Origin of the sequence: Pseudomonas mandelii (assembly GCF_006438925.1) — a bacterium.
In the GTDB taxonomy this organism is placed as follows: Bacteria; Pseudomonadota; Gammaproteobacteria; order Pseudomonadales; family Pseudomonadaceae; genus Aquipseudomonas; species Aquipseudomonas mandelii_C.
Genome location: NZ_RCZA01000006.1, coordinates 402858 through 459215, shown reverse-complemented (window position 1 = coordinate 459215; position 56358 = coordinate 402858). Strand labels below are relative to the sequence as shown.

Sequence of the window (56358 nt, the reverse complement as noted above, 5' to 3'; positions counted from 1 at the left end):
TGCGTATAGAAGTCGTCGGCTTTAGATTCCAGTACAGACGAGCTAATGTGAACAAGGTGCATGTTCGGATTGGCCTTTATCAAGTCCAGTATTAGGCGTGTTGAAATCACATTGTTTTGTACGAATTCTTGATAGATATTGCCACCGATTTGAGCTTGTAGCATGACGACCACTGCCGAGCCAACAAAGTGTTCGCTCCAACTACCTTTTTTTGAAAGGTCCGCATACTCAATAGTCAGTTCTGGGTGAACAGACTTTAATATGGCGAGGTTCGTTCGGTGTTTGTCGAGCACCACGATGTCAGTGTATCCGCGGCTTTTTAAACGTGCCACCAAATTTTGCCCGACCAAACCTGCTCCGCCTGGAAGAATTATTTTCATTTTGGCTCTCCATTTAAGCCCAGCATACTTAAGTTGGATCTTCGTTTCAGGCAGTAATTGATGCAGCTAGAAAAACCAAAACTGAGAAAGATACTTGCTATGGGCAACAGTGCAAGCATTTCCTTGGATCGAACAGTCAGTAGCATCAACGAAGAACTAACCAGTAATGCTGTAGACAAGACTAACAAGCTTGCCTGGAAGGCTTTTCTGATGTTTTGTGTTTTAGATATAGCGATACATGAGACGAACGCCAGCAAGGCATAGACCCAAGGTGGCGGAGTCAGAAAATTCATCCAACCAAAAAACGCCATGCCTTGGTGTTGTGCTTTCTCGGCAGGATTCCAGTACAGCAAGTGTTGAGGTATACGGCCCGGAGGGGGGGTCAGTTTAACGCTGCCATCTGCTTGAATATTGTCACCAATAAGCAGATCCAAGCTATTTGATTTTAAAGGTGTGAGTTGGAATGGTTTTTCGATGAAAAAAGCTAACCACCCCGTGATCAATTTCGCGATGTAGGCGGCGGGTATCGCCAGCACCGATTCTTTATACACGGCTATACCTAGGGCGTCTGTTTGCGGAAGCCCGATATAGTAATAGCCGGGAATGGCCGAAACATGAATGTCAAATGTTTCAGGCAGGGGATGCTTGGTCGTGAAATCAATCAACTCCGAGCGCGATGCGTTCATCAGATAATTATATTGTGCGAGGTAGGGGGCTCTTACTTCTTTTGGTGCGCCCCAATCAACGTCTTGATAGGCTGCAGCCCTGAAATATTCCGGTGGTAAAATTGCGCCAAGGGCCCGCCACCTCAAACTGTTGATTCCCAGCTTGTTTGGTTCCTGAGTGATGTAGTTGTTTGGTATTGCGTCAATTAGAACCCAAGCATGATCGTAACTCAGTTGCCGTGAATTGGTCGTCGGGTAGTGAAAGGTTTCGACAAATACAAATATAATTGTGGTGCTCGCCGATAGGGTGACGATGGCTGTCGCGATTTTCCAAGTCCAGTCCTTGCTGTCAAAAATTACTAACATCGCAATGACAGGGGCGATTACCAAGGAATTGAACTTTACAAGGTAGGCAACCGTAAGAATAACTGCGGACAGTACATACAAAATTATTTTTGCATCATTTTTTACATCGAACGCCCAGAGAGCGGTCAGCAGTGCGATGGCAAGAAAGTCTCCTTGTAGCCAGTCCGGTCCGATGGAATTGACCCCGCCCATGAAAAACAGACTGCCACCCCACGCTAGGCACATAAGTGTGGCTGAGATTTTACCAAATACTTTATTGCACATGAATGTGCTAATTGCGATGGCGAACAAGTGGACGTAAAAATGAATGTGCTGTAAGTGTCGCAACCATTTAAAATTATAGATGTCTACTCCGTTGGGTACGCCAGCAAAATCGAGTGCGAAGCGTGCGGCCAAAGTATATCCACTGGCGTGGATAAGATTGGATACACTGGAGAAAATCATCTGAGCATAATTTGGATAGTCAAAGGCAGCAATATTGATAGGGTACGTCTTCAGGTAGTACAGGTTCAACAGAATGACAATGACTAGGGCAATTAGTAATAAATGCCTTTGAAGCAGATTGCCTAGGGTATTTAAAGCTGACATTGAAGAGCCCTGTTATCGATGAAGCTGGATGTATACAGTTTTATCACTTGCAGTAAATCTGACTATAGATTTATCCGCTTGAATATAAAGTTTGGTAAATGTTTGATAATAAGCATTATCAGTGCCCAGAATGTTGGGGTGTACAGCGTGTTGGTTTTATTTTGCACCGCTTTGACAATGCTAAGTGCTACCTTTTCAGGTTGTGCTATCAGCAGGGGAGGCAGGTTGAGCCCCTTGGTCATAGGTGTTTGAACAAAACCGGGTTTGATGGTAGTCACCGAAACGCCGACTTTGAACAGTCTTGCGCGCAAACCCTCGCAGAATGTGGAAACGGCAGCTTTTGCTGTGCCGTATAAATAGTTGGAGGGTCGGCCCCTGTCGCCAGCTACCGAAGAAATGACCGCCAATGAGCCATGTCTTTGAATTTCAAATTGATTGCCCAGCAACGTGAGTAACGCGATGACAGAAATAGCGTTGTTGGACAGCTCTTGCAGCGCTAGATTAACGTCGTTTTCACACGCTTTTTGATCGGGCAGTGTGCCATGGGCAATGAGTGCGATATCAATCTGTTTCAGCGTGGTCAAACAGTTTTTCATCATCACTGAGTGTGCCGCGATATCAGTGGCGTCCAGACGGTAAGAACTCACTGCTGTTGCGCCATGAACTTTCAGGTCGTTGGAAACCTGTTCAAGTTTTTCGGTATTACGTCCTACCAGAAAAAACTCAGCGCCGTCTTTTGCCCAGAGCCGGGCGCACGCTGCGGCGATGGCGGACGTAGCGCCAATTATTAGTATTCGCTTCATGACGTTACTCTTTTCCAAAATCGGGATTTGAGGGCTGGGTCGCGTAATGCTTCCACTTTTTCCCACGCAGGATAGAAGCTTCTAAAATGTTCACCACTCATATGAGCGTCTTTGGCTGGATAGAGCCTGCCCCCTGACTCCGCGACGATGATATCAAGTCGGCGAAACAAACCTGACTCCAGTCCAGCGTGTTGTGAGAAGTCGAGTGCCAAAGAAGTGCCGGGCATTGGAAAAGACAGCAATCCTGGAGAAGGCATTTCCCCGCAGCGTTTCAAGACGGCCAGAAATGAGCCTTGACCTGCTTTCGCGATGGCGCTGAGCAGTTCATGGACTGTCGCCTCTGCATGCGTATCGGGTATGACGCACTGGAATTGCTGGAACCCTTTGGAGCCATAAATTCGGTTCCAGTTAAGAATTCCGTCCAAGGGATAGAAGAAGGGCTCGTAGTGAACATTTTTACGCGTTCTTTCAGCGGGCTGTGCGTGCCAGTACATGTTGTTAAAACACTTTAGCGTGTGTGGGGTGATCGGAGATATAAATGGCGCAAAGGGGACGTTGAGTTTTGATTTTTTGGTGAGCGTCAGCTCGCCATAGGGTGCATGGTCGCCCACAATGAAAACGCCTCTCCCAACATCACTTCCTTTCGCCAGGCAATCAATCCAGGCGACGCTGTATTCGTGTTGATGATCAAGCTCTTCCGCCAATAAAAAGAACTCTTTCAGGTTGCTGAAACGCACTTTTGTACTGTCGATAGCACTGGAATTTATAGAGATCAAGTTGATTTCGCCCCACGTGATGATACCCGTGAGGCCAAGCCCGCCGATGGTTGCCGAATACAACTTGGGATTTTCATATGAGGAGCAAACCAGTGCACCCTTATCGCTTCGCAGTAGCCCGAAACGCGTGACATGGTTACCGAAAGTGCCACGTCGGTGGTGGTTTTTACCATGGACATCATTGGCAATGGCACCGCCAACCGTCACGAATTGAGTGCCGGGAGTGACGGGCAGGAACCAGCCGTTGGGGATGGCAATATCCAGAATCTGCGCCAGTGTTACCCCAGCTTCAACGATAATGCGGCCTGTCTGCCAGTCAGCCTTTATGAATCGATCCATCAAGCGTGTTTGAATCACCTGATCACTGGTCGCCAAGCAACTGTCGCCATAACTACGGCCATTTCCGTATGGTAAGGTTTCTTCGTAAGTGTCCCGCAAGCTTGTCAGAACGCCCTGTAGTTCGGATCTCCAGCTGCATGGCGTGGCTGTCTGTGCATGTTTTGGATATCGGCCCCATGAGTAAAGATCTGAAGTCATGCTGCTGCCCAAAAAACAACACAAAATAATGCGCCGACTATTAGACTGACCCGGTCACGAATTGCGAATACAACGGGGTCCTCATGAATTAGACCCCGGTGTGTCAGCATCCAGACACGTGTGATCCAAAATAGCAGCAGGGGACACGCCAGCCAGATGATCTGGGGGCTTGAGTAGAGGGCGATGGTCGCTTGGTCATGTATGTAGAGCGCCAGCACCATCACGGCGAGGTATCCGGAGGATGCCCCTAAAGAAGAAATCATTTCGAGGTCACCGGGGTAATAACCGCGACCCCGGGTTTTCTCTTTTTTCCCTTTTACTCTGGCATCACGCAGCTCTGCGTAGCGTTTGACCAGTGCCAAGCTTAAAAACATAAACATCGAGAAAGCCAGCATCCAAAAGGTTAGCTGAAGCTGGAACGCTGCCGCACCGGCTATGATCCTCAATGTATACAGAGCTGCAAGGGCAATGACGTCAATAGACATGCGGCGCTTTAGATCAAGTGAGTAGGCAAGTGTCAGTGCGTAATACGCCAGTAGCACTGCCGAGAACTGCCAGGGTAGAAATAACGCGGCGCCGGCGAAGGCAGCACACAACAAGAGCGGGAACGCCACAATTCCGGTTATGATCGACAGGTCACCAGAGGCAAAGGCTCTACATTTTTTTGAATGATGATGACGATCATCCGCCAAATCCAGAAGGTCATTCAGAATGTAAACGCTGGATGCACACAATCCGAATAACAGGAACGCAAGTATTCCCTGCCGAACCATCATTGGATTCATTACTTGGTGCGCCGCAAGAAGTGGGACGAAAATCAGGGCGTTCTTCATCCATTGGTGGATCCTGATTGCAGAAACCCAGCTTTTTAAAGGTACTACACTCGACAGAAGCGTTTGTTTAACGTTGCCCATCGCTTGTGCTTTACGCAAAACGCCTCGTTCAGGCTCAACCACATAAGCATGTCTTGCTGCCGACCATACCGGGATGTCGTCATGAGAATTACCTACATAGTCGAACCCGGACTCGCCAAAGTGTTCAATCAATAAATCCCGCTTGGACTCTGCTGTCAGATTGCGTTCTTCATTGGTCGCCAGTACAAGATCAAAAAGTTGCAGGTACTCTGCAATTTTCTCGGCCAGAGTGTAATGGCTGGCGGTGGCAAGTACGATGAGTCTATTTTCGTTTTTTGCAATTTTTATCAACTCCAGCACGGCTGGGTTGTAAGGTAAAACATTAACATCTATATCGGTTGCAGAAGCCAGTTGCGACTTCAGCACAGTTTTACCTTGCGCCAGCCAGCCTACCGTTTTATAGAGCTGAAATGGATGGCGACGGATAAATGCCATGCCGGTTTCTACTAATAGGTCCGAACGCAACAACGTTCCGTCGAGGTCAACCACGAGGGGGAGGGTCACAAGAACTGTCCTTGAATGCTGGACTAACAAATCAGTTTGTTAGGTCGATGGAGGCCGCCGGAGGCGATATAGTTGCTCCTGTGATGGCTAGCCAACCATCCACACTAAGTTTTACGGGGCACGTTACCATAGGGAGGGCTTGTCGTCATGGATCCAGTGCCAATGAGACGCACCCGGATAGACCTTATGGCATAACCATAGACGGTGAGTATTTTTCATTGCAAAGTCCTTTATTCCGCTCAATAGTCTTTAACTACTGGTGGCTAAGCCTCGTCATCATCGGCGGTCTGCGCCTGTGCATGCGTCAATATTTCATGGGCGACTGGTTCACCGCCGCGCAGCATGTACCGTTCGCCAACCGGGATGATGGCCTCACCAAAGTCGCCATCTACGGTGCAGGCGTAGCCGGCAATCAGCTGGTTGCAGCACTTCGCATGGGCCGAGTCTTGCGTCTGTGCTGGGGTCTTCCGGTTCAGTGATCCCGCTTTTCCACAGCCAGATCAAATCGGGTGGCCCATTGACGGTCACGCACCCGAAAATCACTCGCTATTTCATGACTATCCCTGAGGTCGCGCAACTGGTGATCCAGGCGGGTTCCATGGGGCCGGGCGGTGATGTGTTTGTCCTGGACATGGGCGAGCCGGTGAAGATTGTCGAGCTGGTGGAGAAGATGATCCACCTGTCGGGCTTGAGCGTGCGTTTGGAGAAGAATTTGCAGGGGGATATCTCCATCGAGTTCACCGGGCTACGTCCCGGTGAGAAGCTTTATGAGGAGTTGCTGATCGGCGACGACGTGGCAGCGACCCAACATCCGATGATCATGACGGCCAACGAAGATCATCTGCCCTGGGATGTGCTCAAGGGCCGTTTGAGGGAGTTGCTGATTGCCGTTGATCATGACGATTACGCTCGCGTCCGCCAGATCCTGCGCGAAACCGTCAGCGGCTACGCCCCTGATGGCGATATCGTTGACTGGATCTACCAGCAACGTCGCCTCGAACCCTGATTGTTTCACATCCTGTAACGGACACATTTTTGACAGGCTCCAGACATCGCCTAAGTTTGGAAGGCAGCTTCGGAAAAGCTGCTTTCTCAATCGATGTCATGGAGCTTCATTTATGCGTACTGGCTATTTCTACTCTCTGGTTTTCGCCCTGCTCACCAGCGCCTCTATTGCGGCCATTGCTGCGCCGACGGTCAAGCCAGAGTCTGGCAACGCACCCTTGGTGCTGGAAGTTTCTCCCAAGGCACAGTCTGGCAAGATCGATCTGAATCAGGCCGATGCGCCAACCCTTCAGCGCGAGTTGTCCGGTGTGGGCGAGGCCAAGGCTAAGGCGATTGTTGCCTATCGTGAGAGTAATGGGCCGTTTGCGTCCGTGGACGAATTGCTCGAAGTGAAGGGAATCGGTAAAGCGATTCTGGATAAGAATCGCGAGAAGCTTGAGGTGAACTAAGCTTATACGTCAGCGCCAGGGGCCGGTCATTGATCGGCCTTTTTGCTTTCTGGGGAACGCTGTGATGGTGCGCCTTTCGTCGATATGAGAAAAATTACGGCTATCATATACAGCTAAGATTATGCCTATAATAAACTGGTTTCCGCCAAGCGTTCTGAGCCTCAGGCGCTTGTCTTTCCCTTAGGCATCTCCCAGGAGCACAGTCATGAACTCTGTCCAGTCTCAAGGTACGGCCCTCGTCACCGGTGCTTCTTCCGGTATCGGTGCGATTTACGCCGAGCGGTTGGCGGCGCGTGGTTTTGATCTGTTATTGGTTGCCCGTGATCAAGAGCGGCTGGACGCTGCGGCGAGCAAGTTGCGCGCCGAGCATGGCGTTCAGGTCGAGGTGCTCAAGGTGGATCTGACGCAAAAGGATGAGGTGCTGAAGCTTGAACAGCGTCTTCGCAGTGATTCGAGTATCAGCCTGTTACTGAACAACGCCGGGGTTGCAACGGATGGTTTGTTGGCCAATGCCGACATGGATCAGCTGGAGCGTTTGATTCAACTGAACGTGACAACGGTCACGCGGTTGGCCTCGGCAGCGGCCGCCAGTTTTGCCAAGGCGGGCCGCGGGACGATTATCAACATCGCATCAGTAGTTGCGTTGTTCCCAGAGCGCTTCAATGCAACTTACAGCGCCAGCAAGGCTTATGTGTTAAGTCTGACTCAATCGTTGAATGCCGAATTGGAGGGCACCGGGGTCAAGGTGCAGGCCGTGTTGCCAGGTGTAACACGCACCGAAATCTTCGAGCGCTCCGGTATCGATGCTACCCAGATTCCGGTGGATATGGTCATGGAAGCCGATGATATGGTTGATGCGGCGTTGTCGGGTCTGGATCAGGGTGAGTTGATCACCATTCCTTCGTTGCCGGATGCGGCCGATTGGGATGCCTTCGTTGCGGCGCGTCTTGTCATGGCACCGAATCTTTCCAAAAGTAAGGCCGCCGCGCGTTACACGTGAGGCGTCATGAATCGGCTTGAGGTATTTGCGGTATGAGTGATCGTCGAATAGTTGTAACAGGCATGGGCCTGGTGTCGCCATTGGGTTCTGGTGTCGAAGCCGTTTGGTCGCGTCTGTTGGCCGGGCGTTCCGGGTTGCGCAATTTGCCGGACGAGGTGGTTGCCGATTTGCCGGCCAAGGTCGGGGGTGCAGTGCCGACGCTGGCTGACGATCCCCAGGCGGGGTTTGACCCGGACCGGGCGACGGCGCCCAAAGAGCAGAAGAAGATGGACCGCTTTATTCTGTTCGCCATGGAAGCGGCGCGTCAGGCGCTGGAGCAGGCCGGTTGGCAAGCGGCGGACGCCAATGCCCAGGAGCGTACGGCAACCATTATCGGTTCCGGCGTGGGTGGTTTCGGTGCGATAGCGGATGCGGTGCGCACCACGGACAGCCGTGGGCCGCGACGCTTGTCGCCGTTCACCATTCCTTCATTTCTGGTCAACCTCGCCGCGGGTCATGTGTCGATCCAGCACGGTTTCAAGGGCCCATTGGGTGCGCCGGTGACAGCTTGCGCGGCCGGGGTGCAGGCGATTGGTGATGCGGCGCGGTTGATTCGTTGTGGCGAGGCAGACATCGCGGTATGTGGCGGCGCGGAAGCGGCGATCGATCGCGTCAGTCTCGCCGGGTTTGCCGCTGCTCGCGCCTTGTCCAGCGGATACAACGACACCCCGGAGCGAGCCTCGCGGCCGTTCGACAGTGATCGCGATGGCTTCGTCATGGGGGAGGGCGCTGGCCTTCTGGTGATCGAATCCCTGGAGCATGCCCTGGCCCGCGGTGCTCAACCGCTGGCGGAATTGGTCGGTTACGGCACCAGTGCCGATGCCTATCACCTGACGGCAGGTCCCGAGGATGGCAGCGGTGCGCGACGGGCGATGTCGCTGGCATTGGCCCAGGCAGGCATTTCGCCGGCGCAGGTGCAGCATCTCAATGCTCACGCAACCTCGACACCGGTCGGGGACTTGGGAGAGTTGGCGGCCATCAAGGCGTTGTTCGGCACGGATAACAAAATCGCCGTGACATCGACCAAATCGGCCACCGGGCATTTGCTCGGTGCAGCGGGCGGTATCGAGGCGATCTTCACGCTGTTGGCAATTCGCGATCAGGTCGTGCCGGCCACCCTCAACTTCGATACCCCGGACCCTGCCGCCCAAGGCGTGGACATCGTCCACGGCCAGGCACGGCCGATGGCAATCGAGTACGCGCTGTCCAACGGCTTCGGGTTTGGAGGGGTGAATGCCAGCGTGCTGTTCAAGCGTTGGGAGGGTTAGTCCCGGGGTTGTTTGAGATAGGCGCGAGTCACGTCGAGAATCCGCTGCGCCAGCTCGGGGTTCTCGACACTGCGTGACAGCAGTAGTGCCCCGACCAGCGTCGACATGATGACGACGCTGTCGTCGGCAGCGTTGTCGCCTTCAAGGGTGCCTTGCACTTGTTCAAGCCGTGCGTTGAGCACCACGTCAGTGGTCGGGCTTTGCTGCCCGCGCAGGCCGAGTTCCGACGACATGGTCGGCAACGGGCAACCTTCATCGGGTGAGGTCTGGTGCCATTCGGACAAATAGGCGTCGATGAACGCTTCCAGCGGACGATCCTGGGCGAAGAGCTCGGCGCAAATCACATCGACCTGCTCGCTCGCGGCTTGCAAAGCCTTTTCCACCAGTTCGTCTTTGGATTTGAAGTGCGAGTAGAAACCACCGTGAGTCAGGCCCAGTGCTTTCATCAGCGGTTGCAGACCTGTCGCGCCAATGCCATCGCGGCGAAAGCGCGCTGACGCTTCCTTGATGATGCGTTGGTGGGTCTGGGCTTTATGGTCCTGCGAGTAACGCATCGGGTATCTCCGCAACAATGCGCCATATTAACCAATGAAAATGGGATGGTGGGTGTACTTCTACTTCTAAAAAGCATGCAGATGCGTCGATCTTGGTAGAACGTTGTATCAACAGGTGGCACGAATAGTGATTACTCATTAACTGACGATTGTTGAACAATCACGAGGCAATGAGTATGAACAGCGGACTGTCCCTGGCCGACCACATCACACTTGAGTTGCGCGCCGACATCATTGGCGGCCGTTTGCTGCCCGGTATGGCGTTGGTGGAAAACGATCTGGTGTCTGCCTATAACGCATCCCGCAATACCATTCGCGAAGCGCTGCATCGCTTGGGTCAGGAAGGTCTGACCCGTTATGTGCGCAACAAAGGCGTGATGGTGCGCAGGCTGGGCGTCGAGGACGTGCGGGATCTGTTCAACGTCAGGCGCACCCTGGAGCTGCGGGCCATCAGCGCGAGTCAGCCGCTGCGCGACTATCAATCCGACCGGATGCTCGAAGCCCTGGAAGCCACCGAGCTTGCCCGGGAGCGCGAAGACTGGCGCGCCGTCGGCACCCACAGCCTGGCCTTTCATCAACACATCGTCGGATTGCTGCGCAGTCCGTTGTTCGACGAGTTCTTCACCAACGTCGTGGCGCAATTGCGTCTGGTGTTCTGCACTGCCCCCGATGAATCACGTTTTCAGGCGCCCTGGCTGGCGCGGGACCGGCAGATCCACGAGTTGTTGGCCGAGGGCGACAAACGCGCGGCCGAGGACGCCATGAGCCTGTATCTCGACGATTCCGAACACCTCTTGTTGCAGATGCTTACCCGTTCTTCCCATCACTGATCGAGGATTCGTGCCATGTACAAAGACTATCCGGCGGCCTATCAAGTCAGCAAAGGTTCCGCCTTGCAGGTGGACAAAGCCTTCTACGAACGGATCCGCGACAAGAAGGACGGGCGCACGCTGATCGAGGAGTTCGAGGTCCCGATCCGCACCGGTCGCGCCTGGAAAGTGCCGGCCGGGCATGTGTTCCGGGTGACCACGCCCGTCGGCCCGCAAGTCGGGGATTTCAACGTCTGGAATGCCAACGATCCACGGGAGCGTTTGTGGGCGGCGCGGACCCGACAGTTACAGGGCGCACACGTCAGCACCCATGACCGGCTCTGGTCGAACCTGCCTTTTCTGCGGCCTCTGGTGACCATCACCGATGACAGCCTGGCCGGTTACGGCATCGACGAACATGGCGGTCGCCTGCACGACTTGCTGGGCACTCGCTGCGATCCTTATGTGAACAAAATGCTCACCGGCGAAGATTTCCATCATCACTGCCACTCGAACCTCACCCGTGCAGTGCTACCTCATGGGCTGACCGAGTTCGACGTACATGACGTGCTGAACATTTTCCAGTGCACGGGCCTGAACCACGACGACATGTACTTCATGAAAGCCTGTCCGGCGCAGAAGGGCGATTACCTGGAGTTCTTTGCCGAAATCGATCTGCTGTGTGCGCTCTCGACCTGCCCGGGCGGCGATCTGTCGCTGGCCATGTGGGGGCCGGATGCGCAGGATCCGCTAAGCGTGTGTCGCCCGCTCGGGGTGGAGATTTATCGGTTGGAGGATTCGTTGCTTAAGGGCTGGAGCCAGCCGGAACGCGCGGCTTACAAAGGGCTGCATGGCCTGCACATCGCCAAGGCCGATTGGGAAAAGTAGAAACGCAAAACCCCGTCATTTGATGAGAATGACGGGGTTTGTTCTGTTAGCGGTCCTGCGCATCCTTGGCATCCGCTTGTGCGTTGCGTTCAGCGACGCGTTTGCGTTGCTCCTCGGTCAGTTCGACCTTGTCGGCGGTGTCACGCAACATCATCAAACCACCAACGATCGAGCCAATTGCAACGATCAGAATCAACCAGGCATACCAGGGCATAGGGCTCTCCTTGAGGGCAGGCCGATGGGCGGGTTTCGCCAATCGATCGTGCATACCACTTTGAGCGATTAATTTTCGCAGTGGTTCCATTCTATGCCTGATCTGCCGAAGACACCGTACATCCTTGCAGGAGCTGCCGCAGGGGAGGTTAGAGCCCGGTCAGCATCGCGTCCGCCGGTGCATCGGCACGCAGTTGCGCCGTCAGCATGAAGTACACGAACCCTACCGCCATGAAGGCCAGGAAGATCAACCCGATCAACGTGTTGAACCAGGCCATCGCCACCAGGCAGACCACCGCCAGCACCAGCGCAATGAACGGCACCAGCGGATAGCACGGCGCGCGAAAGGTGCGCTCCAGATTCGGTTCGGTTTTGCGCAGTTTGAACAGGCTGAGCATGCTCATGATGTACATCACGATCGCCCCGAAGACCGCCATCGTGATCATCGCCGCTGTCAGCGTCATGCCGCCCAGGTTGATCAAACCATCGCTATAAATCGCGGCAATGCCGATCACGCCGCCGGCGATGATTGCCCGGTGCGGTGTCTGAAAACGTGACAACTTGGCCAGGGACACCGGGAGGTAACCGGCCCGGGCGAGGGCGAAGAACTGCCGCGAGTAGCCGAGGATGATTCCGTGGAAACTCGCTACCAGGCCGAACAGGCCGATCCACACCAGCATGTGCAACCAGCCCGAACTTTCGCCAACCACGGTTTTCATCGCTTGCGGCAGCGGGTCGTTGATGTTCGACAAGGTGCGCCAGTCACCGACGCCGCCGGCTAAGAACATCACGCCCATCGCCAGCAAAACCAGGGTCAGAATGCCGCTGATGTAGGCCTTCGGAATGGTGCGTTTCGGATCCTTGGCTTCTTCGGCGGCCATGGCCGCGCCTTCGATGGCCAGGAAGAACCAGATCGCGAAGGGTATAGCCGCGAACATCCCGGCAATCGCCGGCGCACCGAACACATCGGAACCGGCCCAGCCGTTCAGCGCGAAGTTACTGAAGCTGAACGCCGGTGCGACCACGCCCATGAACACCAGCAGTTCGGCCACTGCGAGAACGCAGACCACCAGTTCGAAGGTTGCGGCCAGTTTCACCCCGAGGATGTTCAGGCCCATGAACACGATGTAGGCACCGACCGCGGCGTGTTTCGGGTCGAGTGCGGGGAATTGCACGTTGAGGTAGGCACCGATGGCCAAGGCAATGGCCGGCGGGGCGAAGACAAATTCAATCAGTGTCGCCAGCCCCGCGATCAGTCCGCCTTTCTCGCCAAAGGCGCGGCGGCTGTAGGCAAAGGGACCACCAGCGTGAGGAATCGCGGTGGTCAGCTCGGTGAAACTGAAGATGAAGCACGTGTACATGGTGGCGACCATAAAGGACGTCACCAGAAAACCGAGTGTACCCGCCACGCCCCAGCCGTAACTCCAGCCGAAGTATTCACCGGAAATCACCAGCCCGACCGCAATGCCCCACAGGTGCAGCGTGCCCAGCGTGGGTTTGAGTTGTGTGTTCATGCGTTGCTCCCTGAACGGTTTGGAAAGCTCGGGAGAGGGCGTTTGCAGTGGGCGTGCCAGTGTTGTGATGGCGGTCGTAAAGTGCAGAAAGGCGTCGTATCGGGAATGTTTGCCCCCGAATGATTGTTTTTTGTGCGCCAGTTGAGAGCGTTGTTGGCCGTAATGCCGCCTTCGCGAGCAAGCCCGCTCCCACAGTTGGAATGCGTCAGGCCAGACAACTCGATCCCCTGTGGGAGCGGGCTTGCTCGCGAAGGGGCCCGCAAAAACACCAATGTAACGAAGGCATAAACCCACTCTTTACGCTTTCTTTATGCACAGCCAACACCCTCGATCTCGTTCCTTTACAGCCTTCCTTCCGACAATGACTCCACACGCGGCAATACGCCGTAACACGGAGAACTTCCATGAGCGTTCTGGACGGGGTGTCACTGCTACTGGCAGTGGGGCTGTTCATTTATCTGTTGGTTGCGCTGTTGCGCGCGGACCGGAACTAGGAGCGGCTATGCACAGTTATGACTATTGGCTGATCCTCGCCTTCTTCGCCCTGGTGCTGATTCCGGCACCGTTTCTGGGGCGCTTCTACTACAAGGTGATGGAAGGTCAGCGCACTTGGCTTTCGCCGATTCTCGGCCCGGTGGAGCGTGGATGTTATCGGGTGGCCGGCGTTGATCCGCAGGCCGAACAGAGCTGGCAGAAGTACACCCTGGCCTTGCTCGCCTTCAACCTCGCGGGCTTTTTGCTGTTGTTCGCGATCCTGTTGTTCCAGGACCACTTGCCACTGAACCCGCAAAACCTGCCGGGTCAGGAATGGACGCTGGCGTTCAACACCGCCGTCAGCTTCATGACCAACACCAACTGGCAGGCCTACAGCGGTGAAGCGTCGCTCAGCTACCTGAGTCAGATGGTCGGCCTCACCGTGCAGAACTTCGTCAGCGCCGCTACCGGTCTGGCCGTGTTGGTTGCGCTGTGTCGCGGCATCGGTCGCAAGTCGACCAAGACCCTCGGCAACTTCTGGGTCGACATGACCCGCGCCACCCTCTACGGCTTGCTGCCGCTGTGCCTGCTGCTGGCGCTGTACCTGGTCTGGCAGGGCGTGCCGCAAACCTTCGCGCACTACGTGAATGCGGTGACGATGCAAGGCGTCGATCAGGTGATCCCGCTCGGCCCGGCCGCCAGCCAGATTGCGATCAAGCAACTGGGTACCAACGGCGGTGGCTTCTTCGGCGTCAACTCGGCGCACCCGTTCGAGAACCCGACGGCGTGGAGCAACCTGTTTGAAGTCGGCTCGATCATTCTGATCCCGGTGGCGCTGGTGTTCACCTTCGGCCATTACGTGAAAGACCTGCGTCAGAGTCGCGCGATCATCGCCTGCATGCTGGCGCTGTTCCTGATCGGCGGCGCGACGTCGCTGTGGGCTGAATACCAGCCGAATCCGACCCTGAACAATGTCGCCGTCGAACAGACCGCGCCGCTGGAAGGCAAGGAAGCACGCTTCGGCACCACGGCCACGGTGCTGTGGTCGGTGACCACCACCGCGGCGTCCAACGGTTCGGTCAACGGTATGCACGACAGCCTCAACCCGCTGAGCGGCATGGTCGCGCTGGTCAACATGATGGTCGGCGAAGTGATCTTCGGCGGCGTCGGTGCCGGGCTCTACGGGATGTTGCTGAACGTGTTGATCGCGGTGTTCCTCGCCGGCCTGATGATCGGTCGTACCCCGGAATACCTCGGCAAGAAACTCCAGGCGAAGGAAGTCCAGTTGCTGGTCGTGACCTTGTTGGTGATGCCGGTCGGCGTACTGGTACTCGGCGCGATTGCCGCGAGCCTGCCCGGCCCGGTCGCGGCGGTGAGTAACCCCGGTGCCCACGGCTTCAGTCAGTTGCTGTACGCCTACACCTCGGCCAGCGCCAACAACGGTTCGGCGTTCGGTGGCTTCGGTGCCAACACCGCGTTCCACAACCTGATGCTGGGCCTTGGTATGTTGATCGGTCGCTTCGGTTACATCCTCCCGGTACTGGCCCTGGCCGGCAGCCTGGCGATGAAGAAAACCGCACCGATCGGCCAGAACAGCTTCCCGACCCATGGCCCGCTGTTCGTGACCTTGCTGACCGTGACCATTTTGCTGGTGGGTGGTTTGACCTTCCTGCCGACATTGGCGCTGGGTCCTATTGCTGAACATTTGAGTATGGGCTTCTAAGGAATCCATCATGAATATGCCTGTAAGCAAAACCGCCGTCGCCAAAGCGCCGGAACAACCGAAAACCGCGATCGCCGCCCTCTGGCGTCCGGCGCTGGTGCAAGCCTTCGTCAAGCTCGACCCTCGGCAATTGCAACGTGCGCCGGTGATGCTGGTTGTCGAACTGACCGCTATCCTGACCACCGTGCTGTGCTTCATTCCCGACAGCAGCGTGCCGACTTTTGTCGCCGCGCAAATCGCCTTGTGGTTGTGGTTCACCGTGCTGTTCGCCAACTTCGCCGAAGCACTGGCCGAAGGTCGCGGCAAGGCCCGCGCCGACAGTCTCAAGGCCGGTAGCGAAGGCCTGAGTGCTCGGCGCAAAACCAGCAACGGTGCCTTTCAAGTCGTGCCGGCCACCAGCCTGCGCAAGGGCGATGTGGTCCGCGTTGAAGCGGGGGAAATGATCCCTGGTGACGGCGAGGTGATTGAAGGTATCGCAGCGGTCAACGAAGCCGCGATTACCGGTGAATCCGCGCCGGTGATTCGCGAGTCCGGCGGCGACCGTTCGGCCGTCACCGGCAACACCCGACTGGTGTCCGACTGGCTGTTGGTGCGCATCACCGCCAACCCGGGCGAGTCGACGCTGGACCGCATGATCGCCCTGGTCGAAGGCGCCAAACGCCAGAAAACCCCGAACGAAGTGGCGCTCGACATCCTGCTGATCGGCCTGACCCTGATCTTCCTGCTGGTGGTCGTCACCTTGCAACCGTTCGCCCACTTCGCCAACGGCAGCCTGCCGCTGGTGTTCCTGGTGGCGTTATTGGTCACGCTGATTCCGACCACCATTGGCGGTCTGTTGTCGGCCATCGGTATCGCCGGGATGGACCGTCTGGTGCGTCTGAATGTGATCGCCAAATCCGGTCGCGCCGTGGAAGCGGCGGGGGACGTACACGTCCTGCTGCTGGACAAGACTGGCACCATCACCTTCGGTAACCGTCGTTGCACCGCGGTTTACGCGGCACCTGGCATCACTGCCAAGGAGCTCGCCGAGGGGGCATTGTTCGCCTCGCTGGCCGATGACACGGCTGAAGGTAAATCCATCGTTGAGTATCTGCGCGGTACTCAGCCACAACCTGAGCCTGCCGCCGAGTTGCTCACCGCCGTACCGTTCAGTGCCGAGACGCGCCTGTCTGGAGTCGACTATCGGGATCGTGTTTATCGCAAGGGCGCGGTGGATTCGTTGCTGGCCTTCGTCGGCCTGAAACGCGCCGATCTGGCCGCGCCGCTGTCCCGGGAAATCGACAAGATCGCCCAGAGCGGCGGCACCCCGTTGCTGGTCTGCGCCGACGGTAAATTGCTTGGCGTGATCCACCTCAAAGACGTGGTCAAGCCTGGCATCCGCGAGCGTTTTGCCGAGCTGCGCAAATTGGGGATTCGCACGGTCATGGTGACCGGCGACAACCCGCTGACCGCCGCGGCGATTGCGGCCGAGGCGGGCGTCGATGACGTGCTGGCTGAAGCCACACCGGAGAAAAAACTGGCGCGCATTCGCCACGAGCAGAACGACGGTCGCCTGGTCGCCATGTGCGGCGACGGAGCCAACGACGCCCCGGCCCTGGCCCAGGCGGACGTGGGCATGGCGATGAACGACGGCACGCAAGCGGCACGCGAGGCGGCGAACATGGTCGACCTCGACAGCGATCCGACCAAGCTGCTGGACGTGGTGCAGATCGGCAAGGAATTACTGGTGACCCGTGGTGCGCTGACGACGTTTTCCATCGCCAACGACGTGGCCAAATACTTCGCGATTTTGCCGGCGCTGTTCGCCTCGATCTACCCGCAATTGGGCGTGCTGAACGTCATGCACTTGAGCAGTCCGCAGAGCGCGATTCTCTCGGCGATTGTGTTTAACGCCTTGATCATCGTGGTGCTGATTCCACTGGCATTGCGCGGTGTTCGCGTGCAGGCGGCGAGTGCGGCGGCGTTGTTGCGACGCAATCTGTTGATCTATGGATTGGGCGGGATTGTGGTGCCGTTTGTGGGGATCAAGGCGATCGACATGCTGTTGACGGCGTTGCATTTGGTTTGAGGCTGAAATCGACCCCCTCACCCTAACCCTCCCGAAACGTCGGACCGCCCGTAGGGAGAGGGGACTGATCTCGGATGTCTTGCGAAATTTAGCGACCTGATATTCCGAGGTGAATGGAAGATTTGAGAGCAACGCAGATCGGCTCCCTTTCCCCTCTCCCCCATGGGGAGAGGGCTGGGGTGAGGGGTGGGTTTCCCTGACACCCCACAACTTCTCCAATTTCGAGGATTTTGAAATGTCCACAATGATACGCCCGGCCCTGAGCCTGCTCGTCCTGATGACCCTTATCACCGGCGTCGCCTATCCACTGGTGGTCACCGGTGTCGCCCAGGTCGCGTTCCCCGATCAAGCCAACGGCAGCCTGGTGCGCGACGCCGACGGCAAGGTCCGTGGTTCCTCCCTGATTGCGCAGGATTTCGTCGGCGACGCCTGGTTCCATCCACGGCCATCGGCCGGTGCCTTTGCCACCGTGTCGAGCAGTGCCAGCAACTTTTCGCCGAGCAACCCGGCCCTGGCCACTCGGGTGATCGACGATGCCAACAAACTGCTGGTGCCGGGCCAGGGTCCGGTGCCATTGGCGATGGTCACCACCTCTGGCAGCGGGCTCGATCCACACTTGCCACCGGCCGCGATTGCCTATCAACTGGCGCGTGTTGCGGCCGCGCGCAATTTGCCGGTGGCGACCCTTCAACAACTGATGGATGCGCACATCGAGCAGCCACTCGTTGGCCCGCCGGTGGTGAATGTACTGGCGTTGAACATGGCGCTGGAAAACCTGTAGATCAAAAGATCGCAGGCTTCGCCAGCTCCTACATTGGATTGCGTACACCTGTTGGAGCTGCCGAAGGCTGCGATCTTTTAAGGCAACACCCCAATTCAAAATCGAACAAGGCTATGACAGATGAGTGACTCCGGCCGCGCCGACGCGCTGTTAGCAGACCTGCCCCGGGACGGCCGTGGCCGGCTCAAGGTTTTTCTCGGCGCCGCGCCCGGTGTCGGCAAGACCTACGCCATGCTGCAAGCGGCCCACACGCAATTGCGCCAAGGCGTGAAAGTGATTGCCGGCGTGGTCGAAACCCACGGTCGCGCCGAGACCGAAGCGCTGCTCGGCGGCTTGCCGCAGCAGCCGTTGGTGCGCTCGGAATACCGTGGCGTGATGCTCGAAGAAATGGACCTCGACGGCCTGCTCGCTGCCAAACCGAAACTGGTGCTGGTGGACGAACTGGCCCACAGCAACGCGCCCGGCAGTCGCCACACCAAACGCTGGCAAGACATTCAGGAACTGCTCGCGGCAGGCATCGACGTGTACACCACGGTCAACGTCCAGCACCTGGAAAGTCTTAACGACAAAGTGCGCGGCATCACCGGTGTGCAGGTCCGCGAAACCCTGCCGGACTGGGTGCTGCAAGAAGCCTATGAACTGCTGCTGATTGACCTGCCGCCGCGCGAGCTGCTCGAGCGTCTGCGCGATGGCAAGGTTTACGTGCCGGAGCAGGCGAGGGCGGCGATCGACGCCTTTTTCACCCAGACCAACCTCACGGCCCTGCGGGAACTGGCGATGCAAACCGCCGCCGCTCAGGTCGATGATGATTTGGCCCAGGGCTATCGCCAGCTCGGCCAAGCGGCGCCAGCGGTACGCGGTCGCCTGTTGGTCGGCGTCGATGGCGATGCACAGGCTGAGCGTCTGGTGCGTCACGCCAGTCGCGTCGCCCAGCGTCGGCATTTGCCTTGGAGCCTGGTGCATGTGGACAACGGCAGCGTGCGTGACGAGCAGTCGCGGCTGCGTCTGCAAAGTGCCCAGCAGTTGGCCGAACGCCTCGGCGGCGAAGTGGTGTTGTTGCGGGCCGGTGAGGTGGCAAAAACCTTGATTCAGCACGCCGCCGAACGCCGCGCGAGTCTGGTGTTGGTCGGTCAGTCCCGGCAGCGTTTGCGTCGACGGTTGTTCGGCGGCGGTCTGGCGTCACGTTTACTGCGCGATGCGCGCGGGCTGGAAATCAACGTCCTCGACAGCGATCAGGAACAGCATCAGCCGCGTCAGCGTTCGGCGCAGGCACTGGTGTGGTTCGACTACGCGCTGGCGCTGGTGGCGACGGTGCTCGCCAGTGCGTTGGCCTGGGCGGTGGCAAGTGTCTTGCCGCTGCCCAATATCTCGCTGGTGTTCCTCGCCGCGGTGTTGCTGGTGGCGGTGCGCAGCAGCCTCGGCCCGGCGCTGGCCTGTGCGGCGCTGTCGTTTCTGACCTATGACTTTCTGTTCATCCCGCCGAATTTCTCGTTCGCCATCCAACGCGAAGAAGATGTGCTGACCTTGCTGTTCTTCCTGCTGATGGCGGCGCTCACCGGTAACCTCGCGGCCCGGCAACGGCGGCAATTGCAGGCGCTGCGCGACACTCAGGAAGAGACCACCGAACTGCTCGACCTGTCACGCAAACTCACGGCCGCCACCGACCGCCAGGCAGTGGTCAGCGCCGCGGCCCAGCACCTCGATGGCTGGAGTGATCTGCAACTCTGCTTGCTCAATCAAGACGGGCAGGGCGGCTGGAAAGTCGAAACCGGTGGCCCGCTGGAATTTTCCGAAGCCGAGCGCGCGGCCGCCGATTGGGCCTGGCATCACGATCAACCGGCCGGCGCCGGCACCGGCACGCTGCCGTTCGGGCGTTGGTGGTGGTGGCCGTTGTCGGTGGAAGACGGGCCACTGGCATTGCTCGGTGTGTGTGCCAAAGAGGGCCAGACCTTGAGCGGTCAGCGTCGGCGCTTGCTTACGGCATTGAGTCAGCCGCTGGCCCAGGCGCTGGCCCGGGCGCAATTGGCCGAAGACCTGGAAGCCGCCCGGCTGCATGGCGAAACCGAGCAACTGCGCAGTGCCTTGCTGGCCTCGGTGTCCCATGATCTGCGCACGCCGCTGACCTCCATGCGCGGCAGCATCGACAGCCTGCTGGCCCTCGGTGAAGCCATCCCGCTGGAGGATCGCCGCGAACTGCTTGAAGGCACTCGCGATGAAGCCGAGCGCCTCGATCGCTACATCCAGAACCTGCTGGACATGACTCGCCTCGGGCACGGCGCCCTGAAGCTGGCGCGGGACTGGGTGTCGCCGGCCGACATCGTCGGCAGTTCGCTCAATCGTCTGCGCGCCGTGCTGGCGCCGTTGCAAGTGACTACCGAAGTGCCGCCGCAGTTGCCGCTGCTGTACGTCCACGCCGCGCTGATCGAACAGGCGCTGGTCAACGTGCTGGAAAACGCCGCGCGGTTTTCACCGGCTCACGGTCGCCTGCAATTGCGCGCCGGAGCCGACGACAGCGAGCTGTTTTTTTCGGTGAGCGATGAGGGGCCGGGGATTCCTCAGGAAGAGCGGGCGAAGATTTTCGACATGTTCTACACCGCCGCGCGCGGTGATCGTGGCGGGCAGGGGACCGGTCTGGGGCTGGCGATCTGTCAGGGCATGGTCGGTGCCCATGGCGGGCGAATCAGCGTTGCCGATGGTATCGAAGGGCGGGGCACCTGCATCACCTTGCACCTGCCGTTGCAGGCTCAGCCGGCCTTTGAAAATTAAGAGCTGAAAGTGAAGCCTGATCGCGCTTGCGCTACTCTCTTGCCACTTCTTTGTGTTGATGTGAATTCATGAGCCAGACCGCGACCATTTTGGTCATCGACGACGAACCGCAGATCCGTAAATTTCTGCGTATCAGCCTTGTTTCCCAAGGCTACAAAGTGCTGGAGGCCGGTACCGGCACCGAAGGTCTGGCCCAGGCTGCACTGAATAAACCGGACCTGCTGGTACTCGACCTCGGCCTGCCGGACATGGACGGCCAACAAGTGCTGCGCGAATTTCGCGAGTGGTCGACGGTGCCGGTGTTGGTGCTTTCGGTGCGCGCCAGTGAAGGGCAGAAAGTCGAAGCACTCGACAACGGCGCCAACGACTACGTGACCAAGCCGTTTGGCATTCAGGAGTTTCTTGCGCGGGTGCGTGCCTTGTTGCGTCAGGCTCCGACGGGAGAAGCGCAGCAAGCGGCGCTGACGTTCGGCCCGTTGACCGTGGATCTGGCGTATCGCCGGGTGTTGCTCGACGCCACCGAAGTCGCGCTGACCCGCAAGGAATACGCGGTACTGGCGCAACTGGCGCGGCATCCGGGGCGGGTCATCACTCAGCAGCAACTGCTCAAGGATATTTGGGGGCCGACCCATACCGAGGACACTCACTATTTGCGGATTGTGGTCGGGCACCTGCGCCAGAAACTGGCGGATGATCCGACTCAGCCGCGGTTTATCGTCACCGAGGCTGGGGTCGGGTATCGGTTGTTGAGTGAGGACAGCCTTTAGTTTTGTATTGAATGATCCGGCCCCATCGCGAGCAGGCTCGCTCCCACATTTGATCGCATTTCAATGTGGGAGCGAGCCTGCTCGCGAAGGGGCCCTGACATTCACCCGAGAACTTCAGGAATCCCGCTCATTCTCATACCGATCCAGCGTATCCCGCGCAATCTCCCGCCCCAGCGCGATCAGTTCCGGCGCCTTGTAAAACTCGAAAAACCGGCACACTCGCTTTGGCACGTTGATCAAAATATCCGGCGGATAACCGGCGATCTTGTACTGCGCCAATGAGGTTTGCATCACCTCGAAACTCTGGTTGATCAGGTCCAGCAAAGACGCCGGTCCGACGTTGTCGATGATGAACGAGCCGGTGGCGGACTTCGGTGCGCCGGCGCGTTCAGGGGCGGCGGCCGGTTGCTGGGCTTCGGGTTCGGCGGATTCGATCCACGGGTTGATCTCGGCCGCTTCTGCCATCAACGCTTCCTTTTCCAGCAGCAGCAATTGTTCCGCCTGTTTGCGGCGAAATGGCAATTTTGAACCGAGCGAGCTGATCAGGCTGTCGAAGCGGGTCTTGAACGCCGCCGGGCGCTGGATCACCGGCAGTTGATAGTGGCGTTGGTTGGTGGAGTTGAGGTTGACCGCGATGATCAGGTCGCAATGACTCGACACCACCGGCACGATCGGTAAAGGGTTGAGGATGCCGCCGTCCACCAGCATGCGGTTGCCCTGCATCACCGGGGTGAACAGGCTGGGAATCGCCGCCGAAGCGCGCATGGCCTGGTGCAGGCAGCCTTCCTGAAACCAGATTTCCTGTTGATTGGTCAGGTCGGTGGCCACCGCCGTATAGGGGATGCGCAAGTCTTCGATATTGATCTCGCCGACGATCTTGCGGATTTGCCCGAAAACCTTCTCCCCGCGAATCGCACCCAGACGAAAACTGACGTCCACCAGACGCAAGACGTCGAGGTAGTCCAGGCTTTCAATCCAGTTGCGATATTCGTCGAGTTTGCCTGCGGCATAGATCCCGCCGACCACCGCGCCCATGGAACATCCGGCGATGCAGGCGATGTCATAGCCACGCCGTTCGATTTCTTCAATGACCCCGATATGGGCGTAGCCCCGGGCCCCACCTGAGCCCAGCACCAGCGCGACACGCTTTTTCATGAATCGCCCTCGTCTGACAAGGTTCAACAATGCACCCATCGAGGGGCGCGCTTCAATCGCTAAGGTCGTTCCGCGAGGCGAGGGCGTCGTTTTTTCGACACTCTTTGGCGGCAGATGGGTATTCTCGCGAGCGCTAGAGTTTCCGAGGCGGGGCCAAGGCACTTTTCACGCGCCAGACCGTCTTAACTGCACGACTGTTTACCTATCTTTGAGGTGTGAGTAATGAAAGCATGGATCTGTGTGCCTTTGATGGCCCTGGCACTCGCCGGATGTGCGGGCAAAACCGCTTACCGTGACAGCTGCGGTAGCGGGATCGATGCCGCGTGGCGTGAACTGGATCTGGCCAAGGCTGAAGGTTTTGCCGGAACTGTCAGCTATTCCAAGGCCCTGTCGCTGCTGACCGGCGCCAAGACCCAGCAGCAATTCGAAGCGTTCGAAGGCTGCGCCAAGAAGGCAGAGAAGGCGCGTTTCTATATTCGTGAATCGCGCGCGGGGCGCTGAAAGCAGCTCTAAGCTGCAAGCAATCAGTCGGTCGCCCCGGATTTCGGCTGACGGCTTGCAGTTGTTTACGGAGTAAACCCCCATGATTAACCGGTTGGTGGCTCATGTCCTGGGCCTGGAAGTTCGTTTGCTGGCCTGTCAGGCACGCTTGAGTGCCCGCACCGACCCTGAAGCGCTGCACGATCTGCGTACCACGGTTCGCCGTTTGCGCAGTCTGCTGCGGCCATTGCGCGGCTTGCCCGGGGTCGAACAGCTGGAAGCGGCGGCGTCCCGGGTCGGCGACTTGACCACGCCATTGCGCGATCGCGAAGTGCTGGCGGCGTACCTGCTCGAGCATGATCAACCCGAGGCTGCCCATCGGCGTATGGCGCAGATGGCCGAGGCTTACCCGGCGGTCGCGACGAGTCCTGAAGTGGCGCAGTTGCTGATGATCCTCGACGCTTTTCCGCGTTTTCTGCGGGCCTCCCAACGTCAGGGCTTGCTCAAGGGCTTGCGTCAGAGCATCGAAAAACGTTTGGCCAAACAGTGGGGAAAACTCGACGAAGCCCTGCACGATCCGGCACATGATCGCCACCGTTTGCGCCTGCTGATCAAGCGTGTGCGCTATGGCATCGAAGCCTATCCCGAACTGGATCGATTGCCGAAAGCGGCGATGCCGCGCTTGAAGTCCGCGCAAGGTGCCTTGGGCGATTGGCACGATTGCTTGCAATGGCTGGCCATGGCCGAGCAGGAAACCGATTTGCAGCCCTGCGTCGCGGCCTGGAAAACCGCCATGGCCAAGGCCGAAGGCCGTGCCGACCGCGTCCTCGACAAACTCAGCGCTGCCTGTTTCAAATCCTGATACTACCTCGGCCCTTGTAGGAGCTGCCGAAGGCTGCGATCTTTTGATTTTCGGCGTAAGTGATGACGCTAAAGATCAAAAGATCGCAGCCTTCGGCAGCTCCTACGTAGAGCATGTGCATCCGGCTCATCTGTCAGTGCTTTTGGCCGGAATAAGCGCTGTGCCATCCTCGCGGGCTGGTTAAGATTCCTTCATCCTTTTCCCGCTCTGAGGTTTCCATGCGCTTTTCCGATCTGCTCGACGCTGTCCGCAGCCAGCCGCTGGAGCTGTCTATCCCGGCCGAATGGGCTCAGGGGCGTGCCAGTTTCGGTGGCCTGGTGGCCGCTTTGCAGTACGAAGCCATGCGCGCAAAAGTCCCGGCGGATCGTCCGGTGCGCTCGCTGGCGATCACCTTTGTCGGCCCGGTCGAGCCTGAAGTGCCGGTCAGCTTTGAAGTCGATGTATTGCGCGAAGGCAAAGCGGTCAGCCAGGTGCTGGGGCGGGCGATGCAGAAGGGCCAGGTGGTGACGTTGGTCCAGGGCAGCTTCGGCGCCTCGCGGCCGTCGGAAGTGGCGGTGATCGCCGAACCGGCACCCGAGATGAAGCACTGGGATGATTGCCAGGAATTGCCTTACATCAAAGGCGTGACCCCGGAATTCATGCAGCATCTGGCGATGCGCTGGAGTGTCGGCGGCCTGCCATTCACGGGTAACAAATCCCGCGAGATGGGCGGCTGGGTGCGCTTGCGTGGGGACGTGAAGGAAGAGGCAGTCAGCGAGTCGCATATCCTGGCGCTGGTCGACGCCTGGCCTCCGGCGCTGTTGCCGCACCTGAAAAAACCGGCGATGGGCAGCACCCTGACCTGGACCATCGAATTCGTCCAGCCGTTGCTCGAACTGAGCACGCTGGACTGGTGCAAATACCTCGTCGAGATCGAGCATGCCGCTGACGGCTACGGTCATGCGGCCGCGAAATTGTGGAACGCGGACGGTCAGTTGATTGCCATGAGCCGGCAGACAGTGACGATTTTCGCCTGATCAGTGACGACGGTGGCGCTCACGCCAGGCGCGCCACCAGCCGCCGCTAAGGAAGAACCGTGGGAAGGTCAGAAACTGCTCGACCAGCAAGCGCGACACGGCATCTTTGCGATCACTGAACGGCTCGGAAGCTTGTGCCTCCAGGCGGTGACCGTGGCGTTGCAGGCCGAGGGCGGCGAGCAGGCCGATGACGCCAATCGCGACATTCGCGAAACTCAGACTGAACACGCCCGAGACAATCAGCAGAAACGCCACGACGAACAGCGGCACGGCAATCAGGTGCAGCACCAGATTGGTTGGGTGCTGGTGATTGTTCGGGTACGCTCGCCATTGCCAGGCGGGGAGGTTGGGGTGACGTTTGCCCATGATGGTAATCCTCGATCCATGTTGAACACATGATTGAAGAATAGGCGGGGCGACGGCAGGTGGCGAATCGAGGTTGGCTATCGGAGTGATAGGTGGTCATGGTCGGGATTGATGTTGGTCGAACTGACGCTATCGCGAGCAAGCTCGCTCCCACAGGTGATCTTCAGTGACCAATATTCTGGGTACAACACAGATCCACTGTGGGAGCGAGCTTGCTCGCGATGAGGGTCTCACAGCTTCAGCTGACCGATAGCCTTGCTCAATTCCCCGGCCAACGCCGCCAGCTCATTGCTGGTAGTCGCTGAATCCACGGTCTGCTGCACGGTGTTCTCGGTCACATCCCGAATGCTCACCACCGCCCGATTCATCTCTTCCGCCACATGGCTCTGTTGCTCGGCCGCCACCGCGATTTGCGTATTGCTTTCGCGCATCTGTGCCACGGCGCTGGTGATTTCCGCCAACGCTGCGCCGGCTTCCTGAGCCTGCTGCACACAATCGTCGGCCTTGAACGAACTTTCCTGCATGAAATCCACCGCGTCCCGAGTCCCGGCCTGCAACGCGGAAACCATGATCGTTATCTCGTCAGTGGAGGTCTGGACACGTTTGGCCAGGTTACGCACTTCATCGGCGACCACCGCAAAACCGCGACCCATTTCACCGGCACGGGCCGCTTCAATCGCTGCGTTCAGCGCCAGCAGATTGGTCTGCTCGGCGATGCTGTGAATCACACTGACCACGCCGTTGATCTTCTGACTGTCCTCGGCCAGACGCTGAATCATCTCGGCAGTCTGTTGCACCCCGCTGGACAGGCCGGCAATTGACTTCTGCACCCGACTGACCACTTCCTGCCCGCTGCCGGCCAGGGTGTCGGCGGTTTGCGAGAGGTCGCGGGTGGCGCCGGCGTGCTGGGCAATGTGATAGACCGTGGCGGTCATTTCGTTGATCGCCGTGGCGGCCTGATCGGTTTCGCTTTGCTGGCCGAGCATGCCGTGACGTACCTCGTTCATGCTCGACGCCAGCCGCGCAGCGCCGACATCCAGTTGCCGGGCGGTGCTGGCGACGGTGTTGACCACCCGCTGGTAACCGGCCTGCATGGCGTTGAAGGCATTGGCCATCTGCCCGACTTCGTCAGTGCAAGCCAGCGGCACACGGGCGGACAGGTCACCGGTTTTCTCGACGTGGAGCATCACGTCCTTCAGCGTATTGAGCTGGCTGAGCAGGAAGCGGATCAACAATTGCGAAGCGCCGAGCATCGCCAGCATCAGGATCGCGACCGCGACGGCATAGTTGGGAAAACGCTCGCCAAATACCTGGGTCAGGCTCGGGCCATGGGCAATCACCGCGACCTGGTTGCCATCCGTACGCGTAAACACTTCGGCGCCCATCAACGGGTTGTTGCCGAACAGCGGCATGGCATTGATGCCGACCCAGCCGTTGGTATCGGCCAGTTCCAGAACTGGCTGCCCATTCAGCAACGGTGCCTGCCCGCGACTGAACGTCAGCACGTTTTCGGCTTTGGGGAGCGGTTGCCCGGCAGGCCAGGCGTTGAGCAGTCGCGCCTGGGCCTGTGCCGAGGCCTGATAAGCATGGCTGCGGGCCTGTTGTTCGAGCTGCACGGCGTACAACACCAACAACAAGGTCGTGACAAAGGCGACGGCGTTGACCGCCCAGAATTTGTATTTCAGCGAGATATTGCTAAGCCACGCACCCATCATGGAGGTCTTCTCTGATAGCGGAAACAGTTTCGGCAAGGTGCCATTATTGTGCCGCTACTCAGGGGGCTGGATCTTGATGTGGGTCAACAATCCCGGCCATGCTCGCGCACAGGAATTGCAGGGCGTAATGCGCTATCCTTCGCGCCTTCGAAATTCCCTCGCTACAGGATTCCGCCCCATGAAAGCCGCACTCGTCGAACTCATCAGCAAAATCAGCTCCGGGTGCATGAGCGATGACGAAATCCTGAAAGTCGCTGACGAAGCGGCCCAGGCCTACGCCGATCCCGAGGCTTTTCTGACGGCCAATCCGGATATCAACTACGACGAAACGTTCCCGATTCCGCTGGGCGAGTGGGTCGTCGTCGGCAGTCTTCCGGAGACCGTCCTGTTCCAGGCCGACACCTATGTGGACCTGTTCGCCCAGATCGTTTCCTCGTTCGGGCCCGGGGTTGATTTCAATATCAAGCCCAAGCAACTGGCCAAGACTGAAGCCCTGACCGCGCTCAATCGCATTCAGGTGCAGATGGGCAGCATGAACAAGGAAAACGGCGGTTACACGCTGATGAACTTCAGTCAGTTGCTCGACGACGAACTGCAAGTGGTGCTGGTCTACGGCAACGACGTGCCGCGCGTACTCGAGTTGTGCGCCAAAGTCGGCATCGCTGCCGCACCCTCGCTGGAAGCCCTCAAAATCGCCGTCCACGTTTAAAAAACGGAACCCTCGCAAGGCCCGGCTATCCTAAGAGTGCACACCACTCTTAGGGAGCGACACCATGGGTTCCACGTTCAACGGTCTGATTGGCCTGATTATTCTTGCCCTGGACATCTGGGCAATCATCAACGTGCTCAAAAGTGGTGCCGACACAGGGATGAAAATCATCTGGGTGCTGCTGATCCTGCTGCTGCCGGTACTGGGCCTGATCATCTGGGCCATCGCCGGGCCACGAGGCAACGTACGGATCTGAATACGCACCCAAAGCCGACACCTTTCCCCTGTGGGAGCGAGCCTGCTCGCGATGCAGACGCCGCGGTTTCCCTGTAAACCGCGTTATCGTTTATCGCGAGCAGGCTCGCTCCCACACCGTTCTATGCCTACCCGACAGACGAAGGTTCGACCTGTCATGTCCCGCGACGTAGAATTCGCGGCTTGCCACCCGCATTCATCGGAGCACTTCCCATGAGCAACACCCCGACCAGCGAGTATCTGGAAACCCTCTACGAAGGCTACGGCCAGCGTTTTCGCATGGAAAAACTGCTGCACGAAGTGCGCACCGAACACCAGCACCTGGTGATTTTCGAAAACCCGCGCATGGGCCGCGTCATGGCGCTGGACGGCGTGATCCAGACCACCGAAGCCGACGAATTCATCTACCACGAGATGTTGACCCACGTGCCGATCCTGGCGCATGGCACCGCCAAGCGCGTGCTGATCATCGGTGGCGGCGACGGCGGCATGCTGCGTGAAGTGGCCAAGCACCGCAGCATCGAGCACATCACCATGGTCGAGATCGACGGCACCGTGGTCGACATGTGCAAGGAATTCCTGCCGAACCACTCCAAGGGTGCGTTCGCTGATCCACGCCTGAACCTGGTGATCGACGACGGCATGCGTTTCGTCGCCACCACCACCGAAAAATTCGACGTGATCATTTCCGATTCCACCGACCCGATCGGCCCGGGCGAAGTGCTGTTCTCGGAAAACTTCTACCAGGCCTGCCGTCGCTGCCTGAACGAAGGCGGCATCCTGGTGACCCAGAACGGCACGCCGTTCATGCAAATCGAAGAAGTCAAAACCACCGCCGGGCGCCTGCGCAGCCTGTTCCCGGACTGGCACTTCTATCAGGCAGCCGTGCCGACCTACATCGGCGGCGCCATGACCTTCGCCTGGGGCGCGACCAATACCGCCTATCGCAAATTGTCCCGCGAAACCTTGCAGCAGCGCTTCGCCGGCAGCGGCATCATCACCCGCTACTACAACCCGGAAATCCACATCGGCGCGTTCGCCTTGCCGCAATACGTCCTGCAGGCTGTGAGCAAGCCTAGCAACGACTGATATCGAGCAAGCCAGAAAGGGCCCTTTCAGGTTGTGTGAAAACACGCCGGAGACGGCCCTTTTTTCGTGCTTCACTTATAGAAGGTCCGGTTGAACGATTGGCCGGGGAAGAATGTCGAGATACATGTAAACCCATCCATGGGTTTTATCGAGGAGGCACCTGATGCAAAAGTGGAAAGTCACTTTCGTTGATGATCACGGTGAGCAAGTTGACGAGGTGTTCGAGAGCGAGGAGTGCCCGAACAACGAGCAAGCCGCGAAACTTATTCGCGCCCGGCGTCTGCCTGTGGCTGCCGAACTGGACCTCAACGATCTGGAAGGGCGCGCCGATGATCCGACTGTCAAAAGTCTGAAAACCCAGAACAGCATTGAAATTCTCAGCATCACGCCAATCTGAACATCTCCTGTCACATTCCTAACCAGGCCTTGGCAGCGGCTCTATCTTGAGGCTACTCTGCAATCGAGATCAGCGAACGGATCGCTAAGGTCTGGTCTTGTCAGCTACATGCTTGCTTCCCACCGGCAACGTTGTTGCCGCATCGCTCGCCCCATTCGGTTGCGAGTGCCGGGAATACGGAAAGTCTATCCATCGGTCTGAGGGGGACGTTTCATGAGCACAGCCTATCAAGAAGACATCAGCACCAGCGTCTTGCGCCGCATGAAAGAAGGCGGCTTCGACTTTTCACGATTCCATCCCATCGAGTTCTACGCCATTTTTCCGGACGAGGAGCGGGCGCGCAGGGCGGCAGGGCATTACTGCGGTGAATCCTTGAATGCACAAATCAGCGTGCGCGACGACGGCGCGTGGTACCTGGAACTGAGCAAAGTGATGTACGCCACTTATGACGGCATCGGCGATTTTGAGCAGGATTTCGAGGCGGTGGTCGAGCCTTTGGGCGGCATCATCGAAGGATGGGGCGTCAAGCAGGAGGTACGAGGGCGACTCGCATAACTTATGAACAGTGACAACATTCAGCAACGGCTGACCTTCGGGTTGGCCGTTTTCGTTTGTGGGGGTAGAAAAGATCAAGAGATCGCAGCCTCGTTTCACTCGACAGCTCCTACAGGTGAAACGAGGCTGCGATCTCTTGATCGTGTTTTTGATTCATAACGTTTCAAAAATGCAAAAAAAAGCCGCCTAAACCGGCGGCTAAAGGGAAGTTCGTCAAGATTTTCAGCGAATGCGCGGATTATCCGCGTCGACTCCCGGGCAGTGAAATCAACTCTGGCTATGCTGCTGATAGGCGACAACATTGCTTCGCAATGAAGCGGGGGCGATCAGGTGGGGGCATTTACCGCACAGGATTGGTGCGGTGCGTGCAGTGCGATTATCCAACTGATTGATATCAAAGCGTTTATGCCGATGGCACGGGCTTTGCGAAGCCCAGATGTCCGGGTGACAAGGAGTACGGCATGATCCGCACCTATTTTGATGAGATGTACGATGCCGGCGGCCAGGTCCGCCCGCATTATCGGGAGTTTGCCCGTTGGCTGGCCGAAACGCCTGACGAGCTTTTGGCACAACGGCGACGCGAGGCCGATCTGTTATTTCATCGCGCCGGGATTACATTCACGCTCTATGGTGATGAGCAAGGGACAGAGCGCCTGATTCCCTTCGACACCATCCCCCGCAGCATCCCCGCCAGTGAATGGCGAGTTGTCGAGCGCGGCTGCATTCAGCGGGTCAAGGCGTTGAACATGTTCCTCGCCGACCTCTATCACGAGCAGCGCATTATCAAGGCCGGCATCATTCCGGCCGAGCAAGTGCTGGCCAACGAGCAATACCAGTTGGCGATGCAAGGGCTGGATTTGCACCGCGATATCTATTCCCACATCTCCGGTGTCGATCTGGTGCGCGATGGCGACGGCACGTACTACGTGCTCGAAGACAACCTTCGTACGCCGAGCGGCGTCAGCTACATGCTGGAAGACCGCAAGATGATGATGCGGTTGTTCCCCGAGTTGTTCGCGGCCCAGCGCATTGCCCCTATCGACCACTATCCGAACCTGTTGCTCGACACCCTGAAAAGCTCCAGCCCGATCGATAACCCGAGCGTGGTGGTACTGACGCCGGGTCGTTTCAACAGCGCGTTCTTTGAACATGCGTTTCTGGCGCGGGAAATGGGCGTTGAGCTGGTGGAAGGCGCGGACCTGTTCGTGCGCGATGACAAGGTGTTCATGCGCACCACGGACGGGCCGAAAGCCGTCGACGTGATCTACCGTCGCCTCGACGATGCGTTCCTTGATCCGCTGGCGTTCAACCCGGACTCGATGCTTGGCGTTCCAGGGCTGCTGTCGTCATACCGCTCCGGCAATGTCGTGCTGGCCAATGCCATCGGCACCGGGGTCGCGGACGACAAGTCGGTGTATCCATTCGTCACGGACATGATCCGTTTCTACCTGGATGAAGAGCCGATCCTGAAGAATGTGCCGACGTGGCAGTGTCGTAATCCCTCCGAACTGTCCCACGTACTGGCCAATCTTCCGGAACTGGTGGTCAAGGAAACCCAGGGCTCCGGCGGTTACGGAATGCTGGTGGGGCCGGCGGCGACGGCGGCGGAAATCGAGTCTTTCCGCGCGCGGATCAAAGCCAAGCCCCATGCGTACATCGCGCAACCGACGTTGTCCCTGTCGACCTGTCCGACCTTTGTCGAAAACGGCATCGCTCCGCGCCACATCGACTTGCGTCCGTTTGTATTGTCTGGCCGCGAAACCCGGGTTGTGCCCGGCGGCTTGACCCGTGTTGCCCTGCGCGAAGGCTCCCTGGTGGTGAATTCATCCCAGGGCGGTGGAACCAAGGACACCTGGGTGGTCGAGGATTGAAGGAAGCCTGCCATGTTAAGTAGAACTGCCTCGGATTTGTATTGGATGTCGCGTTACCTGGAGCGGGCGGAAAACCTCGCACGGATGCTCGACATCAGTTATTCGCTGTCGCTGATGCCACAGGATGGTCGTGGTGATGGCCTGCATGAACTCGCCATGCCGTTGTTGATCACCGGCACCCTGGACGATTACCTGGAGCGCCACGGCGAATTGCACGCTGAACGACTGCTGCATTTCTTCGCCCTGGACGCGGCCAACCCGGCGAGCATCTACAGCTGCCTCGGCGCTGCGCGGGCCAGTGCCCATGCGGTGCGTGGGCGAATCACCGCCGACATGTGGGAAAACATCAATGCCACTTGGCTGGAAATCCGCGGGATTGCCGATCAGGGCTTGAGTCGCTACGGCATGAGCCGATTCTGCGAGTGGATCAAGGAACGTTCCCACCTGTTCCGGGGCGCGTCCTACGGCACGATCATGCGTAACGATGCGTTCCGCTTTATTCGTCTGGGGACGTTTATCGAAAGGGCGGACAACACGTTGCGCCTGCTCGACGCCCGCTACGAAATGGCTGGCGATCAGGCCGAGGCGGTCAGTGATGGCACCGCTCACGCGTATTACCAGTGGAGTGCTTTGCTGCGGGCGTTGTCCTCGTTCGAGGCCTACACCGAGATCTACCGCGATGCGCCCGGCGCCCGGCATGTGGCCGAGTTGCTGTTGCTGCGCGCTGACGTTCCGCGTTCATTGCGTGCCTGTACCGAAGAAATCGACCAGATCCTTGCCCAGTTGCCGGGGGCCAATGGTCGTCCCGCGCAACGCCTGGCAGCGGAAATGGACGCACGCCTGCGCTACACCGGCATCACCGAAATTCTCGACGAAGGCCTGCACGCCTGGCTGACCGAGTTCATCCCGCTGGTGCGCCAGTTGGGTAACGCCATACACAGTTCCTACCTGGAGGCTGCATGAGACTTTCCATTAGCCACGAGACCACCTATCACTATGAAGATCAGGTGCGGGCGAGCATCCAGTACCTGCGACTGACACCCCACGACAGCGAGCGCCAGCACGTGCTCAGCTGGCAGCTCGACTTGCCGCGCCCGGTGCGCGCGCAACTCGATCCGTTCGGCAATATCCTGCACGTGCTGACCCTGGACGAGCCTCACGAGGCGATCATCATCGGCGCCCGGGGCCAGGTGGACATCGACGAATTGCGCGAGGCGGAACATGAAAGCCAGTCGGCGCTGCCGTTCCTGCGTTTCACGCGCCTGACCGAAGCCGACGAAGCCCTGCGTGCGTTCGCCGAGAAAGAATGTAAGCAGCGCCGGGATCGCACGGCGCTGATCGACTTGATGCATGGCCTGAACCAGCACATGACCTACACGCCGGGCTCGACCGAAGTGGACACCAGCGCCGCCCAGGCCTTCGCCGGGCGTTCGGGTGTCTGTCAGGATCACACCCACGCGTTTCTCGCCTGCGCTCGCAGCCTGGGCATTCCGTCGCGTTATGTGTCGGGTTATTTGTACAGCGAGAACAGCGAACACCTGGCCAGTCACGCCTGGGCGGAAGCCTGGCTCGATGACGCCTGGTACAGCTTCGACGTGACCAATGAATTGGCGCGGCCTGAGCGTCATCTGAAACTGGCGGTGGGCCTGGATTACCTGGATGCCTGCCCGGTACGGGGTATGCGCCGGGGCGGTGGGTGCGAGCAGATGCATGCGAAGGTGTTTGTTTCGCCAACGCCGATACCGATTATCTCAGTCCAACAGCAATAATCCGGAACACCACAAATCCCCTGTGGGAGCGAGCCTGCTCGCGATAGCGGTGTGTCAGTCGCAGCAGTTCTGACTGAACAGGCGCCATCGCGAGCAGGCTCGCTCCCACAGGGGGGTAGTGTCAGGGTTTAACTTTGCGCCCCGCCATATGCTTCAAATACCCCACCAACCTCTCCAGATCCCCGTCCGGCAACACCGTCTCCGAGAACCCGGGCATCTTCGCCTGAGGCCACTGGCGCAAGCTCTGCGGATCACGAATGTAGCGTTTGAGGAAATCCGCACCGAAGTACTCGGTCGGGTTAAACGGAATATTCAGGTCCGGCCCAAACTGCGCATCCCCGGCGCCGTTCAATCGATGACACGCCAGGCAATTTTTCTGAAACAGCGCAAAGCCCTTGTTCACCGGATCGTCAGCCTTCAACGCCGGATCAGGCAGCAGGGCAGGGAAGCGCTCGGCCACTGGTGCCATGCGCTTGATGCTCGCCACTTGAAAGGGCCATTGCTCGGGGCTGATGTCGCTCGCCTGTGGATCGGTCCAGACCAGATAGAACGGCCCGGCGCCGGGTTTGCCTTCCGACAGCGGTGGCCACGGCTTGTCGGGTTCTTCAATCGCCAACCATGCGCGCGCACCCTGGGTGTTGAGCAACGGCGCGGCTGACAGTTCTGCGGCAAAACCATCCAGGGCTACTGCCTGTAAATGGTCTTCAGACTTGATGCCCGTCAACAACGCAGCCAACGGAACAGCGCGATAGCTCATGTCCCGTTTGTAGGAAACGTCGTTGCTGATCGTGAGGGTCTGAACCTGAGGATGCTTGAGCAACTCCTCGGTTTGCCAGGTGCGACTGCTCGCGCCCAGCTCGAGGTTCAGCTGTGCGGCAGACAGAGGCGTGCTGAGCAGCAAGGCCCCGAAAAGAATGAGCGTTTTCAAATGATCGCCGTCCATGTCGTGGTAGTGCCGCAAAGGGTGGCACACCCACGCTGGCCCGGGTAGCGAGCCAGTCACATTTTTAGAGGGCGATAAACCCTGGCGCCGTATTTTTTATTGACCGACTAGCCGATCACCTTGGTCAGGTTCGGCAAAATCAACAACAGCGTAGTGGCGAAAAGAATGAGCCCGGCTTGACGTACTTTCGATTGTTTGAACATGGCTTGACCGCCTTTATTGTTATTTCCTGATGCCTGCCTGCATTTCTCCATGACGGCAGAGCGTTGCACTTCCTGTTTGACGAGCGCCTCGGCAAAACCCGACGACAACTTCGTACAAGTTCACCTTAGAGCCCGCGTCACGCTTGGTTTAGATCCATTTCGTATGGACTTCACATAAATTGCTCTTAAAAAGGCATGAGGCCTATTGCCAGCTTCTTGGGCGCCCGTTTGCTAGACAGCTTGGTGTCACGAAACGATTAATCCGGTGGTTGCCTACCGTCCGTCTGAGCGTGACCGTCAACGTCAGTGAGCGCTGCGGTCATTGAATCCACGGCCGCCGGGCCTAAGAGTGGAGACTCTGCATTTACACCCCCGCCCAGGTTCGAGGACGTCATGACCCACGCTTTGATTTTCGACGCGTTACGCACGCCCCGCGGCAAAGGCAAGGCAAATGGCGCCTTGCACAGCGTCAAACCGGTGAACCTGGTAGCCGGGCTGCTCACGGCGCTGCAACAGCGCACGTCTCTCGATACCAGTCAGGTCGACGATGTGGTACTGGGCTGCGTGACGCCCATCGGCGACCAGGGTTCCGACATCGCCAAAACCGCGACCCAAGTGGCGGATTGGGACGTCAGCGTGGCGGGTTTGCAGATCAACCGCTTCTGCGCCTCGGGGTTGGAGGCGGTGAACCTCGGCGCGATGAAGGTGCGTTCCGGCTTCGAAGACCTGGTGGTGGTCGGCGGCGTCGAGTCCATGTCTCGCGTGCCGATGGGCAGCGATGGCGGCGCCTGGGCACATGACCCGGAAACCAGTTTTCACAGCCATTTTGCCCCTCAAGGCGTGGGCGCTGACCTGATCGCCACGATCGAAGGCTTTAGCCGTCAGGACGTCGATGCCTATGCGCTGCACTCTCAGCAAAAGGCAGCGCGGGCAAGGGCTGACGGTTCGTTCAACAAATCGCTGGTGCCGGTGCAGGATCAGAACGGCATCATCCTGCTCGATCACGATGAATTCATCCGCGCCGGATCGACCATGGAAGGCTTGGGCAAGCTCAAGCCGAGCTTCGAGATGATCGGGCAAATGGGCTTCGATGCCACCGCGCTTCGGGTTTACAGCCATCTCGAGCGGATCAACCATGTGCACACGGCGGGTAACAGTTCCGGGATCGTCGATGGCGCGGCGCTGATGCTGATCGGCTCCGAAGCCAAGGGTCGGGCGCTAGGGTTGCAACCGCGGGCGCGGATCGTCGCCACCGCCATCACCAGCACCGACCCGACCATCATGCTCACCGGCCCCGCGCCGGCCACTCGCAAGGCACTGGCCAAGGCCGGGCTACGGATTGAAGACATTGACTTGTTCGAGGTCAATGAAGCTTTCGCCTCGGTGGTGCTGAAATTCATCAAGGACATGGCGATCGACCCGGACAAGGTCAACGTCAACGGCGGCTCCATCGCCATGGGCCACCCGCTGGGTGCCACTGGCTGCGCGATCCTCGGCACGCTGCTCGATGAACTGGAAACCCGGCGCCTGCGCTATGGCCTCGCGACACTGTGTGTCGGCGGCGGCATGGGCATTGCCACCATCATCGAACGCCTCTGAGCCCCGACTTCAAGGAAACCTTCCATGACTGAAGCCATTCGTTACGAAAAAGGTCAGGACCAGATCGTCGTCCTGACCATCGACATGCCGGGCCAGAGCGCCAACACCATGAACGCGGTTTACCGCGAAGCCATGGCCGCGTGTGTTGCCAGACTCGTTGCCGACAAAGACACCCTCGCCGGCGTGATCATCACCTCGGCCAAGAAAACCTTTTTCGCCGGCGGCGACCTCAATGAACTGATCAAGGTCGGCAAGCCCGAAGCCATAGCCTTTTACGACATGGTGCTGACACTCAAAGGGCAGCTGCGCACCCTGGAAACCCTCGGTAAACCGGTGGTCGCCGCGATCAACGGCGCCGCGTTGGGCGGCGGTTGGGAAATCTGCCTGGCGTGCCATCACCGGGTTGCGCTGGACGATTCTTCGGTGCAACTCGGCTTGCCGGAAGTGACCCTCGGCCTGTTGCCGGGCGGCGGCGGAGTGGTGCGCATGGTGCGGATGCTTGGTATTGAAAAAGCTTTGCCGTACCTGCTCGAGGGCAAGAAAGTCCGGCCGCAGCAGGCGTTGCGGGCAGGTTTGATTGATGAGTTGGCGGCGGATCGTGATGAACTGCTGGCCAAGGCTCGCGCCTGGATTATCGCCAATCCTTCGGTTGTGCAGCGCTGGGACGTGAAGGGTTACCGGATTCCGGGTGGCACGCCGTCGAACCCGAAAGTCGCGCAAATGCTGGCCATCGCGCCGTCGATCCTGCGCAGCAAAACCCAGGGCTGCCTGCCCGCGCCAGAGAAAATTCTCTGCGCCGCGGTGGAAGGTGCTCAGGTGGATTTCGACACCGCGCACTTGATCGAAACCCGTTACTTCACCGAATTGACCACCGGCCAGGTGTCGAAAAACCTGATCGGCACGTTCTGGTTCCAGCTCAACGAAATCAATGCCGGCGGCTCGCGGCCCCAAGGCTTTGCACCTTACGTGACGCATCGTGTGGGCGTGCTGGGCGCAGGCATGATGGGCGCCGGAATCGCCTTTGTCAGCGCGTCAGCCGGCATCGACGTGGTGCTCAAGGACATCAATCTTGCGGCCGCACAGAAGGGCAAGGCTCATTCGGCGGCGCTGCTGGACAAGAAGGTTGCTCGTGGCCAATTGAGTGCCGATCAGCGCGATGCAACGCTGGCGCGAATTCACCCCACTGACAGCGATGCCGACCTGGCCGGTTGTGATCTGATCATTGAAGCGGTGTTTGAAGATCGCGATTTGAAAGCCAGCGTCTCTTCGGCGGCGCAAAAGGTCGTTGGTCCGGATGCGGTGATTGCTTCCAACACGTCGACCTTGCCAATCAGCGGCCTCGCGACCGCGGTGCCGGATCAGAGCAAGTTCCTCGGTCTGCATTTCTTCAGTCCCGTGGAGAAAATGCCCTTGGTGGAAATCATCAAAGGCGCCCGCACCAGCGACGAAACCCTGGCTCGCGGGTTCGATTTCGTCCTGCAAATCAAGAAAACGCCGATTGTGGTCAACGACAGTCGCGGTTTTTTCACCTCGAGGGTGTTCGGCACATTCACCAACGAAGGTATCGCCATGCTGGGCGAAGGCGTGAGCGCGCCGATGATCGAGACCGAAGCGCGCAAGGCTGGCATGCCGATCGGACCTCTGGCGATCTCCGACGAAGTTTCCCTCAGCTTGATGAGCCATATCCGCCAGCAAACCGCCAAAGACCTGCAAGCAGAAGGGAAACCGCTGATTGAGCACCCGGCGTTCGCCGTGATTGACTTGCTGCTCAACGAGTACAAGCGTCCGGGTAAGGCAGCGGGGGGTGGTTTCTACGATTATCCAACGGGTGGGCAAAAGCATCTGTGGCCAGAGCTGAAAAACCGTTTCGAGAAGGCTGACGGGCAGATTTCGCCGAAGGACGTGCGTGATCGGCTGCTGTTCGTGCAAGCCATCGAAACCGTGCGCTGTGTGGAGGAGGGGGTGTTGACCTCGACGGCGGACGCCAACGTCGGCTCGATCTTCGGCATCGGCTTCGCCGCCTGGACTGGCGGCGCGCTGCAGTTCATCAATCAGTACGGCGTGAAAGATTTTGTCGCCCGCGCCCAGTACCTGGCGGAGCAGTATGGCGAGCGATTTGCACCCCCTGCGCTACTGCTGGAGAAAGCGGCTAAAGGGGAGGCGTTCTAGGGGACGGGTGACGCATTCCGGGGCTTGCCTTGCCACTGTGTTTCAAGGCAGGCTCAGGGGTGTGCATTATTCCCATCAAGTGTCAGGTATTTTTTATGTCGTTACGCATCTGCATTCTGGAAACCGACATCCTTCGTCCGGAACTGGTCGATCAATATCAGGGTTACGGGCAGATGTTCCAGCGTCTGTTTTCGCAGCAACCCATCGCTGCCGAGTTCACCGTGTACAACGTGATGCAGGGCGAATATCCCGGTGATGAGCTGACGTTCGATGCCTACCTGGTCACCGGCAGCAAGGCCGATTCCTTCGGCACCGACCCGTGGATTGAAACCCTCAGGACTTACCTGCTGACCCGCTACAAGCGCGGCGACAAACTGTTGGGCGTGTGCTTCGGCCATCAACTGTTGGCGCTGCTGCTGGGTGGCAAGAGTGAACGCGCGACCCAAGGCTGGGGCGTCGGCACCCACAACTACAAACTCGCTGCCAAGGCGCCGTGGATGAGCCCGGTGAGGGAAGAGCTGACCTTGTTGATCAGCCATCAGGACCAGGTCACCGCGCTACCGGAAAACGCCACGGTCATTGCTTCCAGCGATTTCTGCCCGTTCGCCGCGTACCACATCAACGATCAGGTGCTGTGCTTCCAGGGGCATCCGGAGTTCATTCACGATTACTCGCGCGCGTTGTTGGATATTCGTCAGGAAGCGCTGGGCGAGCAGATTTATTCGAAAGGTATGGCGAGCCTTGACCAGGAGCATCACGGCACTACCGTTGCGGAGTGGATGATGCGGTTTGTGGCGCACAAGCCTGAAGCTGGTGCGGTTTAAAGGATAAAAGCGTGCGAACAAGCCCGCCCCCACAGTGGATCTCCGGTGTTGCAGAGATCATTGTGGGAGCGGGCTTGCTCGCGAATGTCACAGGCACCTCGGTAATGGCTACAACCACCCCGATTTCTTGAAGCTCGCCCACAAACTTACGCACCCCACCGTAATGACCCCCAACACCCCGAAATATCCGTAATGCCAACTCAACTCCGGCATGTCCTGAAAGTTCATCCCGTATATCCCGGCCACCGCCGTCGGGAACGCCAGAATCGCCGCCCACGCCGCAAACTTGCGCTGCACCACGCTTTGGCGTGACGCCTCCAGTAATACCCCAACTTCAATGGTCTGGCTGGCAATGTCCGCCAGGGTCGTCAAGTCTTCCATCTGCCGCGTGACGTGGATCTGCACATCGCGAAAGTACGGGCGCATGTTCTTGTCGATAAACGGAAAGTTGAGCTTTTGCAGTTCCTCACCAATCTCTACCATCGGCGCCGCATAACGACGCAAACGCAAGACATCCCGACGCAGACTATGGAGTTTTTGAATGTCGCGCTCGTTCAGAGAACTACACATCACGTTGCTTTCCAGCTCATCGATCTCTGCATGGATCGCTTCACCCATGGGCTGGTAGTTTTCGATCACGAAGTCGAGGATGGCATAGAGTACGAAATCTTCCCCATGCTCCAGCAACAGCGGACGCGCCTCACAGCGTTGTCGGACATGGGCGTAGGACGCCGAGTGACCATTGCGTGCGGTAATGATGTAGCCCTTGCCGGCAAAGATATGAGTCTCGATGAACTCCAGTTTTCCTTCATTCCGGATCGGCGAATACGTGACGATGAACAGCGCGTCGCCGAAGGTTTCCAACTTCGGTCGACTGTGTTTTTCCAGGGCGTCCTCAATGGCCAGTTCGTGCAGGTTGAACTGGCGTTGCAGATTGAAAAGTTCCTGGGCATTCGGCTCTTCGAGGCCGATCCAGACAAAGTGGCCAGGCTTGGCAGCCCAGGCAGCGCCTTCGTCGAGGGTGATATTGGTGACTTTCTTACCAGCGCTATAAACCGCAGCAGCAACAACTCTACCCATGATAGTGATTCACTTCTTATTGGCAGCTTTCTATTAGCAAAGATGGCAGTGGCAGGCAGTCTCCAGCTTAGCCCTGTCTGCTGCTTGAGAGTCAGTGAAATCTGTTGAGTTCGCAGGCAAAAGCTCGCAGGCAAAAGAAAACCCGCACATGGCGGGTTTTTTTACGCGGCTTGCAGTTGCCGATCCATCGAAGCGATGCACTCGCGCATCTGCTCGCGGCACTGGGCAATCAGCAGCGGCATGTCTTCCAGGCTCATTCCAGTCGTAGGAATCGCCGGTAACGAGCGGATCAGAATCTTCCCACTGCGCCAACGGTTCAATCTCATGTGTTTAACGTAACTGCTGACACACACCGGAACAATCGGCACGCCGGCGGCAATGGCCATTTGAAAGGCGCCTTTCTTGAACGGCAGCAACTCTTCGCCCAGGTTGCGCGTGCCTTCCGGGAAGACCCAGATCGAAGTGTCTTCATTCTGTAACGTGTGGGTAGTGGTCAGCATCGACTGGCGCGCTTTCTGCGCATTGCCGCGATCGATCAGTACATTGCCCGCCAGCCAGAACAACTGACCAAACAGCGGCACCCACTTCAGACTCTTCTTGCCGATACACACGGTGCGGCGGGGCACCACGTTGCCGAACACAAACAGATCGTAGTTGGACTGGTGGTTGGCGATGATCACGCAGCTGTCGGGTTTATCCATCAGCGGTCCGACGTCGGCCTTCACCCGCAGACGCAAAATGCACATCGCCGGCCATGCATAAAGACGCGCACACAAACGGCTGTTGTCCGGGTTGAACGGTCGGCACAGGCCGAGAATCACCCCAAGCACACCGGCCAGGATAAAGTGTAGGCCCATCAATAACATACGAAACACAAACAGCATTTACAGGCCCCACCGGGACAAAAGGTGGCGCAGTGTACGGATGTGCACTGTTTTCGGCAATTACCACTATAGAAGTGGGAGATAGGCGATGTTTGAGCGCATGTTTCCGACTTATGGGTCAGACGCGATCTAGAGCGGTTGTAGGCTTTTCAACGGAGCGCGTAAGAAAAAGCCCGACACGACGGTCGGGCTTTTCGGTGCGGCACGTTTGGGTTTAAACCAAAAAATCCTGATCCTGGATGATCGCGTTGTCCAGCCTCTCCAGCAGCGCTTTGCGCACTTTGAGCTTGGTGTTCTTGTGAGCGGTCATGTTGATCTTCTTCAACTGACGAGCCGCCGCCAGCGCCGCGCCTTGCAGCTCTTCGGCCGACACCACCAGGTCGAAGAACCCGGCATCCACGGCACTTTGCGGATTAAACATCTCAGCGTTGATCACCGAGCGATGGAATGCCGACTTGCGCAGACGATCACGGGCCAGCTCGATACCGGCGTTGTGCATAGTCATGCCGATCTGCACTTCGTTCAAACCAATGGTGAACGGGCCGTCGACACCAATTCGGTAATCGACCGACAACAACAGGAACGCGCCCTTGGCCACCGCATGCCCAGGGCACGCGACGATCACCGGGAACGGGTGCGCCAACAGACGACGGGCCAGGGTCGAACCGGCAGTCACCAGCGCCACGGCTTCTTTAGGGCCGGAGGTCATCACCTTCAAGTCATAACCTCCCGACAACATCCCGGGCGTACCGGTAATGATCACCACCGCACGATCAGTCACCGCCTGATCCAGCGCGGCGTTAAACGCAGCAATCACGTCCGGAGAGATGGCATTGACCTTGCCATTGCTCAAGGTCAGGGTCGCGATACCGTCTTCGAGATGGTAAGAAATCAACTCACTCATGACGCTATTCCTTTCAATAAAGTAGCGCAGACGTTACCCACCGCCGCAGGCCAGGTAAAGCGCCGTGACTGACCGCCCAGTCACCCTTTCCCCGCCCGGCAAGCGTCGCCCGCCACGCCGGCCGCGCATTCCCCTCTATATAGAAGAGGGCGCGAAGCCGGAGATTGGCGGGTTTGCCATGGACTGGAACCTGCTCGAACGACTAAAACGCTAAGCGCATGAAAATTCTGCAAAAAAAGTTTGCCATCGGAAAAGCTTTCGACTACATTAGCGCGCCTCGACAGACAGAACATGTTTGACGAGATACGGTGAAGTGTCCGAGTGGCTTAAGGAGCACGCCTGGAAAGTGTGTATACAAGAAATTGTATCGAGAGTTCGAATCTCTCCTTCACCGCCAAATTCGATGTAACCAAAACCCCTGATTTCGAGAGAAGTCAGGGGTTTTGTGGTTTCTGGCGTCTGGATTTTGTGGATGCTGATGTTATTGACCCAAGACCATTGGCGAAGGCGCTTCCGAAATTGATGTAGGACGGGTGATAGGTATGTGGGAAGTAATGTTGGAAAGCCAGGTAGTTGGGTGCTTTCATAGGTTTCGGCACCTGACACGAGCCGTTTCGTGAGGGGTATTCGCTTTGCGCCTTTAAGGGACACAATGAATCAACGGGCAAGGCACATGACGCAGCCCATTATCTGGATGGACGCACGCACGTTATGCAGGAATTCACCATGAAACAGGCCGAACTGGAAAAGGTTCATGTGGAGATCGTCAAGCTGATGGCTGAGCAGCGCAAGCTGAACGCCGAGGCCGGGAAGATGACCCGTGAAACTTTTTGGTATCCGGTGGCTGTGGCGACTGGGTTGATAGGCACGGTGGCCACTGTCACAACTGTGTTGGTCAAGCTGCTCTAACTTTTTAGGCAATAGTCAATGAACAAAGAGCTCCGCATCACGGCTGCGTTGTTCAACGACTTTGCAGCTCTCCCGCAAACCGAGGCTGGATGGTCGGCTCTCCACCGCCTGCAGATCTCACCGTGCGTTTCGAAGATGGCAGTTATTTCCAGTTCCCGGCGATGCGCTGAAGTGTCTCGAACTTCCGTCAATTGATGCCTACGACGATTTGTTGAAGGGACGGAGCTACCGTTCAATGTAGTGGGTCTTGAGTAATTATCCCTGGGCCATGAAGAAGGAAAATTAATGATCACCACCACAACCCACACCATCGAAGGCCGACAAATCACCGCCTATCTGGACATCGTCAGTGCCGAGTCGGTGCAGGGGGTCAACGTTATCCGCGATATGTTCGCCGGGATGCGGGATTTTTTCGGTGGGCGCTCTCAGACATTGGAGCGGGCGTTGAAGGAAGCACGGATTCAGGCCACCGACGAGTTGAAGGATCGGGCGCGGGCACTTCAAGCTGATGCGGTGGTGGGGCTTGATTATGAGATCAGTATGCCGGCCGGGAAGGGCGGGATGGTGGTGGTGTTCGTGACCGGGACGGCGGTCAAGTTGAGGTGAATGTGTCACGAGGCCGTTCGTCGGGGATGCAATAATCTGAACTACAAGTCCAGTCATGACTGACTAGTCTCAAAAGCGTTGAAGGTCGATATTTTTCAGGCAAATAGGGCTTGCCGGTGTCGACCCTTTTTTGAGAGGGGAAAGGTATGGCTGATTCGTATATCGAAGACGACGGGTCTGAGTTTCCGATCAACAATTGCGTGCAGTGTGGTCAAGCGGAGTATGTGTCGGGCTTTGGTGAAGACCGGGCCCAGGTCGCCAAAGTGAAATCCAAGAAGCCCCGAACCGAAAAGGCGAATTTCTTGCCCAAGAGGGTGACGGCGTCTTCCAGGAAGTAAGCGTCAACCGGACAGTCCCCGCCATTGAGCGGGGTTTTTATTTCCACAAGGTCGGCTGTTGGGATTTGGACTACAGATACACAACCCGCTGTTGGTGTTTTATTTCACAAACTTTTCACACCGACCTACGTAGGCTCAACTCATCCGTTAGAAAGCAGTACCTGGCCCGTTCCCCAGCGGGCTTTTTTTTGCCTGTCATAAAACCTTTTCTAAAAACGCTGTCCAACCGTCGCCTATTGCGAGGTTGTACCCGTGCGTGTCTGGACTTTGTCTCCTTTAAAGCATTCAATCTCGCCCCTTTCGGTTACCCCTTTTTTTGAGGTTCTTGTCATGCGTTTAACACTGCCTGCTTTGGTTCTGGGGCTTTTGGTTGCTCAAGGTGCGATGGCTGCGGGTGATGGCACTGCCGCCATCGGTGGTGGTTTGGGTGGCGCGCTGGGTAATGTGGTCGGCCAGAGCATGGGCGGCAGCACCGGTGCAGCGATTGGTGCGGGTGTAGCGGGCGCGGCCGGCAGTGCTGTTGCAGCACGCAAAGGCAGCCGCACTAAAGCAGCCATTGGTGGTGGTGTCGGCGCGGCCGGCGGTTCGGTGATCGGCAACAGCCTGGGCGGCAAGACCGGTTCCACCATTGGCGCAGGCTTGGGCGGCGCATTGGGCGGCGGCGTGGGCAGCAACCTGGCCAAAGGTCACAAGCGTCACTGATCCCGATTGATCAGCTCAAAAAGCCCGGCTTGATGTCGGGCTTTTCGTATCTGAATATTTCTTCTTCGCGCTCTTCGAATTTTCAGCTGTCCAACGATCAGCGCTGGCGTGATGAAAAAGCTAAACTCACGCCATCCGTAACGCGTTCTCTTACCCCCGATACGGAATTTAGAGGTTCATATCATGCGTTTGACATTGTCCACGTTGGTTCTGGGACTTTTGGTCGCTCAAGGTGCAATGGCCGCCGGTGACGGCACCGCTGCAGTTGGCGGTGGTATTGGCGGTGCGCTAGGTAACGTGGTCGGCCAGCAAATGGGCGGCAGCACGGGTGCCGCGATTGGCGCCGGTGTAGGCGGCGCGGCAGGTAGCGCGGTCGGCGCGAAGAAAGGCAGTCGTACAGAAGCGGCTATTGGTGGTGGTTTGGGCTCGGCCGGTGGCTCGGTGATCGGCAATAGCCTCGGCGGTTCTACCGGTTCGACCATTGGCGCAGGCCTGGGCGGCGCGGCGGGTGGCGCGGTAGGCAACAACTTGGGCAGCGACAGCGGCAGTTCGCACTCCGGTAACGGCCACAACAATAAGCATAAAAACAAGCACAGAAACAAACATCACTGATTCGACATTGAGTTACAGCACAAACCCGGCCCAGCGCCGGGTTTTTCGTTTCTGGTCGTAGGATTCTGGAACGTTTGGTCGTGGGTCACCTCGAACTTCATACACCCCCGAATGTTGTGAGGTATGCCATGACTCCTGAAACCAAAGGCAAGGAAGAAAAAGGCCCGAGCGGGCTTCCGTTCATTAACGATCCAGGAAACGAAGACCCAGGCTCACTGATGGATGACGCAACAGTGCCGCTCAATGATTCCGATGATGCGGGCGACGTCGGAAATATCGAGTTCGAAGACGAGGAAGAGGACGAGGACGAAAATTGACCCTGCTTTGCGACGGACTTGACCGATCGTCTCCCGGATCGAACGCAATGCAGGGCGCAATCCTCGAAACTTCAGGACCTGCTTTTCACGCCCCCCGAGAGGTGCCATATGAACGCTGATCCGAAAGACTCCGACATCGACGATACCCCCGAATATCCGCTGCCTTCACCGACCGATTCCCTGAGTCGTGATCAACGTCCGCCTGATGACGACACCGCTGTAGAGCAGTTGCCGTCTGATGAAGTGAAGCGCGGGGATGTGGAAGCTCACCCTGACGACCCGGACATTGCCGGTGAAGACGGCTCAAACGAACCGAGCTGACATACGCTGTGGCGCAGGCCACTCGTCGATTGTGCGGCACCTTTAAAAAGCGATGACTGCCAGAAATCAGGTACGCACCTTTTAAAGGAGATACACCATGATCAGGTCAAAATTGACGACCGTGACGGTGATCGGCGCGTTGTTGGCCGGCTCAATGTCGGCGTTTGCTCAGTCCTCCGGCACCGATGCACCTGTGGATAAGGGCGGGATGCCGCCTTATTCAGAAATGAATGCTGGCTCAGCAGACGAGAAGGCGCTGCCGCCTGGCACTATTAAGGGTGGGAATGGTGGTGATGCAAACGGAAGTAGCACCAGCCCGGAGAAGGGAAGCGGGGCGATGAGTGGTGGAGGTTCGAGTGGGAGCGGTTCTGGGAGTGGGTCTGGAGGCTCTGGTAGTTCTGGAAACTCGGATGGAGGAACTGGTAGTGCAGGCAGTGACTCCGCTGGCGCGGGAGGTTATTAGTGAAGCGTGAATATTGATAAGCCCGGACATAAACCGGGCTTTTAAAGTTTGTGGATCACACGAATAAAACTAATTGGATTTTTCTGATTCAAACCAGCGTTTATAAAAATTTCGCTGTTCATTTGGATCATTCGTCAGATTGGATTCGTCATAATCAAATATATAAATCACATCGTTAATTGACGATGCTTTACCCAGTGTCAACTCATACGCTTTTAGTCCAAGCGACATTTGAGATGACATACTGGATGGATGGACATTGATCTTCGACCCCTTGCAAAGAAAAAGTATGTTGGGATTGTCTTCTCTAACCCGGCCAAAGCATCTATAAAAATCGCTGTCTGTATAGGTTTTGTTAAAGCCGTTTTTCATCTTGAAGGTTATAGAGACTGTTCGGTTGTCGCAGATCAATTGAGCGACTTCTTTTACGCCGGCGATGCTGATCGTCAATTTAACGGTTGATATCATTTTTTTATTTTCCTGTATGGGTTTGGTATGGAGTAGCCGAGTTCCCGACCGTCATCAATAATCAGCGTCGCTCCCAGCACGTCCTCGTTTTTTATCCGACCTTTTATGGCGATTTCTTTCTCATCTCCAAATTGATACATGCCTCCAAGCTCCTTTTTCAAGTCATACCCGGGGATTTTTTGAAGTGTGAACAGGTAACCTACTCTCGTATGAAAACCGGTAGCAAAAAGCTTTCCTACATCCCTGGAAGTTGAAGTGCTTATGAAGTTGCTCGGTGGGTTATCACTGTCGATGGAGTGGCGCAACAAGTCATTACTTCTGCCTTTACTTTTGAATCCATTTTCAAATACATCATCGGGCTCGCGTTTGTCTCCGCGGTATAGGTAATCTTCCTCTCCTTTAGGCTTGGGTGGCGTTGGCTCACCCTCATCAACCTTCGCCGTCCCCGCCGGATCCTCATCCCCAAACGCCGGCCGCTTACACCCATCCCCACCCGGACACTCACTCAACCCCAACGGATCAACCCACCCCGTCGGGTTCCGCGTGTACTGATACCCGTTTAACCCACCCGCCAACTTGCTCGGATCCGGTGTCAGATACCGTCCAACATCCGGATTGTAGTAGCGATGCCGGTTGTAATGCAGACCAGTCTCCGCATCGAAATACTGCCCCTGAAACCTCAACGGTTGATCCAGCACCTGGTGGGTGTCGCGGTTGAGTCGAGTCAGGCGGCCATACGCTGCGTATCGGGCGGCCCAGATGATGTCGCCGCTGTAGTCGGTGAGTTCTTGCGGTGTGCCGAGGTGATCGAGTTGGTAATAAAACGGACAAGCCTTGCGCGGGCCTTTGCCGTCGAGCATGGCCAGTGGGCGGAAGCTGCCGGGTTCGTAAACGTAGCTGCGGTGGTGGTCCTGGCTGTGTTCGGCGATGAGGTTGTCGCCCTGCCAGAAAAATTCGGTGGTGTTGCCGTCGACGGTTTTGCTGATGCGGCGGCCGAAGGCGTCGTAGCGGTAGGTCGCCTGGCTGCCGTTGGGCAGGGTGGCGCCGATCAGCCGATGTTGGCAGTCGTAGCGGTACTCGGTGACCAGTTTTTGCCCGGTGCCGCGGCGCTCGCGGATCAGGTTGCCAAAGGTGTCGTAGTCGTAATGGCGGTCGCCTTGCATCAGCAGGCGGTTGCCTTTGACGGTGGCCGGGCCTGGACGATCCTGCATCAGCAGGCTGCCCGCCGGGTCGTGGGCGAAGCTTTCCGGTTGTTGATCGCGGGAGTGGCGGACGCGGATCAGGCGGTTGAGCGGGTCGTACTGGTAATTGCGTTGGCCGTGACGGGTGTCGGCGATGCTGTCGAGATTGCCATTGGCGCTGTAGGCATAGTCGCGGCGATACAGTGTTTGGAGGTGTTGGCTGACAGCGTGGGCTTTCAGACGGCCCTGGTCGTCATACTGATAATCGCTGAGCAACAGGCCTTGTTGGCGGTTTAGTTCGCGGCCGGCGAAGAACGTATGCGACGTCAATCGGGTGCCGTTGAGGTCGATGGCCGTCAGCGCACCGCCCTTGGCGTGGTGGTAATCGAGTTTGCTGYYGTCCGGCAGGCGCAGGCGRTTGAGCTGGCCGCAGGCGTCGTAGCCATARCGCAGCGTGCCCCAGCCTTGGTGTTCGGTGATCAGSCGGTCYTGCTGGTCGTATTCGAACTCCAGCGGATGGTCGWGGCCRTCGTCGACGCTGACCAGTCGGCCGAGGCTGTCGTAGCGGTATTSAACCTTGATGCYGTCGGGSAGGGTTTTGACCAGCAGGCGTCCGGCCGAGTCYCGCTSRTAASCSGTMAYCAGCTGCGARCCRTCMTCRCCGAACTCGGTTTTCYCCAGCAGWTGGCCRTTGAGGTCGTAGGCGTACGCCGTRCGYTGGCCGTCGAATCCGSTTTCCTGTCGGATCAAGCCRTTGGRCGTGTARTCCAGGAGATATTTTTCGCCGGATTCGTTTTCGATTTCCGTGAGCAACAGCTGGGCGTTGTCGTAGCGGTACTTCAGTTGGGTGCCGTCGGCATTGATACGGCGGCTGACCAAGTGCAGGTCGTCGACGTATTCGTAGCGGGTGACGCGGCCCAGTTCATCGCGTTCGGCGGTGATCTTGCCGTAGGCGTTGTAGCTGAAGGCGCGGCTGGCGCCGGTGGGAAGCGTCGTCTGGATCAGTCGGCCAACGGCATCCCATTGGTACTGGGTGACGGCGCCGTGTTCGTCCTGACGGGTAATCTGCCGCCCCATCGCATCGTAGGAAAACCGCCGCACACCACCATCCGGCAGCGTTTCCTCAACCAACTGCCCCAAGGCGTTCCAGGCAAAAACATGCCGACTGGAGTCCGGGTAACGGATCGACAGCAGCTGACCTTTTTCGTCGTAGTGATAGTGGCTGACATGACCGTCAGGATCGGTCGCTTCGGTGATGTCACCCTGGGCGTTGCGCTGATATTTCCACACGGCTTTACCGCGAAACCGTGCGTGCAGGAAACCGTTGCGATACTCGTAGGCCGTCGGTTCGTCTTCCGGCGGAATCAGCGTGATAAGCCGTCCGACCTCGTCATAACGGTATTCGGTGACGGCGCCGAGCGGATCCTGCTCGGCAAGCAACCGACCTTTATCGTCGTAGGCCTTGAGGTGTTCGCCGCCGTCCAGCTCGACCTTGCGCACCAGTCGCGCCTGTCGGTCGTGCTCGTAAATCTCTTCGCTACCGTCAGCGTTTTTAACCAGCACACTGCCGTTGTCATCCCAGGCGTAACGCGTGTCCATCTGCGAAAAAGTCGCCCAATGCCGAACGCACCGGGCCGCCTTGCCGGCACGTTCCCACTCCCAGTAGAAACTTGCTCCGCCGGCCAACTGCCGCTGCAGAATCACGTGCTGCTCGTCGTAGTCGTAGCGTTCGCTTTCGCCGGCGGCATTGGTTGCTTCGATCAAGCGATGACAAGCGTCGTATCGGTACGCAACCAGCGTTTGCTCAGTACGCCAGGCGTCTTCCAGGGTGTCGGCCGGATGAAAACGCTGATACTCGACGGCGACCACGTGTCGGCGCTCATAGCGCAATAGAAGGGAGCGCCCTGCGCCGTTATTGAGGCGCTTGATCCTGTCAGAAGAGTCCCGCTGCACCGTCAGCCGATTGCCGTAGGCATCGCTGATAGCCGTCAGACGTCCTGCACGAAAGTGGAAAAAACGCGATTTTTCGCCAGACAAAGCGAGGATCAGTTCTTCTGGCTCGTCACCTAGATAAATTGCCGCCCGCGACAGGCTGTTGTGAATCGTCGGACGCTCGATATTCGGTAGCGGAAAGGTCGTGCGGCGGTTTTCGTGGTCGATCCAGATGACGGTGTCGCCATCGATTTCCAGGTGATGGGCGAGTGAGTGACTCCAGCCGAATCCGAGCCCGCAATCGATCTCCACCGCACTGGTGCGATAGAGCCGGGTGAAGTCGAACGGCAAAATCCCGTCCAGTACACCGTCGGTGAGGGTGAGCAGTTCCTCGCCCGTGACCATCGATACCGGACAGCCATTGGTACAGGTCAACGGTCCGCAATCGGCGCTGTCACCGTTGGGGTTTTTCGCTTGCTCCGGGGCATCGTCGCGATGTTCCTGCCTGCCAATCCTGGTCATGGCTTCAGACTTGTCGCGAGCAATGGCCACCGGATTTTTCACCAACAGAACCGGCGCAACCCCCGCGGTGATTTGCAACGACACGGCGGGCGCAGGTTTGATCGGTGCATTCCGGGCATTGACCATCAGCGGTTTGAGCGCGCCAGCGTGGACTGTCAGGTCGGACTTGGCGGTGAGCTCAGCCAATCGCAAACTGGCGACCGCCAGCCATTGTCGGGTCTGCGGGGACTTGATCCTGGACAGCACCTTCTCACTCAGACGCAATTCCAGTCCTGCAGGACCGGTGAGGCACATGAGCAGGAAACTGATCAATAGCTCCGTGCGAATTTCCGCCACGACCTCGGCGATGTACTGCGGCGGTAACATCCTCAGCCAACTGGTGAACGCCGCGAGATGAATGAACATCAACGGCTCGTCGCTCAGCATTAGCAACACCTTGGCGATGGACTCGGCCGAAGCGTTCAGCAGCGTTTCAATCTCGGATTGGGTCAGGTATTCAAGGAGTTTTTCGCTGTTGGCCTGCAGGTCCGCGATCAGGGCATAAATCTGTTTCACGTCATCCCACAAACCGTTCAGCGAGTTCTCGAAACCGCGCCAATCGGCCTGTTGCAGCATGCCGTAGCGCTTGATGAAGCCGGCTTGGGAGAACCCGGCCCACGCTGGTTCGAACTCGGTCGTCCACTCGTTGCGCAACCAACCTTCCAGCTCGCCGATGACGCCCTGATAGGAGGCATAAAGTGCTTTGACGTGATCAGCGGATACATCGGGAAAGAACGTGATGCGATAACGCTGGCCGCGCTGGCAATCGGGGATTTCCAGGATGCCGCTGGGGCCGATTTCGTTGTGGATCGGCTCGCCAAACATCTGCTCACCCGCCATGTCGGAAAGCAAAGGTTCAAGCATCACCGGCGTATTGCCGATCGGCACGAAACGCGCCGCCTCAAACATATGCACCAGAGTCAACGGACCGCTGGCCGGGCACTCGGTGACTGTCGCACTGACTGGTGTGGTCGAATGCTTCGGCGCGCTTAGACGGACTTCGTTGCCGACCTTGAAAACTTGCTCGACATCCAGGGCCTTGCCGGTCCAGAAACTTTCAGCCCAGGCGTCGTAGTCATTGAGGCAGAGCCGAAAGTCATCGAGCAGCGCTTCGACATTCGGCTGCTCAGGGTCCATGGCGGCGACTACCAGCAGCCCGATGGTGTTGTTCAAGGCCAGGAGGTTGTCAGGTACGAACATTCGCAGTCCCTCGCGCGGATCAATTCAGAGCGCGAGACTTTGCGGGGGATCGGCGGGGAAAGAAGTCGGGAAAGTAAGTGTTTGGTGTAGGGGAAATCGCTAAATGACGAAGAGCACTTCGGCCAGGTTTTAGTACCGGTCAGGCATTGCCCGTTGCCCTATGCCCATCGCGCTCGTTATGCTGCTGAATCCTTTAATCGATCGCGGACCCGGCCGTACCTGAGCCGCCTCTGGGATGTCATTAGAAAACGGATCAGATGCGATGAATGCACCGCTGAATGAATTCGGCCCGATCAAGGCCGTGATTTTTGATATGGACGGCTTGTTGCTGGACACCGAGGGCATTTACACCGAAGTCACGTCCGTGATTGCCGCGCGTTACGGTCGGGTTTTTGACTGGAGCGTCAAACAGCACATCATCGGCCGTGGCGCGGGTGATCTGGCGCGTTATGTGGTCGAGGCGCTGGATCTGCCGATTACCGCCGAAGAGTTTCTGGTGATCCGCGAACCGCTGATGCGCGAGCGTTTTCCTACAGCACTGGCGATGCCTGGCGCACAGGAGCTGGTTCGGCATCTGAAGGCCAACAACATTCCGATCGCAGTGGGCACCAGTTCTTCGCGTCAGTCGTTTGGCCAGAAAACCACGTTGCACCGCGACTGGTTCGCGCTGTTCGATTTCATCGTGACGGCCGATGATCCGGAAGTCGGCGCGGCCAAACCGGCGCCGGACATTTTCCTCACGGCGGCGCGGCGCCTGGGTGTTGCGCCTGAGGATTGCCTGGTGTTCGAGGATTCGCCGTTCGGTGTCACGGCGGCGAAAGCGGCGGGGATGACCGCGATTGCGATCCCGGATGCGGCGATGGCTGATGAAAAATACGCACACGCCGATGGCATTCTTCGTACGCTGAAGGCGTTTAAGCCAAGCGCCTGCGGTTTGCCAGCGCTCGAATGGGCTTGATGCAGAAAGTGTGGGAGCGAGCCGGCTCCGGGCGGCGTTCCGACGAAGGCGGTGTGTCAGTCAGCATTGATATCGACTGATACTCCCTCTTCGTCGGAACGCCGCCCGGAGCCGGCTCGCTCCCACATTTTTGGATTGCGTTTAAGTCATCAGGCGCCGAAACCACCGTCGATGGTCAGGCTGGCGCCGGTGATGTAGCCGGCCTCGGGACCGACGAGGTAGGCGACGAAGCTGGCGATTTCTTCCGCTTTACCGTAACGACCCACCGCCATCAACGGGATCAGGCTTTCGGCGAAGTCACCACTGGCCGGGTTCATGTCAGTGTCGACCGGGCCCGGTTGCACGTTGTTGATGGTGATGCCGCGGGGACCGAGGTCACGCGCCAGGCCTTTGGTCAGACCGACCAGCGCCGATTTGCTCATGGCGTACGGGCCACCACCGGCGAAGGGCATGCGGTCGGCGTTAGTGCTGCCGATGTTGATGATGCGACCGCCTTCGGTCATGTGTTTGGCGGCGGCCTGGGTGGCGATGAATACGCTGCGCACGTTGATCGCGAGGGTCTGGTCGAAGTCTTCGAGTTTGAAGTCTTCCAAGGGGGCAACGGCCAGCACGCCTGCGTTGTTGACCAGAATGTCCAGGCGACCAAAGGCTTTTACGGTGGCGGTCACGGCGTTGCGAATGGCCTCGGCGTCGGCGCTGTCAGCCTTGATGGCGAGGGCTTTGCCGCCGTTACCGGTGATGCTGTTTTGCAATTCTTCGGCCTTGGCCGTGGAACTGACGTAGGTGAAGGCGACTGTCGCGCCTTCAGCAGCCAGGCGTTTGACAATGGCGGCGCCGATACCGCGGGATCCGCCTTGAATCAAAGCCACTTTGCCGCTGAGGTTCTGAGTAGTCATATCGATCTCCAAAGTCCCGAGGCGAGATGTCTCGGTTGATGGAGCCTAGTATCGATTCAGGATTACCGGCTGTGTAGACGGTAATTGCGATAGTCTGTGTAAACCAAAAGTTTACAGTGGCGCTTATGGAAACCTTCAGCAGTATCGAATGCTTCGTGCGCAGTGCCGAGGTCGGCAGCTTCGCCGAAGCGGCGCGTCGCCTGAGTCTGACCCCGGCGGCGGTGGGCAAGAGCGTCGCCAAACTTGAGACGCGGCTGGGTGTGCGGCTGTTTCAGCGCAGCACTCGCAGCCTGACGCTGACTGAAGCGGGTCATCGGTTTCTCGGCGAAGTGAGTTCCAGTCTTCACACGATCCAGAATGCCGTGGCCAATCTGGCCAGCGCCGAGGGGCTACCAGCAGGGACGTTGAAGGTCAGCATGGGCACGGTGTTTGGGCGGTTGTACATCGTGCCGTTGCTCGGGGAGTTTCTGCGGCGCTTTCCGGCGATCAACCCGGACTGGCATTTCGATAACCGTCAGGTCGATCTGATCGCTCAGGGTTTCGATGCGGCGATTGGCGGGGGATTCGAGCTGCCGCAGGGGGTGGTGGCGCGCAAGCTGACACCGGCCCATCGGGTGTTGGTGGCGTCAGCCGAGTATCTGGCGGGGCGCGAAGCCATTGTCGAACCTGACGACCTCAAGCAGTGCGACGGAATTCTGATCCGCTCCCCGCAAACCGGTCGCGTGCGCTCCTGGCAATTGACCAGTCGCACCCAGCAACACAGCCCGCTGGTGCTTAAGGCACGGATGACCATGAGCGATTCGGAGGCAGCGTGTGCCAGCGCCGCGCAGGGTTTGGGCATCGCGCTGGTGAGCATGCCGTTTGCCGTGGGTTATCTGCAGGCGGGGACGTTGCAGCGGGTGTTGCCGGACTGGTATGTCGACGATGGCAACATTTCGATCTATTACGCGGAGCACAAACTGCTGCCCGGCAAGACCCGGGCGTTTGTGGATTTCATTATTGAGCAGTTTGCGGAGCAGGGGTTGGGGCAGCGGTTTAGCGCGCTCTGAGTCTGGCTTTAGACCGAGGTGTGGCCTTCGCGAGCAGGCTCGCTCCCACAGGGGATTTGTGAACGACACAGATCAAAATGTGGGAGTGAGCCTGCTCGCGAAGAACGATGACGCGGTCTACCTGCCAAACTGCCCCGACCAGCCGATAATTTTCTTCGGTCGCGGCGTTGCATAGGTCCGCACTTTGGACGTCGACAATCCCAATCGCACCAACGACTCGGCAATCGTCACCGCCGCCGTCACACCATCCACCACTGGCACGCCAGTGCGCCGGCGAATCTGTTCATCCAGCCCGGCCATGCCGCCGCAGCCCAGGCAAATCACCTCGGCCTTGTCTTCAAGCACGGCCAATTCTGCCTGACGAATAATTGCCTCCAGCGCACGCTCAGGATCGGATTCCAGTTCCAGCACCGCCAAACCACTGGCCCGCACCGACGCGCAACGGTCCCAGAGTCCGGACAGTTTGAGGCGATCCTCGATCAGCGGCACGGTGCGGTCCAGCGTGGTGACCACCGAGTAGGCATGGCCGAGGAACATGGCGGTGCTGGCCGCCGCATCGGTGATGTCCACCACCGGCACGTTGAGCAACTCCTGCAAACCCTCGCGGCCGTGTTCGCCGTAACCGGCCTGGATTACGGCGTCGAAGGGTTGGTCGTAAGCCATAACCCGATCCATCACCGCGATGGCGGCCAGGTAACTTTCGAAATTGCCTTCGATGGAGTCAGCACCGAAGTAGGGTGTCAGGCCGATGATTTCCGTGCCCGGCGAGGCCACGGACTGAGCCGAACGCGCGATGGCCTGGGTGATGGATTCGGTGGTGTTGACGTTGACCACGAGAATTCGCATGGGAAGTCCTTATAGCGGGTGATTCTGCGACCCGACGGTGCCGGGCCGCCTAGGGGTTAATGGCTGACGTTATCGACGGCGATGGCTTCGCCGCTGACGTCTGCGTAATGGGGCTGCCGTTTGGCGATGATCAGGTAGAGCATCCCGGCAATCCCGGCCCCAATCAGCCAGGAGAAGGGCGATACGCTGTCGAAACCCGGTACCAGCGCCAGGACAATGGCGATCAGTGCGGCAGGAATGAACGCCGCGACGGCGCGTAAATTGACCCCTCGGCTGTAGTAATAAGCGCCGCTGGGATCCTCG

At 58.1% G+C, this 56358-nt stretch carries 55 protein-coding genes, 1 tRNA gene and 1 pseudogene (2 of these 57 running past the window's edge); 37 read left to right on the top strand and 20 right to left on the bottom strand.

What is annotated here, in order from left to right; all coding sequences use genetic code 11:
* The 5 genes from EAH74_RS16785 to EAH74_RS16765 form a co-directional block, all read right to left on the bottom strand.
* Positions 1-380, bottom strand: the 5' end (the start) of a protein-coding gene (locus tag EAH74_RS16785; protein WP_140679890.1) for an NAD-dependent epimerase/dehydratase family protein. 550 nt of this gene lie to the left of the window's left edge; only the first 380 of its 930 coding nucleotides appear in the window; it begins with the start codon at positions 378-380; the stop codon falls past the left edge of the window.
* On the bottom strand, positions 377-1999 hold the full coding sequence (locus EAH74_RS16780) for a hypothetical protein (RefSeq protein WP_140679888.1): 1623 nt from the start codon (positions 1997-1999) through the stop codon (positions 377-379). Before EAH74_RS16780 ends, EAH74_RS16785 begins: the two co-directional genes overlap by 4 nt.
* A 62-nt stretch (positions 2000-2061) precedes the next feature.
* Entirely contained in the window at positions 2062-2802 is a 741-nt protein-coding gene (locus EAH74_RS16775) for an SDR family oxidoreductase (protein ID WP_046047960.1), read from the bottom strand.
* Positions 2799-4115, bottom strand: coding sequence for an FAD-binding oxidoreductase (locus EAH74_RS16770; protein WP_140679886.1), 1317 nt, complete (start codon positions 4113-4115; stop codon positions 2799-2801). Before EAH74_RS16770 ends, EAH74_RS16775 begins: the two co-directional genes overlap by 4 nt.
* Positions 4112-5533 (bottom strand): UbiA family prenyltransferase, encoded by a 1422-nt coding sequence (locus tag EAH74_RS16765; protein ID WP_046047958.1) that lies wholly within the window; start codon positions 5531-5533, stop codon positions 4112-4114. Before EAH74_RS16765 ends, EAH74_RS16770 begins: the two co-directional genes overlap by 4 nt.
* Positions 5534-5751: 218 nt before the next feature.
* On the opposite strand from EAH74_RS16765, the gene EAH74_RS33880 reads away from it, so the two are divergent.
* The 5 genes and pseudogenes from EAH74_RS33880 (at position 5752) to fabF (ending at position 9294) form a co-directional block, all read left to right on the top strand.
* Positions 5752-6012: a hypothetical protein gene (locus tag EAH74_RS33880; RefSeq protein WP_140679884.1), complete on the top strand. Its 261-nt coding sequence runs from the start codon at positions 5752-5754 to the stop codon at positions 6010-6012.
* Positions 5985-6539: pseudogene (locus EAH74_RS33620) on the top strand (polysaccharide biosynthesis protein); the annotation flags it as partial. The gene EAH74_RS33880 and the pseudogene EAH74_RS33620, both read left to right, overlap by 28 nt.
* 112 nt (positions 6540-6651) lie before the next feature.
* Entirely contained in the window at positions 6652-6987 is a 336-nt protein-coding gene (locus EAH74_RS16750; RefSeq protein WP_140679880.1) for a ComEA family DNA-binding protein, read from the top strand.
* 205 nt (positions 6988-7192) lie between these two features.
* Positions 7193-7987: an SDR family NAD(P)-dependent oxidoreductase gene (locus tag EAH74_RS16745; protein WP_140679878.1), complete on the top strand. Its 795-nt coding sequence runs from the start codon at positions 7193-7195 to the stop codon at positions 7985-7987.
* Between the two features lie 32 nt (positions 7988-8019).
* Entirely contained in the window at positions 8020-9294 is a 1275-nt protein-coding gene (gene fabF / locus EAH74_RS16740; protein ID WP_140679876.1) for a beta-ketoacyl-ACP synthase II, read from the top strand.
* Here fabF and EAH74_RS16735 read toward each other — a convergent pair.
* Complete coding sequence (locus EAH74_RS16735) at positions 9291-9848, bottom strand: TetR/AcrR family transcriptional regulator (RefSeq protein ID WP_140679874.1); 558 nt, start codon at positions 9846-9848, stop codon at positions 9291-9293. The genes fabF and EAH74_RS16735 overlap by 4 nt on opposite strands.
* 176 nt (positions 9849-10024) lie before the next feature.
* Between EAH74_RS16735 and EAH74_RS16730 the strand changes: the two genes are divergently transcribed.
* Positions 10025-10678: a GntR family transcriptional regulator gene (locus EAH74_RS16730; RefSeq protein WP_140679872.1), complete on the top strand. Its 654-nt coding sequence runs from the start codon at positions 10025-10027 to the stop codon at positions 10676-10678.
* A gap of 15 nt (positions 10679-10693) precedes the next feature.
* Positions 10694-11545 (top strand): urea carboxylase-associated family protein, encoded by an 852-nt coding sequence (locus EAH74_RS16725; protein ID WP_140679870.1) that lies wholly within the window; start codon positions 10694-10696, stop codon positions 11543-11545.
* A gap of 46 nt (positions 11546-11591) precedes the next feature.
* On the opposite strand, the gene EAH74_RS16720 is transcribed toward EAH74_RS16725, so the two are convergent.
* Positions 11592-11759 (bottom strand): DUF2897 family protein, encoded by a 168-nt coding sequence (locus tag EAH74_RS16720; RefSeq protein WP_123364669.1) that lies wholly within the window; start codon positions 11757-11759, stop codon positions 11592-11594.
* 148 nt (positions 11760-11907) lie between these two features.
* Positions 11908-13272, bottom strand: coding sequence for an ethanolamine permease (gene eat, locus EAH74_RS16715; RefSeq protein ID WP_140679868.1), 1365 nt, complete (start codon positions 13270-13272; stop codon positions 11908-11910).
* A gap of 404 nt (positions 13273-13676) precedes the next feature.
* Here eat and kdpF point away from each other — a divergent pair, with 404 nt between their 5' ends.
* The 6 genes from kdpF (at position 13677) to EAH74_RS16680 (ending at position 21851) form a co-directional block, all read left to right on the top strand.
* Positions 13677-13766: a K(+)-transporting ATPase subunit F gene (gene kdpF / locus EAH74_RS16705; RefSeq protein ID WP_007899818.1), complete on the top strand. Its 90-nt coding sequence runs from the start codon at positions 13677-13679 to the stop codon at positions 13764-13766.
* Between the two features lie 8 nt (positions 13767-13774).
* The gene (gene kdpA / locus EAH74_RS16700) at positions 13775-15469 is read left to right on the top strand and encodes a potassium-transporting ATPase subunit KdpA (protein WP_140679865.1); all 1695 of its coding nucleotides are present in this window, start codon (positions 13775-13777) and stop codon (positions 15467-15469) included.
* Positions 15470-15479: 10 nt separating this feature from the next.
* Positions 15480-17537: a potassium-transporting ATPase subunit KdpB gene (gene kdpB, locus EAH74_RS16695; RefSeq protein WP_140679863.1), complete on the top strand. Its 2058-nt coding sequence runs from the start codon at positions 15480-15482 to the stop codon at positions 17535-17537.
* A gap of 235 nt (positions 17538-17772) precedes the next feature.
* On the top strand, positions 17773-18318 hold the full coding sequence (kdpC, locus tag EAH74_RS16690; RefSeq protein WP_140679861.1) for a potassium-transporting ATPase subunit KdpC: 546 nt from the start codon (positions 17773-17775) through the stop codon (positions 18316-18318).
* A 120-nt stretch (positions 18319-18438) separates the two neighbouring features.
* Positions 18439-21084 carry a sensor histidine kinase gene (locus tag EAH74_RS16685; protein WP_140679860.1) on the top strand — a complete coding sequence of 882 codons (2646 nt, stop codon included), beginning with the start codon at positions 18439-18441 and terminating at the stop codon, positions 21082-21084.
* 68 nt (positions 21085-21152) lie between these two features.
* Positions 21153-21851 (top strand): response regulator, encoded by a 699-nt coding sequence (locus EAH74_RS16680; protein WP_140679858.1) that lies wholly within the window; start codon positions 21153-21155, stop codon positions 21849-21851.
* A 114-nt stretch (positions 21852-21965) separates the two neighbouring features.
* Here EAH74_RS16680 and EAH74_RS16675 read toward each other — a convergent pair whose 3' ends face one another.
* Positions 21966-23006, bottom strand: coding sequence for a patatin-like phospholipase family protein (locus EAH74_RS16675; protein ID WP_123364677.1), 1041 nt, complete (start codon positions 23004-23006; stop codon positions 21966-21968).
* Positions 23007-23228: 222 nt separating this feature from the next.
* Between EAH74_RS16675 and EAH74_RS16670 the strand changes: the two genes are divergently transcribed.
* The 3 genes from EAH74_RS16670 to EAH74_RS16655 all read left to right on the top strand — a co-directional run bounded on the left by EAH74_RS16670 (position 23229) and on the right by EAH74_RS16655 (position 25364).
* Entirely contained in the window at positions 23229-23507 is a 279-nt protein-coding gene (locus EAH74_RS16670; RefSeq protein WP_140679856.1) for a hypothetical protein, read from the top strand.
* Positions 23508-23589: 82 nt separating this feature from the next.
* Positions 23590-24348 carry a CHAD domain-containing protein gene (locus EAH74_RS16665; RefSeq protein ID WP_140679854.1) on the top strand — a complete coding sequence of 253 codons (759 nt, stop codon included), beginning with the start codon at positions 23590-23592 and terminating at the stop codon, positions 24346-24348.
* Between the two features lie 218 nt (positions 24349-24566).
* On the top strand, positions 24567-25364 hold the full coding sequence (locus tag EAH74_RS16655; RefSeq protein ID WP_140679851.1) for an acyl-CoA thioesterase: 798 nt from the start codon (positions 24567-24569) through the stop codon (positions 25362-25364).
* Here EAH74_RS16655 and EAH74_RS16650 read toward each other — a convergent pair whose 3' ends face one another.
* Positions 25365-25730: an Mpo1-like protein gene (locus EAH74_RS16650; RefSeq protein WP_140679849.1), complete on the bottom strand. Its 366-nt coding sequence runs from the start codon at positions 25728-25730 to the stop codon at positions 25365-25367. It abuts the gene before it with no gap.
* 230 nt (positions 25731-25960) lie between these two features.
* Positions 25961-27442: a methyl-accepting chemotaxis protein gene (locus EAH74_RS16645; protein ID WP_140679909.1), complete on the bottom strand. Its 1482-nt coding sequence runs from the start codon at positions 27440-27442 to the stop codon at positions 25961-25963.
* A 181-nt stretch (positions 27443-27623) separates the two neighbouring features.
* On the opposite strand from EAH74_RS16645, the gene EAH74_RS16640 reads away from it, so the two are divergent.
* From EAH74_RS16640 to EAH74_RS16605, 8 genes are all read left to right on the top strand, one after another.
* A complete protein-coding gene (locus EAH74_RS16640) occupies positions 27624-28154 on the top strand; it encodes a hypothetical protein (protein WP_046047937.1) in 531 nt (176 codons plus the stop codon).
* 64 nt (positions 28155-28218) lie between these two features.
* On the top strand, positions 28219-28410 hold the full coding sequence (locus EAH74_RS16635; RefSeq protein WP_008148797.1) for a PLDc N-terminal domain-containing protein: 192 nt from the start codon (positions 28219-28221) through the stop codon (positions 28408-28410).
* A 212-nt stretch (positions 28411-28622) separates the two neighbouring features.
* Positions 28623-29498, top strand: a complete 876-nt coding sequence (speE, locus tag EAH74_RS16630; protein ID WP_140679847.1) for a polyamine aminopropyltransferase — start codon at positions 28623-28625, stop codon at positions 29496-29498.
* 163 nt (positions 29499-29661) lie between these two features.
* Entirely contained in the window at positions 29662-29895 is a 234-nt protein-coding gene (locus tag EAH74_RS16625; RefSeq protein WP_140679845.1) for a hypothetical protein, read from the top strand.
* Between the two features lie 213 nt (positions 29896-30108).
* On the top strand, positions 30109-30450 hold the full coding sequence (locus tag EAH74_RS16620; protein ID WP_008148805.1) for a ribonuclease E inhibitor RraB: 342 nt from the start codon (positions 30109-30111) through the stop codon (positions 30448-30450).
* A 461-nt stretch (positions 30451-30911) separates the two neighbouring features.
* Positions 30912-32321: a circularly permuted type 2 ATP-grasp protein gene (locus EAH74_RS16615; protein ID WP_074874854.1), complete on the top strand. Its 1410-nt coding sequence runs from the start codon at positions 30912-30914 to the stop codon at positions 32319-32321.
* A gap of 12 nt (positions 32322-32333) precedes the next feature.
* Positions 32334-33284 carry an alpha-E domain-containing protein gene (locus tag EAH74_RS16610; protein ID WP_008148807.1) on the top strand — a complete coding sequence of 317 codons (951 nt, stop codon included), beginning with the start codon at positions 32334-32336 and terminating at the stop codon, positions 33282-33284.
* On the top strand, positions 33281-34090 hold the full coding sequence (locus tag EAH74_RS16605) for a transglutaminase family protein (protein ID WP_140679843.1): 810 nt from the start codon (positions 33281-33283) through the stop codon (positions 34088-34090). Before EAH74_RS16610 ends, EAH74_RS16605 begins: the two co-directional genes overlap by 4 nt.
* Before the next feature lie 121 nt (positions 34091-34211).
* On the opposite strand, the gene EAH74_RS16600 is transcribed toward EAH74_RS16605, so the two are convergent.
* Positions 34212-35033 (bottom strand): c-type cytochrome, encoded by an 822-nt coding sequence (locus tag EAH74_RS16600; protein WP_140679907.1) that lies wholly within the window; start codon positions 35031-35033, stop codon positions 34212-34214.
* 596 nt (positions 35034-35629) lie between these two features.
* On the opposite strand from EAH74_RS16600, the gene EAH74_RS16595 reads away from it, so the two are divergent.
* From EAH74_RS16595 to EAH74_RS16585, 3 genes are all read left to right on the top strand, one after another.
* Positions 35630-36835: an acetyl-CoA C-acetyltransferase gene (locus tag EAH74_RS16595; protein ID WP_140679841.1), complete on the top strand. Its 1206-nt coding sequence runs from the start codon at positions 35630-35632 to the stop codon at positions 36833-36835.
* Between the two features lie 24 nt (positions 36836-36859).
* Positions 36860-39004 (top strand): 3-hydroxyacyl-CoA dehydrogenase NAD-binding domain-containing protein, encoded by a 2145-nt coding sequence (locus EAH74_RS16590; RefSeq protein WP_140679840.1) that lies wholly within the window; start codon positions 36860-36862, stop codon positions 39002-39004.
* Between the two features lie 95 nt (positions 39005-39099).
* Positions 39100-39828 carry an amidotransferase gene (locus EAH74_RS16585; protein ID WP_140679838.1) on the top strand — a complete coding sequence of 243 codons (729 nt, stop codon included), beginning with the start codon at positions 39100-39102 and terminating at the stop codon, positions 39826-39828.
* 108 nt (positions 39829-39936) lie between these two features.
* On the opposite strand, the gene EAH74_RS16580 is transcribed toward EAH74_RS16585, so the two are convergent.
* The 3 genes from EAH74_RS16580 to EAH74_RS16570 form a co-directional block, all read right to left on the bottom strand.
* Positions 39937-40908 (bottom strand): magnesium and cobalt transport protein CorA, encoded by a 972-nt coding sequence (locus EAH74_RS16580; protein ID WP_140679836.1) that lies wholly within the window; start codon positions 40906-40908, stop codon positions 39937-39939.
* Positions 40909-41069: 161 nt separating this feature from the next.
* On the bottom strand, positions 41070-41792 hold the full coding sequence (locus tag EAH74_RS16575) for a 1-acylglycerol-3-phosphate O-acyltransferase (protein WP_140679834.1): 723 nt from the start codon (positions 41790-41792) through the stop codon (positions 41070-41072).
* A 214-nt stretch (positions 41793-42006) separates the two neighbouring features.
* Positions 42007-42696, bottom strand: coding sequence for a crotonase/enoyl-CoA hydratase family protein (locus EAH74_RS16570; RefSeq protein ID WP_140679832.1), 690 nt, complete (start codon positions 42694-42696; stop codon positions 42007-42009).
* A gap of 64 nt (positions 42697-42760) precedes the next feature.
* Between EAH74_RS16570 and EAH74_RS32995 the strand changes: the two genes are divergently transcribed.
* The 8 genes from EAH74_RS32995 (at position 42761) to EAH74_RS16530 (ending at position 46501) form a co-directional block, all read left to right on the top strand.
* Positions 42761-42910, top strand: coding sequence for a hypothetical protein (locus tag EAH74_RS32995; protein ID WP_161600335.1), 150 nt, complete (start codon positions 42761-42763; stop codon positions 42908-42910).
* 93 nt (positions 42911-43003) lie between these two features.
* Positions 43004-43093: transfer RNA gene (locus tag EAH74_RS16565), tRNA-Ser, on the top strand.
* A 329-nt stretch (positions 43094-43422) separates the two neighbouring features.
* Positions 43423-43605 carry a hypothetical protein gene (locus EAH74_RS16560; protein ID WP_123364738.1) on the top strand — a complete coding sequence of 61 codons (183 nt, stop codon included), beginning with the start codon at positions 43423-43425 and terminating at the stop codon, positions 43603-43605.
* A 285-nt stretch (positions 43606-43890) separates the two neighbouring features.
* Complete coding sequence (locus tag EAH74_RS16555) at positions 43891-44211, top strand: YbjQ family protein (protein ID WP_123364724.1); 321 nt, start codon at positions 43891-43893, stop codon at positions 44209-44211.
* 668 nt (positions 44212-44879) lie between these two features.
* Positions 44880-45251: a hypothetical protein gene (locus EAH74_RS16545; RefSeq protein WP_059404653.1), complete on the top strand. Its 372-nt coding sequence runs from the start codon at positions 44880-44882 to the stop codon at positions 45249-45251.
* A gap of 183 nt (positions 45252-45434) precedes the next feature.
* Complete coding sequence (locus EAH74_RS16540) at positions 45435-45863, top strand: glycine zipper domain-containing protein (RefSeq protein WP_140679830.1); 429 nt, start codon at positions 45435-45437, stop codon at positions 45861-45863.
* 128 nt (positions 45864-45991) lie between these two features.
* Complete coding sequence (locus tag EAH74_RS16535; RefSeq protein WP_140679828.1) at positions 45992-46180, top strand: hypothetical protein; 189 nt, start codon at positions 45992-45994, stop codon at positions 46178-46180.
* 108 nt (positions 46181-46288) lie between these two features.
* Complete coding sequence (locus EAH74_RS16530; RefSeq protein WP_056744178.1) at positions 46289-46501, top strand: hypothetical protein; 213 nt, start codon at positions 46289-46291, stop codon at positions 46499-46501.
* Between the two features lie 532 nt (positions 46502-47033).
* On the opposite strand, the gene EAH74_RS16520 is transcribed toward EAH74_RS16530, so the two are convergent.
* Together EAH74_RS16520 and EAH74_RS16515 are read right to left on the bottom strand one after the other, a co-directional pair.
* Positions 47034-47432, bottom strand: a complete 399-nt coding sequence (locus EAH74_RS16520) for a hypothetical protein (RefSeq protein WP_140679824.1) — start codon at positions 47430-47432, stop codon at positions 47034-47036.
* Positions 47429-52306: an RHS repeat-associated core domain-containing protein gene (locus EAH74_RS16515; RefSeq protein WP_140679822.1), complete on the bottom strand. Its 4878-nt coding sequence runs from the start codon at positions 52304-52306 to the stop codon at positions 47429-47431. The genes EAH74_RS16520 and EAH74_RS16515 overlap by 4 nt, the downstream gene beginning before the upstream one ends.
* Positions 52307-52568: 262 nt before the next feature.
* Between EAH74_RS16515 and EAH74_RS16510 the strand changes: the two genes are divergently transcribed.
* A complete protein-coding gene (locus EAH74_RS16510) occupies positions 52569-53264 on the top strand; it encodes an HAD-IA family hydrolase (RefSeq protein WP_140679820.1) in 696 nt (231 codons plus the stop codon).
* 149 nt (positions 53265-53413) lie between these two features.
* Here the strand turns inward: EAH74_RS16510 and EAH74_RS16505 are convergent, their stop codons facing one another.
* Positions 53414-54160 carry a 3-oxoacyl-ACP reductase family protein gene (locus tag EAH74_RS16505; protein WP_008146002.1) on the bottom strand — a complete coding sequence of 249 codons (747 nt, stop codon included), beginning with the start codon at positions 54158-54160 and terminating at the stop codon, positions 53414-53416.
* A 125-nt stretch (positions 54161-54285) separates the two neighbouring features.
* Here EAH74_RS16505 and EAH74_RS16500 point away from each other — a divergent pair, with 125 nt between their 5' ends.
* Positions 54286-55209, top strand: a complete 924-nt coding sequence (locus EAH74_RS16500) for a LysR family transcriptional regulator (protein ID WP_140679818.1) — start codon at positions 54286-54288, stop codon at positions 55207-55209.
* A gap of 117 nt (positions 55210-55326) precedes the next feature.
* Here EAH74_RS16500 and EAH74_RS16495 read toward each other — a convergent pair whose 3' ends face one another.
* Together EAH74_RS16495 and EAH74_RS16490 are read right to left on the bottom strand one after the other, a co-directional pair.
* Positions 55327-56055, bottom strand: a complete 729-nt coding sequence (locus tag EAH74_RS16495) for an aspartate/glutamate racemase family protein (RefSeq protein ID WP_140679816.1) — start codon at positions 56053-56055, stop codon at positions 55327-55329.
* A gap of 56 nt (positions 56056-56111) precedes the next feature.
* Positions 56112-56358: the 3' end of an NCS1 family nucleobase:cation symporter-1 gene (locus tag EAH74_RS16490; RefSeq protein WP_140679814.1), read on the bottom strand. It continues 1295 nt past the right edge of the window; only the last 247 of its 1542 coding nucleotides appear in the window; its start codon lies beyond the right edge, outside the window; its stop codon occupies positions 56112-56114.

Excerpts from the sequence above, each read along its gene's own strand:
- EAH74_RS16780 (WP_140679888.1), bottom strand. The coding sequence starts at position 1,999 with ATGTCAGCTTTAAATACCCTAGGCAATCTGCTTCAAAGGCATTTATTA.
- EAH74_RS16775 (WP_046047960.1), bottom strand. The coding sequence starts at position 2,802 with ATGAAGCGAATACTAATAATTGGCGCTACGTCCGCCATCGCCGCAGCG.
- EAH74_RS16770 (WP_140679886.1), bottom strand. The coding sequence starts at position 4,115 with ATGACTTCAGATCTTTACTCATGGGGCCGATATCCAAAACATGCACAG.
- EAH74_RS16750 (WP_140679880.1), top strand. The coding sequence starts at position 6,652 with ATGCGTACTGGCTATTTCTACTCTCTGGTTTTCGCCCTGCTCACCAGC.
- EAH74_RS16745 (WP_140679878.1), top strand. The coding sequence starts at position 7,193 with ATGAACTCTGTCCAGTCTCAAGGTACGGCCCTCGTCACCGGTGCTTCT.
- fabF (WP_140679876.1), top strand. The coding sequence starts at position 8,020 with ATGAGTGATCGTCGAATAGTTGTAACAGGCATGGGCCTGGTGTCGCCA.
- EAH74_RS16735 (WP_140679874.1), bottom strand. The coding sequence starts at position 9,848 with ATGCGTTACTCGCAGGACCATAAAGCCCAGACCCACCAACGCATCATC.
- EAH74_RS16730 (WP_140679872.1), top strand. The coding sequence starts at position 10,025 with ATGAACAGCGGACTGTCCCTGGCCGACCACATCACACTTGAGTTGCGC.
- EAH74_RS16725 (WP_140679870.1), top strand. The coding sequence starts at position 10,694 with ATGTACAAAGACTATCCGGCGGCCTATCAAGTCAGCAAAGGTTCCGCC.
- EAH74_RS16720 (WP_123364669.1), bottom strand. The coding sequence starts at position 11,759 with ATGCCCTGGTATGCCTGGTTGATTCTGATCGTTGCAATTGGCTCGATC.
- eat (WP_140679868.1), bottom strand. The coding sequence starts at position 13,272 with ATGAACACACAACTCAAACCCACGCTGGGCACGCTGCACCTGTGGGGC.
- kdpF (WP_007899818.1), top strand. The coding sequence starts at position 13,677 with ATGAGCGTTCTGGACGGGGTGTCACTGCTACTGGCAGTGGGGCTGTTC.
- kdpA (WP_140679865.1), top strand. The coding sequence starts at position 13,775 with ATGCACAGTTATGACTATTGGCTGATCCTCGCCTTCTTCGCCCTGGTG.
- kdpB (WP_140679863.1), top strand. The coding sequence starts at position 15,480 with ATGAATATGCCTGTAAGCAAAACCGCCGTCGCCAAAGCGCCGGAACAA.
- kdpC (WP_140679861.1), top strand. The coding sequence starts at position 17,773 with ATGTCCACAATGATACGCCCGGCCCTGAGCCTGCTCGTCCTGATGACC.
- EAH74_RS16685 (WP_140679860.1), top strand. The coding sequence starts at position 18,439 with ATGAGTGACTCCGGCCGCGCCGACGCGCTGTTAGCAGACCTGCCCCGG.
- EAH74_RS16680 (WP_140679858.1), top strand. The coding sequence starts at position 21,153 with ATGAGCCAGACCGCGACCATTTTGGTCATCGACGACGAACCGCAGATC.
- EAH74_RS16675 (WP_123364677.1), bottom strand. The coding sequence starts at position 23,006 with ATGAAAAAGCGTGTCGCGCTGGTGCTGGGCTCAGGTGGGGCCCGGGGC.
- EAH74_RS16670 (WP_140679856.1), top strand. The coding sequence starts at position 23,229 with ATGAAAGCATGGATCTGTGTGCCTTTGATGGCCCTGGCACTCGCCGGA.
- EAH74_RS16665 (WP_140679854.1), top strand. The coding sequence starts at position 23,590 with ATGATTAACCGGTTGGTGGCTCATGTCCTGGGCCTGGAAGTTCGTTTG.
- EAH74_RS16655 (WP_140679851.1), top strand. The coding sequence starts at position 24,567 with ATGCGCTTTTCCGATCTGCTCGACGCTGTCCGCAGCCAGCCGCTGGAG.
- EAH74_RS16650 (WP_140679849.1), bottom strand. The coding sequence starts at position 25,730 with ATGGGCAAACGTCACCCCAACCTCCCCGCCTGGCAATGGCGAGCGTAC.
- EAH74_RS16645 (WP_140679909.1), bottom strand. The coding sequence starts at position 27,442 with ATGGGTGCGTGGCTTAGCAATATCTCGCTGAAATACAAATTCTGGGCG.
- EAH74_RS16640 (WP_046047937.1), top strand. The coding sequence starts at position 27,624 with ATGAAAGCCGCACTCGTCGAACTCATCAGCAAAATCAGCTCCGGGTGC.
- EAH74_RS16635 (WP_008148797.1), top strand. The coding sequence starts at position 28,219 with ATGGGTTCCACGTTCAACGGTCTGATTGGCCTGATTATTCTTGCCCTG.
- speE (WP_140679847.1), top strand. The coding sequence starts at position 28,623 with ATGAGCAACACCCCGACCAGCGAGTATCTGGAAACCCTCTACGAAGGC.
- EAH74_RS16625 (WP_140679845.1), top strand. The coding sequence starts at position 29,662 with ATGCAAAAGTGGAAAGTCACTTTCGTTGATGATCACGGTGAGCAAGTT.
- EAH74_RS16620 (WP_008148805.1), top strand. The coding sequence starts at position 30,109 with ATGAGCACAGCCTATCAAGAAGACATCAGCACCAGCGTCTTGCGCCGC.
- EAH74_RS16615 (WP_074874854.1), top strand. The coding sequence starts at position 30,912 with ATGATCCGCACCTATTTTGATGAGATGTACGATGCCGGCGGCCAGGTC.
- EAH74_RS16610 (WP_008148807.1), top strand. The coding sequence starts at position 32,334 with ATGTTAAGTAGAACTGCCTCGGATTTGTATTGGATGTCGCGTTACCTG.
- EAH74_RS16605 (WP_140679843.1), top strand. The coding sequence starts at position 33,281 with ATGAGACTTTCCATTAGCCACGAGACCACCTATCACTATGAAGATCAG.
- EAH74_RS16600 (WP_140679907.1), bottom strand. The coding sequence starts at position 35,033 with ATGGACGGCGATCATTTGAAAACGCTCATTCTTTTCGGGGCCTTGCTG.
- EAH74_RS16595 (WP_140679841.1), top strand. The coding sequence starts at position 35,630 with ATGACCCACGCTTTGATTTTCGACGCGTTACGCACGCCCCGCGGCAAA.
- EAH74_RS16590 (WP_140679840.1), top strand. The coding sequence starts at position 36,860 with ATGACTGAAGCCATTCGTTACGAAAAAGGTCAGGACCAGATCGTCGTC.
- EAH74_RS16585 (WP_140679838.1), top strand. The coding sequence starts at position 39,100 with ATGTCGTTACGCATCTGCATTCTGGAAACCGACATCCTTCGTCCGGAA.
- EAH74_RS16580 (WP_140679836.1), bottom strand. The coding sequence starts at position 40,908 with ATGGGTAGAGTTGTTGCTGCTGCGGTTTATAGCGCTGGTAAGAAAGTC.
- EAH74_RS16575 (WP_140679834.1), bottom strand. The coding sequence starts at position 41,792 with ATGCTGTTTGTGTTTCGTATGTTATTGATGGGCCTACACTTTATCCTG.
- EAH74_RS16570 (WP_140679832.1), bottom strand. The coding sequence starts at position 42,696 with ATGAGTGAGTTGATTTCTTACCATCTCGAAGACGGTATCGCGACCCTG.
- EAH74_RS16560 (WP_123364738.1), top strand. The coding sequence starts at position 43,423 with ATGAAACAGGCCGAACTGGAAAAGGTTCATGTGGAGATCGTCAAGCTG.
- EAH74_RS16555 (WP_123364724.1), top strand. The coding sequence starts at position 43,891 with ATGATCACCACCACAACCCACACCATCGAAGGCCGACAAATCACCGCC.
- EAH74_RS16545 (WP_059404653.1), top strand. The coding sequence starts at position 44,880 with ATGCGTTTAACACTGCCTGCTTTGGTTCTGGGGCTTTTGGTTGCTCAA.
- EAH74_RS16540 (WP_140679830.1), top strand. The coding sequence starts at position 45,435 with ATGCGTTTGACATTGTCCACGTTGGTTCTGGGACTTTTGGTCGCTCAA.
- EAH74_RS16535 (WP_140679828.1), top strand. The coding sequence starts at position 45,992 with ATGACTCCTGAAACCAAAGGCAAGGAAGAAAAAGGCCCGAGCGGGCTT.
- EAH74_RS16530 (WP_056744178.1), top strand. The coding sequence starts at position 46,289 with ATGAACGCTGATCCGAAAGACTCCGACATCGACGATACCCCCGAATAT.
- EAH74_RS16520 (WP_140679824.1), bottom strand. The coding sequence starts at position 47,432 with ATGATATCAACCGTTAAATTGACGATCAGCATCGCCGGCGTAAAAGAA.
- EAH74_RS16510 (WP_140679820.1), top strand. The coding sequence starts at position 52,569 with ATGAATGCACCGCTGAATGAATTCGGCCCGATCAAGGCCGTGATTTTT.
- EAH74_RS16505 (WP_008146002.1), bottom strand. The coding sequence starts at position 54,160 with ATGACTACTCAGAACCTCAGCGGCAAAGTGGCTTTGATTCAAGGCGGA.
- EAH74_RS16500 (WP_140679818.1), top strand. The coding sequence starts at position 54,286 with ATGGAAACCTTCAGCAGTATCGAATGCTTCGTGCGCAGTGCCGAGGTC.
- EAH74_RS16495 (WP_140679816.1), bottom strand. The coding sequence starts at position 56,055 with ATGCGAATTCTCGTGGTCAACGTCAACACCACCGAATCCATCACCCAG.